Raw genomic sequence first — 57,671 nt, 5'->3', positions numbered from 1 at the left:
GTATTCACATAGAAATTGGGAAGATTTTATTTCTCTTTCGGCTAATTATACGTTGCCTCTTTGGTATCCTGATCTCACTTTAGGGCCGATATTGTATGTGAAAAGAATAAGAACTAACTTGTTTTATGATTATGGCGCTGGTAGCATTGATCTGGTAAATGATCAACAAGAAATATACGTAAAAAGGGATGCGCAATACCAATCTTTTGGTGCAGATTTCTTATTTGATATAAATATTTTTCGATTCCCACCAGAACTTTCATTAGGATTTAGAATTTCCTACTCAAAAGCCAATGATTATAGCTCAGGAGGTAGTAAGTTTGAGCTACTGATATCAAATATTAGTTTTTGATAAAGATCATATTTATTTGAAATCATTTATTTGAATAAAGGGATTTTAACCCTTATTTTTGGCACAAAATTTAATAGAGACCTATGGCAGAAGTAATACGTATGCCCAAAATGAGCGACACCATGGAAGAAGGTGTAATCGCGTCTTGGTTAGTGAAGGAGGGAGACAAGGTAAAGTCGGGCGATATTTTAGCAGAAGTAGAAACAGATAAAGCAACAATGGAGCTGGAATCCTATGAAGATGGGACATTGCTTCACATTGGTGTAAAAGAGAAAGATGCAGTTCCGATTGATGCTGTAATAGCTATTATCGGAGAGGAAGGTGAAGACATCAGTGGCTTGCTTAAAGAGATTGAAAGCGGAGGTTCTGATAATGGAGCAGCCAAGGAAGAAGAGTCATCGGATAGTGGTGCCGAAGAAGAGGAGGTAGAAGAGATTGATGCTTCTGATGTGAACGCAACTGTGGTTACCATGCCGAAAATGAGTGATACCATGACGGAAGGTACCATTGCTAGCTGGCAAAAGAAGGTAGGCGATTCTGTGTCTTCAGGTGATGTTATGGCCGAAGTAGAAACAGATAAGGCTACTATGGAGCTGGAAGCTTACGAAGATGGTACTTTGCTTTATATAGGTGTAGAAGAAGGTGACTCTGTTGAAGTGGATGGTGTTTTAGCCATTGTAGGTGAAAAGGGAGCTGATTTCGAAAAACTTCTTAAAGCACATCAGGCTAAAGCTAAAAAATCTTCTGGCGGTGGCGAGGAGAAAAAGGAAGCGAAGAAAGAAGCTCCTAAAAAAGAAGAAAGCAAGCCAGCAGCTACTCAGGAGAAGGCTACTTCTTCGACTACTGATGGAGGTAGGTTAAAAGCGTCTCCTTTAGCTAAGAAAATGGCTGAAGATAAAGGCTATGATATTACTAAGATCAAAGGATCTGGTGATCATGGCAGAATCGTTAAAAAAGATATAGAAAACTATACTCCTGCAGCTGATGCTCCTGCAAAACAGGCTGCTGCTGGTGGCGAAGGTACTGCCGTGAATATACCTCAGGTGGTAGGAGAAGAAAGCTACGAAGAGGTGAACGTTTCTCAAATGAGAAAAACCATTGGCAAGCGTTTGGCTGAGAGTAAATTTACTGCTCCTCACTTCTATATAACCATGGAGATTAACATGGATAAGGCTATTGAAGCCAGAAAGGCCATGAATGAATTTTCTCCTGTGAAAATAAGCTTTAATGATATTGTAATTAAAGCGGTAAGTGCGGCTTTGAGACAACACCCTAAAGTTAATTCATCTTGGTTAGGAGATAAAATTAGATATAACAAGCACATTCACGTAGGTGTGGCTGTAGCTGTAGATGAAGGTCTTTTAGTGCCTGTGATCAGATTTGCAGATAATAAGTCATTATCTCACATCTCTGCAGAGGTAAAAGATCTAGTAGGTAAAGCTCACAGCAAGAAGTTACAACCAGCAGACTGGGAAGGAAATACTTTTACAGTTTCTAACCTTGGAATGTTTGGTGTAGAAGAGTTTACCGCCATTATTAACCCGCCAGATTCATGTATCTTGGCTATCGGAGGTATTAAACAAACTCCAATAGTAAAAGATGGGCAAGTGGTTCCTGGTAACGTAATGAAAGTAACCCTTTCGGCTGACCACAGAGTAGTGGATGGCGCTTTAGGAGCAGCTTTCTTACAAACACTAAAAGGACTACTTGAAAATCCGGTGAGAATTTTGGTGTAAAAAGAATATAAAACATTAAACAATATACCCTGGTAGTTTTTTAACTATCAGGGTTATTTATTTAAAAGAACTGATGGGAAAAATTAAAGTAAGATCTACTACGGTATTGGCCGTGGTGCATAATGGAGAAGTAGCGATAGGAGCCGATGGACAAGCTACCATGGGTAACTATGTTGCTAAAAGTAATGTGAAGAAAATAAGGAAGCTGCAAGGAGGTAAAATTGTGACTGGCTTTGCGGGATCAACAGCTGATGCTTTTACCCTTCTGGAAAGATTTGATGAAAAGCTAAATAGCTACGGAGGTAGTATGAAACGTGCGGCAATAGAGCTAGCAAAGGACTGGAGGACGGATCGTTATCTGAGAAAGCTCGAGGCTATGCTTATTACAGCTGATAAAGATGAGGTTTTGATTGTTTCCGGAACGGGAGATGTGTTAGAGCCAGATCATGAAGTAGCTGCCATAGGTAGCGGGTCAATGTATGCTCAGAGTGCCGCTTTAGCGTTGAAGAAGCATGCTTCTCACCTGAGCGCAGACGAAATGGTAAGAGAGGCTCTAAATATAGCAGCTGATATTTGTATTTATACTAATCATAATTTGATAATCGAAAAAGTAACTGGCTGATGCTGACTATATATCATAACCCCAGGTGTAGTAAGAGCCGAGAGACGCTGAAGCTTATAGAAGAGCATGGAGATATGGTAGAGGTGGTAGAATACTTAAAAATGCCACCCAGCAAAGCTGATCTGAAAAAAATTGTAGAAAAGCTGGGGATAAAACCCCATGATCTGATCAGAACAGGCGAAGCAATCTATAAGGAGAAGTACAAAGGCTCAGAGCTTTCTGACGATGACTGGCTTCAGGCAATGGAGGAACATCCAAAATTGATTGAACGCCCTATAGTGATTAAGGGCGACAAGGCAATCATTGGAAGACCTCCTGAAAAAGTGAAAGAGCTTTTCTGAATTCCTTATTCTAGGGTAGAAAAAAGTCAAAAACAAGGTTATTCATACATTTGAAATGGCCCTTAGGGCATTTGTCATACCCTATTTTGGAGCACGGTCTACAATCTAGTTTGTTGTTTTCAAGAATAGTGAAATGAGTTCGGTAGGGGTACATGCCAAACATAGGAATGGTGTTGCCCCATATGCTGAATATTTCCTTTTTAAACGCTGCCGCTATATGCATAAGACCGGTATCATGGCTAAATACATAGCGAGCTTGTTTTACAAGTGATGCAGACTGGTTCAAATTAAACTTGCCACAAGCGTTATAGATAACCGTTTTTTTGTTAAGCTTCACTAGCCCTTCTTCCATAGGTTCAGATTTATCTGATTTTTCAAAGAACTGCTCTATAGCCATAGCAGTTTCATTGTCTCCAGGGCCACCTAGCAGCACAATAGGTTTGTTGATTTTATCGCAAAGCTCTATCATGCGATTTAAAGGTAGTTTTTTGGTGTTATGTTGAGCGCCAATAGCATAAGCAACATACTCTTTTCTATGGCTTTCAGGAAGCCAATCCATAGGCACATTGTCCTTGTCAGGAATGAAATAGTCAAGACCCAAGTTGTCCATTTTTACACCCAGAGGTTGAGCTGTTTCCATATACCTGTCTACAATATGCCTGTTAGGTAGCTTATTGATCTTGAGGTTTACCATGAGCCATTTTTCCTTATTTAGCTTTTTAAAAGAAGCGCTGCGGGCTGCAAGTCTGGTCTTGATAATCTTAGTACGTAGATTTTTGTGGAGATCTATGATGTAATCATAATTCTCTTTTTTAAGAGCTGACACTAAATCACCCATGCTATCTTTTAAATAGTGGATTTTGTCAATGTAAGGATTGTTTTCAATAATCTCCTTGAATTGATATTTGGTGCAGTAATGTACCTCGGCATTTTCTACCTGGGTTTTTACGTTCCTTATTACTGGTGTGGTTAGCACGATGTCTCCAATGGAGGAGAAACGTATAATAAGTATTTTAGTCATGAGGTTGAGGATTATCCTACTTGGGTTAAAGCTTTTTCTTTCTTTGTAGTAAAGTACGACTCTAAATCATTCAAAGACAAGCTGTTAAGGTTCATTTCTTTAGTGAGACCACCTTTTCTGCCTACACAGAGACCATAATACATGTCATGATAGCCTGCTTTAGCGTGGGCATCAGGATTTATGCTAAGCATCACACCCTGTTCTAGTGCATAGTGTACCCAGCGCCAATCAATATCTAGCCTTTTTGGGTTGGCATTAATTTCAATAACCACTTTGTTTTTAGCACAGGCATCGATAATGGTTTTGTGGTCTACAGGGTACCCCTCGCGTTGTAATAGCAGCCTGCCGGTCATATGCCCTAAGATAGTAGTGAAAGGATTTTCTACGGCTCTTAGTACACGTTCAGTAGCTTTTTGAGTGTCCATGTTAAGCACAGAATGGATAGAGGCCACGATGAAGTCAAAACTGGCCAATACTTCGGTGTCATAGTCTAAAGAACCGTCAGGAAGAATGTCACATTCTATACCTTTGAATATTTTAAAGTTTTTGTAGTTTTTATTCAGCTCATCTATCTCTGCTTGTTGCTCTTTTACGCGTTTTTCATAAAGGCCGTTGGCATAGTAAAAAGAGGACTTGCTATGGTCAGTAATGCCAAGGTATTCATAGCCCAATTCCTGACAATAGTCTGCCATTTCTTTTAGTGAATGCTTACCATCACTATAGGTAGAATGATTATGTAAAATGCCTTTAAGGTCAGACATTTCAATAAGTTTCGGAAGCTTGTTCTCGGCGGCTAGCGTTAATTCAAATTGCCCTTCTCTTAATTCAGGAGCTATGTAAGGAAGGTCTGCTAATTTGTATATATCCTCTTCAGAGGCTATTGCAGTGCTTTTAATAAGGTCAGATAGACTTTTATCTTCTTTTACAGGCGTATGAATGTGCGCTGGTGTACTGGTTGTTAAAAAAAGCTGTTTTTGAAAGTCTTCTTTCGTAGTGAACCTTACTCTTACTGCAGTGTTTTCTTGGCTAAGAATACCACGCCAGTTAAAGGGGCTGCTCTTATCTTCTTCAGTGGTCAGGGCCTCATCATTATCTAAAAATGCTCTTACCTTTCCTTCATCAGTTGGGGCACAAAGGAGTAATATTTCTTCTATGACTTCTACTTTTCTTCTAAGCTCTCCAGAGGTAGATATCAGTACATCTTTAAACTCATCTTGTATCTTTTTAATAAGCCCCTCAGCCACTTTCTCGGCCTGAGCATATAGAAGCTTGCCTTGATGTGAATTTCTAAATAAAATGGCTTCTTTAAGGTTTTTTAGAGTTTTATCCCCAAATCCTTTCAGTTTAGCCAGCTCACCACTATCAATAGCCTTTAATAATTCCGCACTATTCTGAATATTGAGGTCTTTCCATATCAGGTGTATTTTTTTTGCACCTATGCCTTTTAGGCTAAGTAAGTCTAATATTCCTTCTGGTGTTTCAGAAAGATATTTTTCCAATATTGCTAAGTGGCCTTCTAGGTTAATTTCATCAATAGCTGCTGCTATGCTTTTACCTACACCATCAATTTTTTCTAGTTCTTCCAAGCTGAGATTAGACAGCTGAATGGACTCTCTTTCTAGATTAAAAATGGCGTTATTGTAGCTTTTTATTTTAAATTCGTTCTCACCATGAAGCTCCATTAGCTGGGCCGTGGTTTTCAGTAATTTTATAATTGATTTGTTATCCAAAAGGTATTTTCATTTATTGGTCTACTACAAAATAAAGGAAACATTTCTTTGAACTCACTATTATTTGACGGCTAACTGTGATTTAGAATTTTTATAATTAGAGAGATGTTTACATGATACTGTCTAAATCAGTATATTTCAGTTGTATTCTAAACCATTTCCCTCATACATTACATTATGAAATTTAACACTCTACTGTTGTTCTTTCTCTTGTACTCATTTACTGCTCACTCTCAGTTGAAGCAGATTAGCAGATACGAACTGAACAGAAAAAGCGGAGATGATTTCTTCACTGTTATTTCTGCCGGCACTGAAGGAATGATCGTGATACAGGAAACTGATCATTATGAAAAAGGAAAAGGTAAGATCTGGAAGGCGATATTGCTAGATACCCTTATGGAGGAGCGTTATAATTATGAAGTGGGTATAGAAAGTGCTTTTATATTCAGAGGATATGACTTTAACAATGGCATTTTTTATATGCTATTTAGGCATGATGAAGGCTTGAAAAGTGATTTTCACTTAATTACCTTACACGTGGCCACTGGAGATTTAAAACGTTATGATATTAAAAATGAAATAGAGCTGGAGCTATCTCATATGATAGTGGTGGGGCAGCGGGTGGTATTGGCGGGTTATGTTCGCTATAGCCCCACATTAGTTTCTTTAACTATGGGTGAGGATAACCTTTCAGTAATACCAGGCTATTTCAAAGATAGGAGTGATGTTATAGACCTTCGTGCTAATCATAATAGAACGTTTAATGTGCTTACAAGGGAAAAGAACTATGATGGTTACTACCTCCGTATGCGTACTTATAGTCCTGAAGGCAGGATCTTGTTTGAAAAGGAAATTGAAGTGCCATTTGATTATAAGATAGTAGATGCTAAAACTACTGATTTTGTGAGTGGAAATATCGCCTTGGTAGGTACATATAGCCGTGGGAGTACTTCATCATCTCAAGGCATATTTTTCACTACAGTACAGCCAGAGGGGGTGAGAGAAAAAATGATATATTTTGGGTATGGAGATTTAGAACATTTTTTCGATTATATGGGGGAAAAAAGATCGGCCAGAATGAAAAGGAAAATAGAGAAGAAAAAGGCGAGGGGCAAAGATTTTAATTACAGTTCCAAGTTACTATTACATCAGGTGAGAGAGGAGCAGGATGCCTACATAATAGCCGCTGAAATCTATGATCCTGAATTTGAACGCTATCAGGATCCTTCAATGTTCTCACCGTATTATGATCCGCGAGGTTTTAACAGGTATCATGCTTTTAGCCAGCAACAGTATGTAAGAAGGCCTTATGGTTATCAGGTTAATCATGAGCCTAATCATTTCAAATATTTGGAAACAATTATAGTGAAGCTAGATGATGAAGGAAAGCTGGTGTGGGATAACAGCTATGCGATAAAAGAGGTAGAATCATACTCATTAGAAGCTGTAACTGACTACCGTGTGAAAGGAGATGATATAACCATTATTTATAAGTCTGAAGATAAACTGGCCTATAAATTAGCAGAAGGAAATACAGGCCTTGTAGAAGATTCTGATGAGCTGGCTATGCTCTATGAAAATGATGAGCTTGATCATGACTATGAGGGAGTAGGAGGTGTGAGTCACTGGTATGATAATACCTTTTTTGTGTGGGGATATCAGAAGGTATTAAACAAGCAGAATGAATCAGTAGACAACCGAAGGAATGTGATCTACATTAATAAGGTTGAGGTTGATAAAACCCTTCTAAATAAGCAGTAGAGTTAATTTAGTTTAATTATAAATTAAAATCACAATGAACATTTTCCTGCTTTTTCTCATTAAATGAGTATAAACTAAAACGGAATAACTATGGAAAATGTATGTAAAAATTGTAACCATTGGGCGCCTGAGGCACCGGTAGTTGCTCATAAAGAGAATTACGGAGAGTGTAACAAGTTAAGTCATGTGGAGTCAAAGATGGACCCTGACTTTATCATACCTGTACTTAATGGTGGTAAGCCAGTAGATGGTAATTCTAAGGAGATAGAATACATTACAGGCTCTACTTTTGGATGTAACCAATTTGCGCAAGCATAAGAAAATATAAATTTTTATTGAAGCTGTTTTAAAGGAAAGGATTGTGTAAAAATAATTCTGATTTTGAAACAGCTTTTCCTTTAATGGCTGGCCAGTTCATAAATAAAGTATCCTATTATCGTTAGGATCATAGCTGCATACATAAGCAGATCTACTCTTACATACTCTTTATATTTCCTGTACAAATTCAATAATTCTTTCATGTGCTCAAAGATAAGTGTTTAATTTATTTTAAATACTTTGAATTTGCCTTTATCTTGGCATCAAGTTATGAGTACTACATTAAGAGAAAAGAAGGTCGGGTTCGGAACGGGTCCTGTATTCTTTACGGCTATATCTACTATTTTGGGGGCTATTATGTTCTTGAGATTTGGTTATGCCGTTGGCAGCGTAGGATTTGCGGGTACTATCGGAATCATTTTATTTGCAAACTTAGTCACTATACCTACTGCTATGGCTATTGCCGAAATAGCCACTAATCAGAAAGTTGAAGGAGGAGGTGAATATTATATCATTTCGCGTTCTTTTGGTATTAACGTAGGGGCCGCTATAGGCATAGCCCTTTATTTATCCCAGGCTATCAGTGTTGCTTTTTATACCATTGCTTTTGCCGAAGCTTTTGGTCCTGTGTTTGACTATGTAAATGCGCAATTTGACCTGAATTTATCTGATAAAAGAATTATTAGTCTGCCTGCTGTGATTTTACTGAGCATACTCATGATTAAAAAAGGAGCAGATTTAGGTATGAAGGCCTTGTATGTGGTGGTGGCTATTCTTTTCCTTTCACTTATCATGTTTTTTGTAGGCTCTACAGATTATAATTCTGCCATGGTCAACCTTCAGTGGACTGATCATATTGACAATCCGGATACGTTTTTTGCTGTATTCGCTATTGTCTTTCCTGCTTTTACAGGTATGACGGCTGGTGTGGGCCTGTCAGGTGATTTAAGAGACCCTAAAAAGTCTATACCACTAGGTACGCTGGCAGCTACTATTGTGGGTATGGTTATTTATATTTTCATTGCTTACAAACTTGCCGTATCTGCAGCTCCTGAAGATTTAGCGGATGATCCTTTAATAATGATGCGAATAGCAGCGCTAGGACCGATTATTCCTATAGGCCTGGCAGCAGCTACTATTTCTTCGGCTTTAGGCAGTATCATGGTGGCACCTCGAACTTTGCAGGCGTTGGCCAGTGACAAGGTGTTTCCTCTACCTCATATTAACACATATTTGGCCAAAGGAAAGAAAGGCTCTAATGATCCTATTAATGCCACTATAGTCACCAGCCTTATAGCCATTATTTTTGTAAGTCTGGGAGATGTAAATGCTGTAGCTGAGATCATATCCATGTTTTTTATGATCACCTATGGATCATTATGCCTTATATCCTTTTTACAGCATTTTGCAGCAGATCCATCATACCGTCCCTCATTTCGCTCCAAATGGTATGTGTCATTGTTAGGCGCCGTATTGTGTGTTTATCTAATGTTTAAGATGAATGCTCAATATACTATCATATCTATCATTTTAATGACCGGTATTTATTTCTTCGTTACTCAAACCAGTAAATCACGAGAGGGGTTGGCTAAAATATTTCAAGGAGTAATTTTTCAGTTGAGCAGGCAGCTTCAGGTTTTTCTACAGAAGGCTGAGCGTGGAGAAGAGGGTTGGCGTCCTTCAGTTATTTGTATCTCATCTGATTTCTTCAAACGTCCCTCTGCTTTTCAGTTTATGAGGTGGATTTCGCACCGATATGGATTTGGCACCTATCTTCATTATATCAATGGCTATTTTTCAAAAGATTCTTACCAAAAATCGCAGGAGCAAATACGCAGGTTATTAAAGGTTACAGGAGCTACGCGTAACAAGGTGTTTGTAGATACACTCATTTCACCTTCATTTACCAGTGCGGTGGCTCAGGCCATACAGTTGCCAAGTGTATCTGGTAAGGAAGTGAATATGATACTCTTTGAATTTGCTAAAGATAATGCAGCCAACCTAACGGATATCATAGATAACTTCACTATGGTAAAAGCGGCTGAGTTTGATATTTGTGTGCTAGGATCATCAGACAGAGAGTTTGGCTTTAATAATAATATACATATTTGGCTTACCCCCAACGATTTGAAAAACAGTAGCCTGATGATTTTGATGGGATATATCATTATGGGTCACCGTGATTGGAAGAATGCAGAGATCAAAATTTTTGCAGTGGTGAATGAAAAGGAAATGTCTGAGCAAGAAGAGATGCTTATTTCTATGATTAAAGCAGGTAGACTGCCAATCTCACCCAAAAACATTGAGCTTATAAAGCATAAACTAGAAGTGAGTACCAAAGAGATTATTAACGATAAGTCTCAGGATGCAGACCTTACAATAGTGGGCTTCAGAGCTGAAGCTATTAAGCAGCGTGGGGCAGAAGTGTTTAAAGGTTATGAAGGGGTTGGCAATATACTATTTGTAAATGCTTCAAAAGAAAAGGAAATACAGTAGTTAAACTTCTCGTTTAAATTTAACGAAAAAGCTTGCTCCTTTTTTTACCTCGCTTTCGCACCAGATTTCTGCGTTAATGGCGTCTGTATATTTTTTCACTATAGATAGCCCCAGGCCTGTAGATATTTCATTACCTGTAGGCCTGGCAGAAAGCTTCTGGTATTTTCTGAAAAGCTTTTTCTTATCTTCTTCACTAAGCCCTGGACCTTGGTCTTTTACTTCAAAAAGTGAATGACCTTCTTCTTCTGTTAAGTTGATGGTAACAGTGGTTCTCCTGGGTGAAAATTTAAGAGCATTAGAGATAAGGTTTTCTAGTATTTGATAAGCCAAATCCTCATCAGCTTCAGCTATTATAGGCTTGTTGAGTTCGTAATTCAGTGTTATGGATTTCTCCTCAGCAATTAGTTTATAGTTAGAAATTATTCCAAGTAAAATTTCGCTCAAATCAACTTCAGTAAACTGAACATTAAGGACGTTAGACTCCATTGATTCAACATCTAATATACGAGTTACCATATCATTAAGGCGACCTGCACTGTATTCTATGGTGTTCAGGTACTTCATGGTTTCTTCATCTATTCTTTCCGGATGAATTTTTATAACACTAACCAATCCTTTGATCTGACTAAGCGGGCTTTTCAAGTCATGGGCCACTATGCCAATAAGGCTGTTCTTTTCATTATTTAAATTGATGAGCTCTATGTTTTTCTGCATGAGTTCATCTTTTTGTTTGCGAGTTATAGCATGCATATTGCCAATAGTTTCATTAGCATTATATAAATAATCTGCCTGATCTTTTAACTCCTCATTTTTTTCAGTAATAGTTTCATTGGCTTCTTTGAGCTGGTGTGCCTGCTCTTCTATTTTTTGTTTTTGCCTGCTAAGCTCTTCATTTTTATGCCATATATTTTCATAAGCATCTTCCAGATGATCCATGAGTTTAAGTAGCTCCTTTTTTTTATGTTCAAGCAGGTAATTATCAGAAGAAACTATTTCATTTTTTCTTTTGAGCTGATTAGCTTCAATTTTAAGATTGTCAATTTCTGTTGTTACATCTTTTACGTATTCATCGTTAGAGGGCAGGGCATATTTAATGAACTCCATATGCTCTTTGATGAAGTGCTTAAGATCTGGATCTGTAGATTTTTCTGAAAGGGTGAGCAAACCATTAGCAAAACCTTTAGGTAAAAAGCTATAGGTGGGTTTTTTCACGTCTTTTTTAATATTCGTCATTACACGCCATGTTGGTGGCTAATGAAATTAGTTGAATGATGCGTATTATGCTATTATTTACGACTTAAATATGAAATTTTTTTTGTCTCTTCTTTTTTTATAAAGAAACTGGAAGAAAGTAAGGATAATTGATGTCTCGAAAAATTTAAAAAGATCAGATATACTATTACGTTTTCTAGTGTCTGTTTTGGAGATTAATGTCAGCATACACCAAGCAGAATCAATGGCAGCTATCAATCAGATTAATGAGCTTATAGTTGTAGTTATTAAAATCGGGTTGTTGTCTATAGTTGCCCGCAATGAAGGAATATGGGAAAGGTGATAGTATTTTCTTTCCACACTTCTTTCAAATGCTTTATTACTGCAGGTACTGGATTTTCATTATGTTCTTTAATGTATTTTTGTACAGATGACCAGGTGTTCAGATACCCTTCCATATGCTCAATAGTCCAAGGTAGTGTGTATTTAAAATACTGCTTTTCATAATGGTTCAAACCGAATGATATATCATCATATTCATTCATGAGTATAGCTCTTTCCGGATCCCAGTACGGACCAATGACTACATCATGAATATGCCGGATGATTTTGTTGGCTTCTTCATTAATATCTATGAGACCATAACCAAAGTAGCAAAGCCAAGCCTGTGGTGCAGCCACTCTTCTTGCCTCTTTGAGAAAAGCATTATGATTGAACCAATGGATTGCCTGAGCTACGGTGATCAGATCTACTGATTGATCTGGGAGCAGGCTATTTTCAGCGGAAGCTATATGGTATTTAATGTTTTCATGTTTTACAGCATTATCTAGCTGGGTCTGGCTGATATCAGTAGCTATTACCTTGTCGAACTTTTCAGCTAATTGAAGAGCCACTTGGCCGTTGCCTGTGGCGCAATCCCAAGCGCAGGAATACGAGGAGAGACGAGCAAAAATACTGTTGTAAAGATCTTGCGGATAGTCAGGGCGATACTGAGCATAGCCTTTAGCTTGGGTAGAAAAGTTGTCCTTCATAAAAATTGCCTATTTTTAGGTTGTAATTAATAAACAGGTGAACGATTTTAGCCATTAAAAGTTAATTGTATTATCCCAAATTTAACCTCATGAAACGCTCAAATATATTCTTAGCTGTTATTTTAATTTATGTCGCTACTGCTTGTGGACATAAAGAAATGGATAACTCCGTTCTAATAAATCAAAAAGAAGGGTTGGTAGCGGAAGATATTGCTGTTTTTTATCCTGATCAGTTTGATTCAGTACAAACGCTGCCTTCAATGGCGGTTATTAAGGATCTTAACTTTACTAATGCTCTTCCTGGTGATTGGGCGGTCAAACCTGAATTTAGTACAACTGACACTTCCAGTATTGTGAGGATTCCTTTTCCTAAAGGAACAGATTTATATGGAAATGGTGAAGTAACGGGCCCTTTAAGGCGTAACGGCACTGAGATAAAACTATGGAACACTGATAATTTCGGCTATGGTAAGTTCGATGGGAAGCAACTTTACCAGGCGCATCCATGGGTGCTGGGGGTTAGGCCCGATGGGAGCAGTTTTGGGATAATAGCAGATAATACCTATCGCCAGACTTTTGAGCTTAAGAATCCTATTACTATTACCTCCCAAGGTCCGGGATTTAGGGTGATAGTGATCGAAAAAGATAATCCTGAGGATGTTTTAAAGGCTTTGGCTGACCTTACTGGGAAAATGAAACTGCCCCCTTTATGGGCTTTGGGGTATCAACAGAGCAGATATTCTTACTATCCTGATTCTCAAGTGAGAGAGATAGCCCAGAGTTTTAGAGAGAAGCAGATTCCTTGTGATGTTATTTGGATGGATATTAACTATATGGATGGTTTTCGAATTTTTACATTTGATGAAAATGGTTTTCCTGACCCTAAAAAGCTTAATGATGATCTTCATAGCATGAATATAAAAGCTGTATATATGATAGATCCGGGAGTTAAAAGGGATTCTTCATATACTGTTTATCAGCAGGGCAGCGCGGGTAACCATTGGGTACAGAATGCTGAAGGCGATGAATTCAATGGAGAGGTTTGGCCAGGGCAATGTGCTTTTCCTGACTTTACCCGCCCCGAAACACGAGAATGGTGGGCTGGTCTTTACCAGGATTTTATGAAGTTGGGCATAGATGGTATATGGAATGATATGAACGAACCCGCAGTATTTGATGGCCCGGAAGGAAGCATGCCATTTGATAATATTCACCGGGGTGGTGGAGACCTGCCAGCTGGTGAGCACATCCGTTATCATAATGTATACGGATTGCTCATGGTGAAGGCCAGCAGAGAGGGTATTATGAAGGCTAATCCTGATTTAAGACCTTTTATACTATCGAGAGCGAACTATTTAGGAGGACAGCGGTATGCTGCTACCTGGTCAGGAGATAATGTTTCATCTGAGGCACACATGAAAATGTCTATTCCTATGACTATTACGTTGGGCCTTTCTGGTCAGCCTTTTAACGGCCCTGATATTGGTGGTTTTACTGGAGATGCCAATGAAGAGCTTTTGGCTCAATGGATGTCTCTGGCTCCTTATTATCCTTTTTGTAGAAATCACTCGGCTATAGATGTAGTAAGACAGGAGCCTTGGTCTTTTGGTAAAAAAACAGAAGATGTTTCTCGTACTGCTGTGAATAGAAGGTATAGAATGATGCCTTATTTGTATACACTTTTTCATGAAGCTTCAATATCTGGTCTGCCGGTGATGCGCCCTGCATTTTTTGCTGATGTGAAAGACCAGAAACTAAGAAAGGAAGAAGAGGCATTTCTGTTAGGAGACAAGCTGTTGGTGATCCCTAGTTGGGCAAAAAATCCGGCGTTGCCCAAAGGCGATTGGAAAAGTATTCCTTTTGAGCATGAAGATGATGGCTATCAAGCTACTGTAAAGCTAAAAGATGCAAGCATTGTGCCGATGAGCAAGCTTATACAGAGTACCGAAGAATATTCAACGGATTCATTAACATTGTATGTTAACATCAATGAAGACGGTAAGGCAGAGGGCGAACTTTATAATGATGCCGGACAAGGTTACGACTATCAGTCAGGAGGATATGAATGGTTACAGTTTAAGGTGAGTAATAAAAATGGAAGCAGCTATTCTTTGGAGGTAAATAAAAAGGATGGCAGCTGGGATAAGCATCATACTTATAGACTGGCTATAGTAAATGAGGGTGGTGTTAGCTACTCAGACTGGAAAACTGAAGATCTTATATTTTCTGTGAATAATTAGTTGAATTGAAAACCTTTTTAAAATGAAGGTGTCTTTGTACCTGAGGAAGAGTTTCTCGAGATACAAATAAATCAGTAACACTGATGAAGAGAGGGTTAAAGCATATATGACATTAAGACATAAATATTTTAAGTTGCGTTCGTTAAGGAGGTCTCGTCGGGGACTTTTGGTCAGCCTTTTAATATTTCTTTTTGTCCTCGTGTTTGCCGTATTACTCACCTATGAGAAACTAATTAATTACTATGCTTATGATCTGCTGGGAAGGAGCATAAAGAAAACGGTAGAGATAAAAACTGATGGTCTTTATAGCATTTCTTATGATAGCATAGCAGTAGATTTTTTTAAATCAAAGGCTACCCTTTTTGAATTTGAGGTAAATATTGATAGTTCTAAAATAGAGGATAATGATAAAGGAACCCTATTTGCGGCTAAAGTGCCGCTCATGGAAGCCAATATAATAAACCTCATAGAGATCATTTTTAAAGATGAGCTCAAGATAAAGTCGATGTCATTGAAAGATCCCGAGGTGTGGATAACGCAGCCTAGGAGAAATGAAGAGAACTTAGGCTTATCTAAAGAAAGTGGAGATGTTTATAAAACCATAACAGAGCAGATTAAGGCTTTTAATCTGGGTGAATTTAAAGTGAATCATGGTAAGATTAGTTATAAAAGAGAAGTTCTATCTCCTTACTATGATTTTGTAGCGGGTAATATATCTTTCACTATAAAGAATTTTGGCTGGAACAGAAAAAAGGCCAATTCAAATCAAAAATTTTATACTGATCATATAAGTCTTATGCTTAAAGATCAGTCTTTTAAATTGAGAGATTCGATACATGAAGTAACTTTTGATTCAGTATTGCTGTCTACCAAAGAATCTAAAATGAGCCTTATTAATGTGCATTTGTACCCAAGGTTCGACAAGCTCAACCAGCCGGAATTAGTAGGTAAAAATGCCTATTACGTGGAGATGCCAGCACTGAAGCTCAGGGGGCTAAATTTTGGAAAGGCTTACGATGAAAATATTCTTGATATCGACAGCTTAGATCTTGTCTCTCCAAAGTTTGCTATGGATAATTTTCATGGTGCTGATCCTAATCAAGAGTTAAGTCCTTCTACAGAGCAGTTGATTAAGATTATAGCTCAGCTCTTTAATGTTATTCAGGTAAGCAATGTTAATATCAACGATGGAAATATTAATATCCTTCGGGATAGGGCTACCTCTATTTCTCGGTTCAAAGCAAGAAATATTTTTGCCCGTGTAAAGAATGTAAAAATCGATACTTTGGCCTATAGTGAGATTGGCTATGACAGTGCTACCGTGGGGCTAAAAGATTACCTCTACACTATGCCGGATAGTGTACACGTACTCAAGTTTGGCAGCCTGTTTTTTACTACCACAGATAAATCGAATATTAAAGTAGACTCAGTAGAGGTATTTGATAGACTTACAGATGCAGAAAAGAGGGAGAAAGGCGGAGTGATCAATATAGTAGCACCACATATGGAAGTTACTGGTTTTGAGTTTCAAAATTTCATAGATAATAATGAATTGGTAATGAATAAGGTCGAGGCTATTAGGCCCGATATAACTTATTATATGAAGAGCGGCGCTAATAATTCCAATAAGCAATTTGATCTACCTAGTCAGGTGCATAACATTTTCGATCTTCTAAAAGCCGATAGTATCAAAATAACCAAAGGCAGTGTACGTCTGGTGAAAAAAGGGGTAGATCAGGTGAGTGTGAAGGGACTTAAGACTTCAATAGGAGAGATCTATAATTATCCAAATAAATCTAACTTGTATCTGGATAGCATTCGCATGATCATAAAGGCTCGTCAAATAATATTACAACCTTCTGGAGGTTTTTATGGAGAACTTAGTAACGTCACACTCGCACAACAAGATATAGCAAGGGCCCATATTGATAGGTTACAGATTAATCATACCAAGGGCATTGCAGCAGACCTTTATGATATAGAAACTTCATCTCAACGGCTGGCTATATTGGTCAATAATCCGGAAAAAGCAATGAGAGGAGTGAGTGTTAGGCAGTTTAAGCTGAGATTAGATGCTGATAAACTTAATAGCGGAGCTGGTAAAACAAGTCAAAATCATTCTTCTACCGTTTTTAGTAACATTAAACTTGGAAAAGGAGAGGTGACCATTATAAAAAATGGCGAAGAATGGATGCATACTAATGTTAAGACTACAGGCTTTGCTCACTTGGAGATAGGTAATGAAACCAAGGTAGATGGGGTATATGGTGATTTTGGCTCTACATGGTTGAATAAAGGAGAAAAGAGAATTTCAGTAAGCAATCTAAGGATCTCTGGTGCAAGAAATGAGCTGGCGGTAAAAGGTCTGATTGTAGGGGGTAACAGCCACTTATCAGTAGATAGTTTGGCTGTAATGGGGGCGGATATCAATGGCCTCATTAATGATGGAAATTTATATGCCCGGCATGTGGTAATGCGCAAGCCGAAATTGCATTTGAAGACAGTTGAAAAATCTGATGGAAGTCAGCCGGTGAGTATTGAAGATCTTAGGAGGCGCATTAATGAAACATTTAATGACATAAATGTTAAAAAGGTATCTTGGGATAAAGCTCATATTTATAATGACAGCGGCTTTGAGATTAGCAACTTTAGTGCAGATCTAAAAAATGTAAAGATATCTCAGGAGGGGGGAAGAAAGGGTAAGCTTCCATTTATGCAGAGCATATCGGGTAACATACAAGAGATTAAAGTGCCTCTAAAAGAGGCCTCAGTTACGCTCAAAGGGGTGGTTGTAGATTCCAGAGATGATCTTATTAAAATTAATGATTTCACTTATTCTGATTTTTCTGGAATAACATCTATCCAACTACCGCAGTTACAGAGCTCAATACCTGATTTATATAAGTTATTAGAAGACCAAAGGCTGATTTTAAATAAAGTCACCTTACCACACCCAATACTTAAGCTCGAAAAGAACAAAGACAAAGAGGATAAGAGTAAATTTTTGTCAGGAGGAGTGTTAAAAAGCATAAGCATAAAGCATCTTGACCTTCAGCATGGGGATTTACTACTGAAAAGGGAAAATAAGGATTTTGAATTAGATGACTTCTCGATAGATGTCTACGGTATTGAGCTGGACGAAAACACTGATCTAAGCGACAATCTACTGGTGTTTAATAATATAAGATTGGCCACACCTAATCTCACATTTTACACTAAAAATAAATTGAATAAACTGATTTTAGGAAATGTGAAGTTTAGTTCGCGAGATTCAAGTCTTACAGTTACAGACATGTATTTCTCTCCGGTATACGGCAGAGACGAATTCTTTAAACATAAGCAATATGAAAGCGACTATATAAAAGCTGATGCCAAGACGGTGAAACTCTCTGGTATTAATTTAGACAAGTTTTTAAACCATCAAATTATAGATAGCCGACAACTATTAATAGAGAATGCCCAGGTAGATGTGTTTAGGGATAAAAATATGCCAGATGCACCCAATAAGGAAAAGGTGATGTATCAAATGGCGCTAATGCAGTACGACAGGCCTTTTAACATAGAAAATATACAGCTTAGAAATATAGACATCACCTATAATGAGCATGCAGAGAAAGCACAGAAACCGGGCTTCATTACTTTTAATGACCTAAATGCAGACTTTAAAAATGTGACTAACAGAAAAGATTTATTAAGGAAAAATAAGAACATGACGGTTGATGTAAGTGCCAATGTCATGGGAAAAGCCCCTTTGAGCCTTTCAGTTACTTTTGATATGCTTTCTCCCGAAGGAGAATTTACCCTTGGTGGAAACATGGGCGAAACTTCTTTAACCGTTTTTAATGATATCACGCGGAATAATGCGTTTATAGATGTGAAGGACGGCTATGCTAATAGCCTTATGTTTAGCGTTAAAGGTGATAAGGAAGTAGCTTACGGGAATATGGATTTTCATTATGAAGATCTGAAGGTAACCATACTTAATAAGCATTCGGGTGATTCTAAGTTAGTGAAATCTATAGCTTCCTTTTTTGCAAATACCTTTGTTATTAATAGAAATAACCCTCATTTATTTAAGTTTAGAGATGGGAAAATCTATTTTGAGCGTAATCCTAATAAATCATTATTCAACTACTGGACTAAGTCTTTTTTAAGTGGGTTGGTAGCGAGTATAGGTGTAAATAATAACCGTAAAGAATTTGAAAAAGTCACTAGCGGCGATCAGGCTGACAAGTGATTTTTGTCATATGGTTTTTACTGAAAATGAGGCAATATTGGTATACCCTCTTTGAAAATAGAAAAGGGTAGTTACTTAAACCTCATGAAAGATGACCTATAATAGACTGGAAGCTAATAAAGAGCTTGTAATTCGATTTAATAGAGAGTTTCTTGAGCAAGGAGACTTTTCTATGCTGGATCAGGTAATTGATCCTGACTTTATTAACAGAACGCCTTTTCATGGCAGTTGTAATGCAGAGAGCTTGGTGATGTTTAACAGGTGGCTGCATGAGTCCTTCAATAATATTCGGATAGAAATGAAAGAAATTGTATCTGAAGATGACCTTGTGGCCTCTAGAAAATTAGTAAAAGGAACCCATAGTGGAAATATTCCGGGCCATCAGGCTGGAGAGGAGGCTTGTTTTCAGGTAATGGATTTTATAAGAATACATAAAGGAAAATGTCTGGAATATTGGTCAGTAGATGACTTTAAATATGAGCTTCAATATTCATAAAATAACCTGAATTACTTCCAGCATTTTGATTCATACCTCATAATCTGGTGCTGGAAGTATTCTTCTGTTATTACTTTCTTTTCTTGTTGAGTAGAAATTCTATGCCAATGGTGGTGATTATTCCCAGAGTATAGGCTAGCATATCGATCCATTCAAAAGATACGCCCAGTACTATTCTGGCCAGGCGGTTATCTTGTAAGCCTAATAGATTGACCATTTTGAGGTATTGCATAGTTTCTATAAAATAGGAGAAAATGAGTACCCCTATAGCCGTTTTTACTACCGGAAAGTCAAAGAAACTTTTCACAAAACAATAGACAAACATTACTACCAGATAATCACCTATATAAGGTCTTACAATATTATCATGTACATAAAGGGCTATGTAAACTTCAGTAAGGAATAATAGAATGGTAAGAGTAAAATACCGAATATTAAATTTCAACATGTTCAGAACTACGGGTTAAAAATTGAGTTATATCTTGTTCCCAGTTATTTTTGCTATTTTTTAAAAGTATCTTATGGCCTGCCTCAGGGTATGTTGCTAGCTTTTTAGGTCCTTTCAAGTTGTTGTATATATTATCTATCTCTTCTCTAGTAACCCGGTCGTCTTGCTCTCCATATAAAATTAAAGATGGAACGTGAATGTCTTGTGCATATTCATAAGGGTTGTGATCAAAAGCATTGAAGCCGTTGATGAGTCCACCCCAGAAAACCAGTATTCTGGCACATGGAAATGAAGGTATATGATAAAGTCTAAAACGGGCTTCTACCGCTTCTAACATTGAACCGAAAGGAGACTCCAGAATAATTGAATGTGGAGTAAGGTCGTGGTCCTTTACTGCGTTCATAACTGCAGCGGCACCCATAGAGGTTCCAAAAAGTATAATATTGCTTTCCTTTTTTCTGTTTTTTATGATTTTATAGGCCTCTTTTACCTGGTCAGCTTCATAGTAACCTAACGTAGTCTGGCGACCTTCAGAACCTCCTGAACCCATGAAATCAATGAGAAAAGTGGTATAGCCCATTTCATGAAACTTGTTTGATTTCTCTATGAGCTTAGACTTATCACTAATATAGCCATGGAACATAATTACCGTTCCTTTTGATCTTCTGGCAGGAATATACCATCCCTCAATTTTTAAATCATTACTTTCAAATGAAATGGTTTCATAAGGATTATAAGGCACTGCATCATTCTTAGGGCGAGCGGTGCCTATTACGCAGTACACCAGATCTTGTACTCTTGCTTTTGCCTTATCGTATCTGCTTGTGTCAATAGCCTTGCCATTACTGCTAAAGTGGGTAAGTCTATAACCAATGAATATGGTGACAATATTTAAGAATAGGAAAGATAGAAAAAGACCTATAATCCAGCGTTTGACAGTTTTGTTTTTAAATTTCAAAGCCAACTATATTTTCTGGTGATGATTTTTTGCAGCAGTCATATCTAGCGGCGGATACTCCCGATTGATGTTCTCATCTTTTTTAAGATGTTTTATTTTTTTATAAACTGTATGAGTGCATTTAAATCAGATTGAGTCATTTTAATACTGCCCTCTAATTTAAGCTTTTCTTTTTCTTTTGATCCGTATAACTCTGCCTTCGATAGGTAATCTACCTTATCATTCAGGATAGGGAGCTGAGTTTGTAATTGATTAAAATCAACATATAGGCCCATTACTTTTTCCGAAGACTTATAATTAGCCGTGTAATCTGTCAGGTTATGAATAATTAGCAGTGAGTCTTTTTGGGTTGTATTCAAACTATAAAGAGGGAAAAAGCTTTCATTAACTTTGGCATTGTCTAAAATGCCCTTATTCTTAAGATATCGCTGCATAGCGTCAGAATCACATTTTATTGCTATGCAAATGCCTGGTACTTTAGATGTTTTGATTTCTTTCTGTTCGACTTTCTCAAAATCATCATTATAGTCATAAGTGATTATGGTGTCACTTTGTAGGGTTGTTTCTGCTATTTGAAAATCTATAGCATTATGGTAGTAAGTTCTTAGAGTATCTCCTGAAAGGGTAATATGGTTAATAGTAAATAAAGTGTCTAAGGCATCAGTAGGAGTGGCGGAAAGCCAGGCATGCAGCCCTAAGCTATCTAAAGGTTGTTTAACGGAAGCCTGGTTAGGCGTCTTTAGGTATTTATTGAAGCTCGTTAAGCCTGATATAATTACTTCACCGGTGTTAAAATCAACGTTTAACTCATTACTTTCTCCAAGTAGGCTTATGTCACTATCAGCATCTCTTAAGGCGGTAATGATAGGGGTGTTTCTATCCATAGGCTTTAGATTAAAAAGTAAATCTTTCAATTCGCTTTTTACATTTTGTCTGTCTATAGAGAGAGAAAGGAAGGCCCTATCTTCATTATAGATAACCTGCAGCTGATGGTTGTCAGTAAAACCATAGGTGAAGTTGTCTTCTTCTAGATATTGGTCTATAGATAATTTCTTTTTAAGAAAGGCCTGGATGCCAGTACTGTCTTTAATGTGTAGCGAGGTGTAAAATGTATTTGGTGTAGCGCCAAGGTTGTAAACGAATACGTTGGCAGGTATAACGAAAGAAGGATCCTCGGTCTCATCATCAGTATCAGTACTGTCAGAGGAGCTTTGGTAGTAATACTTGGGGTTAGTTAAGGAGTTAAAGAGCAGTTTTTTGAACAACTGATCTATGTTGGCTCGCATAACGAGATTCGCTCCTTCGGGAATGTTGTTATAAGACCGAGACTGTCTTAATTGTAAATAAAGGTATAAAGCAAGGAGCAGCAATAGCATAACTATTGCTGCCCTTTTTAAGAATTTTAACATATTATCTTGATAAGTGATCAATCAAATCTAAAAGATAAGTAGCGGCATCAACGTGCTTATCTGGGACTTCCATTATTAACTCGCTGTGCATAGTGTTGTTTTTAAATTTTGATGACTTAATATAGAAATCAGTGGCATTCTCAGTCATGTAAGTAAACTGTTGCTCCTTTTTCTCGCTTAGATGCATTTTTTCAGAAGGTATTTGCTCTAGCAGCGCTTTACTATTAAAGTACAGGCTATAATTACCTTGTCTCATTAGTTTTTTGTGCTTTTTAGATAGCGATCCTTTATAGGTTCCTTTTTTTATGGCTGACATATCTTCTGCAGAAGTACCCAGGAAGAAAATGTCATTCTTAATCATGAAGAAAAGATCCATAGGAATATCCCTTTTAGGCGCTTTCAGGTGATAAAAGCCCTCGTCAGTAGTAGATACCAGATCCTTAACTAATAAATAGTTGATTAGCTTATCAGTGAACTCAGGAGATTCTGTAGAGAGCATGAACAAAAAGTTAGGTAAAGTTTCTTTTTTAGTTTTTGTTACCTCTTTGTAATTATAATCTTCGTCATACTCATAGCCAGTATAGGTGTATTCCTTTTCTTCAAAGCTGCTTACTAAGAAGAGTGCATCACCTTTTATTAAATCTCCCAAAGCTTCTTCATCTACTACAAGAGTAAATACATCTGCCAGCATTTGAGCTTCAGCCATGTAATTAGAACCTAATATATCTCCATACTGAGTCGCTAGCAGGTCAGGGTACTCTTTCAGGGTGTTTTCCATGTTGAAGTTGTATGACATGTAGCCCAAAAGCTCATCTTCATTCATGTATTTGAAGAATTTTTTGTTGATTTTTCTGTCTGACATCTTTTTAAAAGACTCACCAAATTCATCTTTGAAGCTCACATTAAAATCAATCTTGGCAGATTTTTCGTTGAGATATAAATTACTGCTTATCTGTCCGTAGTTCTCAAATATCTTGGTTGGGTTTTTAGAGAGAGGACTCATAGTAGGTAAAGATTTGCTGCTTATTTGCTTTAGCAAATCACCCATGTCTCCATTCCATATATTAATAACTGCTTCTGAGTCAAACTGGTCCATGTACTTTTTGTTTTTTGTGATAGGGGTACTGGCCGGGTACATGGCGTAATTAATTTGTAATCTAGTCCATTTATTAATGAGGTAGTCTTTTTCTTCAGAGTTAACTTGATAATACCCTGAATATGGAGACCTAGAGGTAGAGATATTGAAACTGTCGCTATAGTAGGTCATATTGTCGATCACCTCACTGAGTTCCTTTTGTATATCCTTATTTTCTAGTTGACTGATTTCCTTTTCCAGATCCTTGCTTCTTCTTTTTAAAAACTTATCCAGTGAGCTGGGGTCTGGTGAATAGATAGAGTCAACATTTTCGAAAGAATAGTATATGTTTTTCAGGTCTTGCTCTTTTAGACTCTCAATGTAATCACTATCGATAGTTCCTTCTTGGAGTTTTTCAATAATATCAAGCGTAGTGCTGTTATATTTGTTTAAGTACATCTGCAGCGAATAGTTATACAAATAAGGTGTTCTCCCTTCTTCATAAACCAATGATTCGCTTTCAGTCATTTCATAGTCGCTCTCTTGTGGTTTGTCATTGGCCTGCTGTTGCATTTCTTTTTTAACCTTTTCAAAGTCATATGCATAGAAGTAGCTCGCCACTTCGGCTCCCATACTCATAATTAGCTTTTCATCATCCCAGGCGGCATAGGTTCCATTAGATAGCTGCACATTAGTATATTTACCCGTAGCTACATTTTCTTTGTTTTTATAGATGTCATCTAGCACTTTTTTAGATTCTAAAGGAAAAATAAAGTTGGTGAAGATGACACTATCTGTATGTAGCGAATAAAAGTAGGCTGTGCCTGATGTATTGATGCCTACAGAATCCAAAGATGTCACCTTGTAGCCTAGCTTGTCAGATAGTGCAGCTAAAAGTTCTCGTCCTGGGTTGGTTTTGTTTAACCTTTCTAATATTTCTGGTTTAAAAATATGGCTGCCATTTAGGCTTCCTACTACGGTGGCTCTCGCCGGCACGTAAGAACTAAGTTCCTGCCCTTCGGTAATACCAAAGGAGAAAAGTGCGAGTATGAATAATAGTTTTTTCATCGTAAAAATTGTAATCTATGTATGGTAATATAAGTTTAAAATATAATTCGCTAGTTGTTGAGAATGATTTGATTTGATAGAGATGCTCTTCCATTAATTACATCTATAGCAGCAGCGCGCAACATCACTGCCTTTTTTGATTTCGAAAGTTTAGCGTTCGTATTGCTATAACTATTCACCTCGTTTTCAAACCTATAAATACAGGTATAAAAAGAATCATCAAATATCTCCTGATCATCACTTTGTAAGTCAGCATATTCTTTTTTTGCGGTAGGGCTAAAAGTATTTTCTCGTTGAAATGTTTTGCTGCTCTTGTCATAAGTGAAGGAGGTAGTGAAAGGCTTTACCTTGAGTTCTTTTGTCACCTCCTTGATGATGGTATCTATATCTCTCACGTGTTTAAAATCACAGCTAAGAGAGAAAATGAAATTATCGAAATCGGTCTTTTTTTGAATATTGCTGATGCCCGAAGATTCTTGCAAGTATTCTACAGCTTTATTAAGCGCCGTTTCTATGTCTTGCTTTTGAGGGATTTTATGGCCATTAACGCTATCTAGCAGCATAAGGGAAGCCAGCTTGGTTTTACTTTTGCTCAGGTTTACCGTTAGGCTCATGCTGCCAGAGCCATCTTGTTTCACCTCAATTTCCTCTATAATGTCAAAGCAAGAAGAAAGGGAAAGTAGGCAGATGAAAACCACTAGCCATAGAGAAATTCGATTGATTTTTAATAGCCTCATACCTCCAAGTAATTATTGATGTTACAAAGCTATAATAGATCCATGTTTTTAAACTATGATTGAGGTAATTACTTCGGGTAAAACACTATAAATCACGGTTTTCAGGGGGTGCCTATACCACTTAAAATGGCCATAAATAGGGAGGTTAGTGAGGGTTTTAAAATAATTTAGTTCTAAAACCCTAAGCTTTAAGGTCCGGGTTTGAAGTTAGGATTATAGATAAGACCGATAACATTATCCCATGGGTCTTTAATGGTAGCTGTAATAATGTCATTACCCACCTGCTCAGGAGCTTCATAGGCAGTGGCCCCCAAGTTGAGCAGCCTTTCATATTGCTCTTTGATGTTAATGACACCCCAGTAGCTCACTACTGTATTGCCAGCTGTAGCATCACCTTCATAGGGAATGAGGCCAAGTTCATAACCGCCTATATTAAACCCTACATAGAAGGGCTGGTCAAAATAAGGAACGGCTTTGAAGGCTTTACAATACCACTCTTTAGCAGCGTTAATATCAGGCACCTTATAGATTGTTGTTCTTAAACCTAGCATATCTTTAATTATATTTTTTTATTTGAAAAGTAATAAATTATTCTCTATTCAAGTGCTTTAGGTAGCATTAAAAGAACACGCCATACTCTCAAGCTTTTTTCAAAGCCTTTAACCATTCACATAATTACGCCTCTTCTCTTTTCTCCTGATGGGTATCTTTATGATCAATGACTCATATATATAATGTTCTTTTGATAATAATGGTTATGATATTTTTTAGTTCTGCCCATGCGCAGCACCAAAACCTTCCGCATGTTTATAATGCTCAATACACTTCTGAAAGTTTGGCTATTGATGGTAAATCAGAGCCTGCTTGGGATAAAGCTCCCTGGACCAGCAGTTTCATTGATATTGAAGGAGTAGAAAAACCTACATATAACACTAAAGTAAAGATGCTTTGGGATGATGAATACCTTTACTTCTACGCCGAGCTGGAAGAACCTCATGTATGGGCTGATATTACTCAGCGGGATGAGGTGATTTTTTATAATAATGATTTTGAAATATTCATAAATCCAGATGGAGACACACATAACTATCTGGAATTTGAAATGAATGCTTTAAACACAGTGTGGGACCTGTGGCTGGCCAAGCCCTACCGAAATGATAGTAAGGTTATAGATAACTGGGATATCAAAGGTTTGAAAACTGCCGTTGACATAAAAGGAACACTCAATGATCCTGCGGATATTGATCTGGGGTGGTCTATAGAAATTGCCATGCCATGGTCAGCCTTAGGAGAGGCTTCCAAAAATTTAAAAGCACCCGAGGATAAAGTATGGAGGATTAACTTCTCTCGTGTTAACTGGGATTACTCTTTAGATGATGGTAAGTATGGCAGAAAGAAGGATGAAAATGGCAATTACTTTCCTGAGTATAATTGGGTATGGTCTCCTCAGTATGCCATAGATATGCATCGGCCTGAGCTATGGGGGTATGTATATTTCACTAAGAAAAAAAATACAAACTATACGCTGACGGCTTCAGATGAAGTGGTTTGGAAGCTATATCAAGTGTACAGATCTATCATCGAACGTAATGATGTAATGGTATTTCAGAAACAAATTAAGGTGGAGGGAAGAAGTTTACCTATTACACTTGAGGAGCACAGTGCGGGATGGAATCTTAAAGTAGATGATCCTTTCAGCGGAAAAGCTATTATTATTCGTGAAGATGGCTTGTTGATTTATAAATAACCTAAAAATTTAAGAATATGCGTATTTCGATCCTTTCAAAGGTATTGATATTAATGGTTATACTTTTTAGTGGTTTTGAAAGTGTAGCTCAGCAATTAGATTCGGAGTTTAAATACTGGACCTGGATGCATTATGATCAGGATAAAAAGGATAACAAGTATGTCAAATTATTTAAAAAGCTGAAAGAAGGTGGCATAGATGCAGTGCTTGTTAATACGGATGGCAATGTTGAGGCTATGCAACATATTACTGGTTTGGCCCTCAAAGAAAATCTGGAAGTGCATGCTTGGATTATGGCCATGAATAGACCTGGCGATGAGCTGGCGCTTCAGCATCCTGAGTGGTATGCCGTTAATCGTGAAGGAAAATCGTGTTTTGATACGCGACCTTATGTAGACTATTACCAATGGCTATGTCCTACCCGAGAGGCCTCCAGAAATCATGTGTTGAGTTTGGTGGAAGGTTTGTCAACAGTAGAAGGGCTGAGCAGTGTTCATCTTGATTATATCCGTTATTGTGATATTTTTCTTCCTATTGGTCTGCTGCCTCACTACAACCTGGAGCAAAATACAGAGTTACCAGAGTTTGATTTTTGTTATTGCGATGTATGTATAGCCACGTTTGAAAAAATGCATCATAAGAATCCTTTGGAGATGGAGCACCCGGAATTAGATGTTGAATGGCGTCAGTTTAGGCTTAATCAAATAAAAGCAGTGGTGGATGATGCTTACGAAGTAGTGCATAAGCACAATAAAGACCTGACTGCAGCAGTATTTCCTTATCCGGAAATGGCTGGCAGAATGGTAAGACAGCGATGGGATAAATGGCATATAGATGAAGTGCTTCCTATGATCTATCATAACTTCTATAATGAAGAGCTTGACTGGGTGGGCTGGGCTACGCAGCAAGGAGTGAATGACCTGGAAAATACCAGTACAAAGCTGAACACAGGCGTATATGTTCCCTCCATAGAGCCCGCTAAGATGGCAGAGGCAATAAAGTTGGCAAAAGAAAATGGAGCTAAAGGGATAGCTTTTTTTGATGCTAATGCCCTCACAGATGAACATTTAGAGGTTATAAAATCTTCAAAAACAGATCGATAATCATTCACTTGGCCTGAAGCTAATAAATCATTAATTTGAGTGTTTATTGCTTGGGTTATTTATAATCATTAGCTGATGACCTGAGTTTCTCATTACGAATCTTAAGAGTTTTAGCATTAATGGAAGAAGCCCAAAAGTACTTCGACTCATACCTGAAACAGTTCGGCCATTTAAGTGATGAAATAATAAGTTTTCTTAGGCCGCACCTAAGTATGGAGACCAGGCCTAAAGGTGCATTTTACCTGCAGAAGGGAGAGGTGCAAGCACATATGGGCTATGTAAATAGCGGCTTGCTCAGAAGGTATTATATCAATGAAAAAGGGAATGAAATTACCACTGGCTTTATCAAAGAGAGGGAGTATGTCACCGATTACCCTGCTTTTATAAGACAGCAACCTACCAAGTACTTTATGCAGTGCCTGGAACCCTGTATTATTATTAATCTGCCCTATGAAATAATTCAGGAGAGCTACAGTAGGTTCAAAAGTAGCGAAATGCAGGGGCGATTAATAGCAGAGATGGTTTTAACCATATTAAGCGATAGGGTGGAGAGTTTCCTTTTTAATACAGCAGAAGAGCGATACCTGGCTTTTCTTTCCGATAATGAGGATCTCATGAATAGAGTGAGTTTAACGCACTTGGCTTCATTTCTTGGTATTGAAAGACAATCACTCAGCAGAATAAGAAAAAGGATAACCCAAAAATAGCTTTGTCACATATGTGACAGGTATAAGCCATCAGATAGACCCACCTTTGTAATATGAAAAATTTAAAAACATCCCATTACTCGTCTATGATTAAGAGCATTTGTTTTGCCTCATGTCTCTTAATTTGTAATACCGCCGTGCAAGCGCAAAACAGCGAGCTGCAAAACGTACATACCGCTATTCAGCTTGCCACTGACTCGCTTTACGAAAGTTTAGTAGAAATAAGAAGAGACATACACCAGCACCCGGAATTGAGTGGTGAAGAAAAAAGAACCTCAGAGTTTATTTATCAGTATCTTTCAAATTTGGGCCTAGAAGTGAAAGCCGGTATTGGTGGTTATAGCGTTATTGGTGTTTTGAAAGGGAAACAGCCCGGTAAAAAGATCGCTTGGCGTGCTGATATTGATGCTATTCCTATTCATAATCATGGGGCAGGAGAGGCTGCAGCTAAAAAGGATGAAATAGGCCATAATTGCGGTCATGATGTGCATACTGCCATAGGGCTGGGTATTGCTAATGTTTTGGCTAAGCAAAAGGAGCATATCAAAGGAACTATATATTTTATATTTCAACCCTCTGAAGAGAATTACAAAGGAGCGAAGTTGATGATAGATGACGGCCTTTTTAATGTGATCTCCCCTGAAGAAATATATGCTGCCCATATTTCGCCTATGCCGGCCGGGTTGATAGCTTCTAAGCCTGGCTACCTCTTTGCCGATTACAAGCAGATCAACTTAACCTTCAAGGCCACGGAGGATAATAATGAAATTGCAGATTTTGTGAAAAAGAGAGTTTCTGAGCTGCAAAACGTGGCGGCAGACAGTAAGTTTTGGGACAACAGTAGTCTAATGGATCCTAATATTGGGATCGGCAATCCTAATACTATTTTTAAAGACTTTGTTACTGTTCAAAAACACTTTAAGGTAGAAGAAAATGATGGAGAGCTTAAAATTATAGGCTTTATTAGTGCTAGTAATGAGGAGAGTATAAGTGCTATTCCCGATCAATTGAAAGCCGCATTCAAGGAGTCCAAATATGGTCATTTACTGAAGGATGTTTATTATCATTCTAACATGATTGGTTATTCCACAGAGAGGGGAAACATAGATAATGATGAGCAGCTCACGTTGCAGACAATCAATACCGTGGCAAATATTTATGGGCCAGCCAGTGCCATTCAACTGTATGGTATAATACCTGATGGCCGTGGAGATGATTTTTCTTACTTTCAACAGCAAGTACCTGGGACCTATTTCTTAATGGGAGGGTCTAATTTTGAAAAAGGCATTATCGCTATGCCCCATAGCCCTGATTTTTCAGTAGATGAGTCGTGCATAAAAAGCGGAGTGAAGTATTTCGCCTCTATGCTGGTGGAGCAAGTGAATAAAACTGATGAATCGGTAAGCCTTAAAGATTGAAAGTAGCGAGTTGCTGCACTTTATCAGTTTTCTGATACCAGTCGTTAAAAACCAATTCTATCTCATTCACGGTAAAAGAACCAAAATCATGAGTGGTGAATTCATCCAACATATTCAAATATGTTTGTTGGTCAACCAAAGGTTTTTGAAAGCGCACCACCGTGGCATGAGCTGTTTTTAAGGTATACCTTTTGTCTATGGATTGTTCAAGTTCTGAATTTCTAAAATGAGCTCGAAGGTTGCCTCTCATCTGGTGCAAAGCATCATTTTCAGGGTAACCACATATAATAATGGAAGAGGGAGATGCAGAGATGCCTTTGAAATAAATCTTAAAAGAAGGTAGGCTTCTGATGGCTGTTTTGATAAGGTCAATATAATCATGAGTGTTAATTTGCTCCATACTAAAGCCGCTGTAGCAAGAGATAATAGACATGATGGTCATATGCAAGTCTGAGTTGGGATAGTAGTACTGTTCAGGCTCAATGGCCTTGAGAGATTCAAGAAACTGCTGAACATTAGTTTTTACGGTTTCAGAAGGTCTTGCTAGCAAGGTTATGCCATTTCTATCATCGTTAGGATCATTAATCACATGATCTACGGAGCAGCCTTCGCTCTTAATCTGATTGATGGAAGAGTGGTAAAGGTCTTGGTAATGCTGCTTCAGGCTGGGGTTATACATCAATACTGATTTTATATGAGCTAAGACAATCAAAATTAGAGAAAGTGAAATAGTAAGGTGATTTTTCTTGTGATTTTATTTATAACTTAAACTATTTTTACAGCTACGAGAAATAAAAGAAATGTGATGTTGAAGCTGTTTAGAACGGATAGTGAGCATAGAGATTATGAGAAGTTAACTGATTTGCTTAATGAAGATTTGGCAGGCAGGTATAAGGTGGAACCATCATTGTTTGCCAAAATCAATGAAAAAAGACTTAGCTGGGCGGTGGTGCTTTATCACGGCGAAGTGGCTATAGGATGTGGCGCTATTAGACCATTTGAAGAAAATTCTGTGGAGATCAAGCGGGTATATATACATCCTGATCATAGAGGTAGTGGTGCTGCTTACCAGTTATTAGCTGAGTTAGAAAACTGGGCTAAAGAAATGAGTTACTCCAGAATAGTATTGGAAACAGGCACCGGTCAGCCGGAAGCCATTAAGTTTTATAAAAAGCATGGCTATACTTCCATCCCTAATTATTGTGAAGGTACTAGTGCGAGCCGATGTTTTGAGAAAATGCTCAAACATGACCAGAAGCAATGCGTTGCTGGTTAATCATAACTATGAGCGGCTTCTTCATGAATTTTCTTAATTCGCTTTCTTAACTTTTCAGGGCTAAGTACTTCAATAGAGTTTCCAAAGCCTAAGATAACGCGTTCCAGCTCATAATTAAGCTGTACGTCTATAGTAATTTCTATGCCCTCAGCCGATTGCGAAACAACTTGCTGAGACTGGTGGAATGGTTTGGTGATAACGTATGGAGCATTATTCTGATCAATTTTTAAATGTACTTTTTGAGGACGCTGGTTTCGCTCTACAGTTACACCTATAACATGCTTAAAATGTTCTTCGGCATTAAAGTCAGGATCTTCAATAAATTCAAGGTCTTTGTTGATATTTATTTCCTGAATACGATCAAGAGCCAGAGTGAGTAAAGGCTCTTTTACACTCTTTCTTCCCAATACAAACCAGCGATTACGGTATTCTTTTAAAAGATAAGGGTGCAGCGTGATGTTGTGAGGCTTTTTAGCTTTAAAAGATTGATATTTAACTATAAGCACATGCTTTTTCTGAATAGCCTGATACAAACCGTCTAAATGCTCTATACCTACTAAGTGATGATTAGTTTCCAGATGAATGATCGAGTGCTCATGCGTGCGTGCCGTATACACTTTGTCCTCCAGCCGTTGAATCATACCACTCATTTCCTGAAAATGAGAGAACCCTTTAAACTGCCGTAAAATATCTATTACTTCATTGAGCTTGTTAAGGTCATTTTCAGTAAGTGGATTGTTTTTAATAGAGTAGTTAGGATCTTCATACTGATAGTATTTTCGCTCTTTTACAATTATAGGTGCATTGTACCCCAGCTTATCACTGCGCATCATTTGAATATCCATTTGCACGGTTCGTTTGCTCACCCCTTTGTCAATACCTTCATATTCATACAAGGCTTCAGAGCAGGCCTCAATGAGGTCTTCTAAAGTCCACTGTCTGTATTTATTTCTAAGGCATTTATCTATAGTGTTATAGCGAATGAGCGCATTTCTATTTACAGGCATACACTTATGATTAGTTAGTCATATTAGTTGAGAACGCAAAAGTAAAATATTTAAAAGTTAAAGCGTGCATCTGAGCACTATGATGCTATTGTTATGAATTGGTTAACAAAATTTAACGTTACTCTTTTTATTGTAATTGTCTGTATATCAATTATTTATTCGTGATTATGTTTTATGTGTTAAAAAGACACATATGTAGCGAAACAGTGTAAGGCTAAAATCGTTAGCAATAGTAAAATAACACAGTTTAAAACTATTATAGATATGGCAAATTTTGAAAATAAAGTGGCTTTGATCACTGGAGGTTCAGGCAGTATAGGATTTGAGACAGCAAAGAATCTTGCTGGAAAAGGAGCCAAAGTGCTTATTGTAGATATCGATGAAAAAGCACTTCAGGAAAAAGAGAAAGAAGCTAAAGATACAGGGCTGGAAATTTCATATTGCGTAGCAGATGTTACCAAGAGTGATCAGGTAGAAAACTATGTAAATACCTGTATTGAAAGATATGGTAAGATAGATTTTTTCTTTAACAATGCTGGTATTGAAGGAGTAGTTAAGCCTATGCAGGATTACCCGGAAGATATATTCGATAAAGTATTGTCGGTAAATGTTAAAGGTGTATTTTTAGGAATGAAGCATGTAATTCCTAAAATTGAAGATGGAGGTAGTATCGTAATTACCTCATCAGTGGCAGGTTTGCAGGGTAGTCCCGGATTGGTAGCTTACCATACTAGTAAGCATGCCGTAATTGGAATTATGCGTACTGCTGCTTTAGAGCTTGGAGCTAGAAATATAAGGGTAAATACAATACACCCTGGTGTGGTTGATAACAGAATGATGCGTTCTTTGGAAGAGGGCATGAACCCAGGCCATGGCGCTGAAGTAAAAAGCCAAATGGAAAATGCGGTGCCATTAAAAAGATATGCCAAAGCAGAAGATATTAGTAATATGACTGCCTTCCTATTTTCAGATGAGAGCAGTTATGTAAATGGTACTACAATTTCAATAGATGGAGGAATGCAAGCGTAAGGTTTAAAATAGTACAGATTGATTTTGAGAGGCCCGGTTATCCGGGCTTTTTTTATGCTATTAACTATAATTTACTATGTTTATATTGTGATGTTTTAATAATATCACGTGAGTTGTTTTAAATGCTCCTTTTGATTTGGGATCAATGATTTTTTGGCGAAAATGAGGTGAAGTTTAACTGACCTACTTTTTCATCTACAGCCTAAACCGGAACCTGTATTATTGATTACCTAAACAAAGTCAAAAACATGAAAAAGCTAAACCAACTCCTTTTAGTAATTGCTTCATTATCGTTTATTGCTCTGGTTTTTTACCAATGTACTACCCATGCTAATTCAGATGGCAAGGGCTCTTCTCCTAAAAAGAGTTATCTCGACTTTCCGGAGCCACTCACCGTTAAAACTCCCTATGATGTAGATTCAGGTTTACAAGCTAAGCTCACTGCAGATGGTAAGTTTGCCGAAGTACAAAGGCTTTTTGAAATACTTAGCTGGCAATTTTTTATCAGCCTTAACTGGCCTACAGATGCTTCTGGGCAGCCAAAATCAAAAATTACAGATCCCGGAGATCCGATATGGTATAGCTGGAAGGAGAGTTTTGAAGTCTTTCGTTCTGACGGTTCAAAGCCTTGGGATTGGGGCAAGTTGGAGTTACCAGAAGGGCTCACAGTTAACTTAGATAAGACCAAAAAAGTGCTGTTTAGAACCAGCAAGGTGGCAGAGTTTCACTATGCAGATTCTGTGGATGAAATAGACCAGGCCTTTACAGCTCCTATCTGGGACCAAAGTGGAAACATAGTGAGGTACGAAGTGCGAATGAATAAAAAGGAATTCAATTACATAGTGGCCAATGAACTCTATAATCTGGATGGACAGATAGCCTTTTCAAAATCGCACCCGGAAGGCGTTGATTTCCCGAAAGGAAGCATTGATAAAGAAGGCGTATTTGAGGTGAAGATAGCCTGGAAAATTATGCAGAAGGGCGTTGATGATCCGGCAAGGTATTTCACTACACAAGCCTATGTGATCGAGCCAGGGTCGGAAAATTTTAAGCTTGCAGAGGTGGGGATGATAGGTATGCATATTTCTACTAAAACAGAAACTTCTCCACAGTGGATTTGGACCACTTTTGAACATGTAGATAACCTGGAAACTAATGCCTTGGAAGAAGCTAATGGTAAGCCTCTTAAGCCATCTTTTTATGATCCTGATTGTGCCACTTGTCCGGTAAATACTTTTCCTGATCAGGACCAAAAAGTCATTAAAAATCAAATACAGAGAGTTTTGCCTATCTCGGAAGCCACGCAGCAGCTTAACGGGCAGGTGCATGCCATACTGGCTAAAGCAGGATCTAAACTGCAATATTATGATCTCATAGGTGCGCAATGGCCTACAGATCCTGAATCAAAACCATATCCTGTTGATACCTCTGTTTTCACCTTGCCTGAATCGGTATCTAATAAATCAGGAGGCATGCCTACGCCGGTCTATCTCACTAATATGATCATGGAAACATATTTCCAGGGAGGCACTATTACCAGTGATACTTTTAAAATCAGACAAAGTTACATTCAGGGTGGAAAAATTACATATGAAGATACCCTGTCAGGATTCAATGTTTATAATGCCAATGAGCCAGCCTTTTTTCAAATGCAGGGCTTTCCTTCCAATACAGATATTGTCAATACTCATGCTATGATTTTTGGTACCGAAAGCTGTATAGGATGTCATTACTCCGCTTCCATAGCCACAGGATTTACCATTGACCCTAAAACAAAAAATAAGGTGGCTGTATTCGGAAACCCTCAAGAAGGAGACTTTAGTTGGCTATTACAACTGAAAGCACATTTTAAAGAAGAGCCTACACCCTAATTATTAATATTCATCCTCAAAGTTCAACTAACCAAAAAGATCATGGCTGTAAAAACTAAAGAAAAAAAAGTGCAGGGAAATGGACATGTAGACCCTAAGCTTACCAAAACACTTACTGAAAATGTAGTGCAAATGCAGGAGAACTTCTCCTTTGTACAGGTCAATGAATTTCAACCTAATGTAGATGGTTGGAATATTATTGGTAAAGTTACCTATAAGCAAGATGGTAATGATATATTGCTTACCAACGCTCAGGGCTATCAGGTAAAGGTATCATTTTTATCCCCTCAGGCAATTAGAGTAAGATTTAAGCCGGTTGTTAACCCTAAGTATAGTAGTGATAACTCCTATGCTGTGGTGAATAGGGATCTTGGTAAGGTGAATATAACGGTGGAAGAGCTACCTGATGATGGTGGAACGCTCAAAATTGATACAGGAGTGCTACAAGTGTTAATTGGTTTAGATCCATACGGTATTTCAGTACAAAAAGATGGGAAGGTAATTACTGAAGACACGTATTCTAAGAATCTGGTTTTTAGTAATCAAGCTGTTGCTAACCTGAAGAAGTCACCAGAAACAGAGTCTTATTTTGGTTTTGGAGAAAAAGCGGGGAGTCAGCTAGATAAGAAAGAGTTTACACTTACTTTTTTTAATTATGATAACTTCACTTATAATAATACGGCGGCCAATGGTAGCAGGCTGGTGCCAGCGGGCAATGAAGGAGGCCCATTAAACCCTAGTTCTCCGCTGTATAATTCCATGCCTTTTTGCCTGGCGGTAGGTAAAGGGCAGCAATCAGTAGAGTACGCCTATGGCATTTATCTAGATAATGTTTCACAGACCTATTTTAATCTGGGATCTAATGACTACTCAGATATGGATGGCAAATATTATTTCGGAGCATTATACGGGGAGTTAGATTACTACATCATGGTAGGTCAGCAGAGTGAGGATGCAAATGTAATAGCTGACGTAATTAATCAGTATTCTATGCTTACCGGTAGTGCTGCTATGCCTCCAATGTATGCTTTGGGGTATCAGCAGGGCTGCTATGGTTATTATGATCGGTGGATTCTTACCAGTGTAGCTCAGGCTTACCGGGCTGCCAAAATTCCCATAGATGGTTTGCATATTGACGTGGATTTTCAGAATAATTATAGAACCTTTACTAATAGTGAAAATAAATTTCCTAATGTGCAGGAGATGTTTGATCAGCTCCACGAAATGGGCTTTAAGTGCAGTACGAATATCACCGGTATCATTACTGCTAATCCGTTAGATGAAAATGGAAACAGTAAAACACCATATCCTACTCGTGATGGTATTTTGAACCTTAACCCTAATAATGCACCTTATTCTACTTATAAAGATGGCGTAAAAGTAAAGCCATTTATTTATAACACTAGGGCGAATCAGGCGCCGAGTCCTGAGATATTCCTAGCCAACGAAAGCTATGGAATAGATACCGGACTTAATCCATTTAAATATCCCACACCAGCACAGCCACAAGGCACCAATGAACTTGGTACTTATGGTTTTTATTGTGATTTGGGGCAGCCAGATATTCAGGAATGGTGGGGTGAGCAGTATGACTATTTACTCACTATGGGCTTAGATATGATTTGGCAGGATATGACATGCCCTGCCTTAGTCCCTAATGAAGATAATCATAATGAAGATAAAACCCTTCCCCTCGATTTGATGATGTATGATAAGGTTACGGAGATGTATCAGCCCAATGCTAAAATACATAATGCCTTTTCTCTTAATCTGGTGCAGGCCACCTATGAGGGAATTAAAAAGCTGAAACTGAGTAAGGAATATAAAAAAGGTCCTGATGGTAAGCCTTTGTATAATTATAATAAACGCAATTTCATTATTTCTCGAGGTGGCTTTGCTGGTGTACATCGCTATGCGGGTATCTGGACTGGTGATTCAGCCTCTAGCTGGGATTTTCTAGCCATTAATATTCCTGAGGTACTTAATGTTGGCCTTTCCGGTTTGCCTATTTCAGGGTGCGATATTGGCGGTTTTGCTAACGGATCTGGTAGTGAAGAAGGAGGAGTGACTAACTATGAACTTTTCACCAGGTGGATGACTGCTGGAGCATTTTTGCCTTGGTACCGAAATCATTATGATGGATATACCAAGACTTTTCAGGAGCCTTACCGCTATGGCTCACCCGTACCGGAGAATTGCGTAAAGTATATTAATATGCGCTATCAGCTGCTACAGCTGTTTTATGATGCCATGTATCAAAGTACGCAAACAGGCATGCCTATCTGCAGGGCATTATTCTTGAATGAAGTCAATGACCCCAATGTGTTTTCTTATGCTGATGAGCAGTTTTTTGTAGGACAAAATCTCCTGGTGGCTCCGGTCATAACACAAGATTGGAATAAAGAAGTATACTTGCCTGCCGGCTGTAATTGGTATGTTTTTGATATTAATGGTGGTAAGTTACCACAACCGACTCTTGGCGGAAGTACTTACAATTGGTATGTAACTTTAGATTTGGTACCGGTTTATATAAGGGAAGGAGCTATTTTGCCAGTACGAGAGTTGGAGCAATATGTGGGTGAGAAGGAGGTTAACCCGCTTACATTCTTCATCTATCCCGGAAATGAAAGCAACTACCAACTCTATCAAGATGATAAAATAACTATGAATGCTGAGGAAAAAGGCGAGTATAGAGTTACGCAAATCTCTAACATTAATGGAGATGGTTATAAAGAGATTCAATATCAGAGATCTTATGATAAATACACGCCGGCAGAGCCTTATTTTATCATTAATTTGCTAGGCAATTTGGTTTCACCCTCAGAGGTGATGGTAAATAATAAGAGTCTGGAGCAGGTTCAATCTCAGCCTGCCCTTAGTGAAGCAACAGCAGGAGCGTGGTTCTATGATCAAACCAATGAGAGAACCCTTGTTAATGTTCCTGATAATGATGCCAATTTGCTGGTGAGGATTAACTACTGATCGTTATTAAATGAAGCTGTATAAGCAGATTTTTGAAAAGGGAGATTGTCTAGTCTCCCTTTTTTAATGCAAGTCAGCTTCCATAAACCCGGCCTAAGCTTGGAGAACCTCAGCTTGACCTCTGTTATTGCATTATTCCCTACCCAAGGTCATGCTGAGACCCTCGAAGGATTGAAATTTACTGTCCAAAGTCACCCTGAGGTTCTCGAAGGGTAGACTTTCTACTGGACGTAGATAAGTTAATGCTTATTACAATGCGTAAACCTTTGATAATGCAATCCAGCTTCCTTAATACCGGCACCGGCCTAAGCTTCGAGAGCCTCAGCTTGACCTCTGGTATTGCATTATTCCCAACCAAAGTCATCCCAAGGCCCTCAAAGGATTGATATTCACTACCAAAAGTCACCCTGAGGCCCTCGAAGGATTGAAATTCACTGTCCAAAGTCATCCTGAGGTTCTCGAAGGGTAGACTTTCTTTTAATTTGGAGAATACCTTTTTGATAATTCGGGGAGTTTGTTCCATTCTCGATTAATTAAAGCTTCTTTCTTTTTTCTGCTCCATCCCTTTATCTGTTTTTCAAAAGCAATTGCATCTTTTACATTTTGAAAATGCTCACAAAACACCATTTTTACAGGCCGTCTCCGATAAGTGTAGGAGTTTTTATTTACACCTTGTAGATGCTCAAGTAGCCTTCTTTTAATGTCATTGGTAATTCCGGTGTAGTAGCTGTTATCCTTACAGAGAAGAATATATACTGTATAATTCTTAAATGCAGTCATTTTAGAATATAGCTATTTTTTTAAATAGATCTTATTGCTTTTATTTTCTGTGAATAACAATGGTAAGGTATTCAATGAGAATGCTTATTTAAAAAATGTGAAACTATAATCAGCTTCCATGAATCCGGCCTAAGCATCGAGAGCCTCAGCTTGACCTCTTTTATTATATTATCACCTACGCAAAGTCATCCTGAGGTTCTCGAAGGATAGACTTTCTGCTGACCGTCTATGATTTAATGCTTATTACAAAGTGTAAACGTTTGAAAATATAAATCAGTTTCCATAAACCCGGCCTAAGCTTCGAGAGCCTCAACTTGACCTCTGTTATTGCATTATTCCCTACCCAAGGTCATGCTGAGACCCTCGAAGGATTGAAATTTACTGTCCAAAGTCACCCTGAGGTTCTCGAAGGGTAGACTTTCTACTGGACGTAGATAAGTTAATGCTTATTACAATGCGTAAACCTTTGATAATGCAATCCAGCTTCCTTAATACCGGCACCGGCCTAAGCTTCGAGAGCCTCAGCTTGACCTCTGGTATTGCATTATTCCCAACCAAAGTCATCCCAAGGCCCTCAAAGGATTGATATTCACTACCAAAAGTCACCCTGAGGCCCTCGAAGGATTGAAATTCACTGTCCAAAGTCATCCTGAGGTTCTCGAAGGGTAGACTTTCTTTTAATTTGGAGAATACCTTTTTGATAATTCGGGGAGTTTGTTCCATTCTCGATTAATTAAAGCTTCTTTCTTTTTTCTGCTCCATCCCTTTATCTGTTTTTCAAAAGCAATTGCATCTTTTACATTTTGAAAATGCTCACAAAACACCATTTTTACAGGCCGTCTCCGATAAGTGTAGGAGTTTTTATTTACACCTTGTAGATGCTCAAGTAGCCTTCTTTTAATGTCATTGGTAATTCCGGTGTAGTAGCTGTTATCCTTACAGAGAAGAATATATACTGTATAATTCTTAAATGCAGTCATTTTAGAATATAGCTATTTTTTTAAATAGATCTTATTGCTTTTATTTTCTGTGAATAACAATGGTAAGGTATTCAATGAGAATGCTTATTTAAAAAATGTGAAACTATAATCAGCTTCCATGAATCCGGCCTAAGCATCGAGAGCCTCAGCTTGACCTCTTTTATTATATTATCACCTACGCAAAGTCATCCTGAGGTTCTCGAAGGATAGACTTTCTGCTGACCGTCTATGATTTAATGCTTATTACAAAGTGTAAACGTTTGAAAATATAAATCAGTTTCCATAAACCCGGCCTAAGCTTCGAGAGCCTCAACTTGACCTCTGTTATTGCATTATTCCCAACCCAATGTCATCCCGAGGCCCTCAAAGGATTGATGTTCCCCATCCAAAGTCACTCTAAGACACTCGAAGGATTAAGATTCACTTTCCAAAGTCACCCTGAGGTTCTCGAAGGGTAGACTTTCTACTGACCGTGTATGAGTTAATGCTTATTACCAAGTGTAAACGTTTGATAATGTCAGTCAGCTTCTATGAATCCGGCCTAAGCTTCGAGAGCCTCAGCTTGACCTCTGGTATTGCATTATTCCCAACCAAAGTCATTCCGAGGCCCTCAAAGGATTGATATTTGCCATCCAAAGTCACTCTGAGGTTCTCGAAGGGTAGACTTTCTGCCCATCAACGAAGAATACCAATAAAGATCAATTTGAATAAAACTATAAATGCAACTTAGTTGCATTTATAGTTTTAGTGGCTATATTTGCAATATTGTTGCATATATATAAGAAGAGATGAGAAATAGTTTTGTTGGAGTTCATTGGGATTTTTTAGGGTTTGCGGCTTCTTTTTTATGCGCCATACATTGCATGGCTTTACCTGTAATTCTAAGTTTATCTTCTTGGGTAGGCTGGCAGGTGATGCATGACCCTGTTATTGAATTTTCCATTTTTGTTATCAGCGTTTTAATTGCTGCTCACGCTTTGCGTCATGGTTATAAAAGACACCATAAGAGTTTTAAGCCTATGATTATGGCGCTTGGAGGCTTTGCGCTGATTCTCTTTGGGCATATCTTGTTTCACCATTATGAAGGTATTACCATTTTAGGAGCTATAACAGTGTCTATTGCTCATGCGCTTAACTGGTATCTTGAGCGCAGTGCGAGTAACAATTATTCGGCGAATTCGAAGCATAATCAACCCATAATAAATGATAAAAGCTAAGAAAATTCCAGTAACCGTGCTGAGCGGCTTTCTGGGGGCAGGAAAAACCACTTTGCTCAACCACATTTTGCATAATAGAGAAGGGTTAAGAGTGGCTGTGATTGTAAATGACATGAGCGAGCTCAACGTAGATAGTCAGCTGGTGCAAAATGAAGTGAAGCTTTCGCGAACGGATGAAAAACTGGTAGAAATGAGTAATGGCTGTATCTGTTGTACATTACGCGAGGATCTGATGGTAGAGGTGGAGAAGCTGGCTAAAATGAAGAAATTCGATTATTTGTTGATAGAGAGTACCGGTATATCCGAGCCAATACCTGTGGCTCAAACCTTTTCTTTTGCTACAGGTGATGAGCTGTATGATCTTACTAAATTTAGTCGTTTAGATACCATGGTTACGGTAGTAGATGTGTTTAATTTTTTAAAAGATTTTGGCAGTGCAGATACGATTGTAGACAGAGAAATGACTGATGATGCACAGGATCAGCGCTCTGTGGTGAACCTGCTTACTGATCAGATAGAATTTGCTAATGTTATTTTGCTTAATAAAACAGACTTAGTAGAGCCAGATGAACTAAAATTATTGGAGGGGATGATTAGGAAGCTTAACCCTGAAGCTCGTCTCTTACCCACCAATTATGGTAAAGTACCATTGTCAGAAATCATTAACACTAAGCTTTTTAATTATGAAAAGGCAGAGCAGTCTGCGGGTTGGATAAAAGAATTAAATAATGAACATACCCCTGAAACAGAAGAATACGGCATATCTTCCTTTGTGTTTAGGGCGGCATGGCCTTTTCATCCGGAGCGGTTTCTGGCATTTGTGAATAAGAGCTGGCCTGGAAATGTTATTCGTAGTAAAGGCCTTTTTTGGTTGGCCTCCCGACCTGACCACGCCCTTCTGTGGAGCCAGGCGGGAGGTTCTTTAAAAGCTGAGATCTATGGCCGATGGTGGGCTTCAGTACCTTTAAAGGAAAGAGCTATGAACCCAGCGTACATGGAAAACCAAGAGGCGATAATGGCCAAATGGAATAAAAAATGGGGAGACAGAATGAATGAACTGGTAATTATCGGTCAGGATTTAGATGAAAAGGCCATTTCAGCGCAGCTGTTTGACTGCCTGATTACGGAACAAGATGAGCAGGTGATAAAGGAAGGAAGTCAGTGGGTAGATCAATGGCCACTGTAGTTAAAGAAAATATTTTCAAAAAAAAATCAAAATTAATTTTACTACGCAGAAAGGCTGCGCAGTAGTGCTGTTGCTTTGTATCATCATTAAGAAACAAAGGAACAATTATGAAAACTATTGCACTTAACCGATTAAACCTGATGACCATGCCTAGAGGTAATGGTTGGTCGCCTAAGCAAAAGTTGGTATTTACTGCCGAGTTAGCAAAAATGGGATACAGGCTATCTAGTCCGGCTATGTTGGATGAAGCGGGAGCAGGTTTTCTATTAGATTATAAGCATCTGATTACCGTACTGAAGCAAAAGAAAGGTGGAAACGTGGCTTACGTTCCTTTATTTAAAGGATTTCCTAATAATGTGCCTGATGATGCTATTTATTTCTTTAAAAGAGTTTTTGGCTATTTAGGTAATGCGCTAGACTTGTTTCAGTCTGGAGAAAAGTTAGAAAATGGTATGGTTATACCTCAGTCGCTTTTTAATCTGGATGACTTTGGGGCAGATCCGGTTACGCAGATGCAGACTAAGGCACTTTATGAAAAGGCGCTCGCAGCCAACGCCTGGAAAAAAGGCGATTCTCATACTGAGTGGATAGAGCTTAAAATCATTTTTGACGATGAACTTGAAGCCAGATTAGAGGCTTATTTGCAATCATTATTGTATTCAAAGTCTTCCATAAAGCAGGATTTACATACTGATCTGATAACACTAATAGAGTATTTTGGAATTGATTCTATAGATCCTCGTCAGGTGGTCTTTAAGGAGACTAAGGCCTTTTTGTTAAAATATTTATGGGAGCAAGAGCAGTACGCAGCTATTGGTAAAATGGTAAATAATGCCGTCGATGTATTGAGAATGTTCGCGGCACTTACTGATACTGATGTGAGCTTGGCTGATAAGGTGAAGTTTCCTAAGCTTTCCAGAAAGCAACGGAAGCAAGTGCTGGCTATGCTGGAAAAAAGTGCAGGATTGGTCGAAGCCTTCAAAAAATACAAAGGCTTATGGTTAGAGATAGGCAGGTATTTACACCCTGGTGAGTATGCCAGACAATTTCCGCTTACCGCTAAGGCTTTTGATGCTTTGCGTAACGGTAAGTTAGAAACTTTTGCATCTAAAACCGAGGCCCTTTTACTGTCAGACCAAGTGGGGGAGCTATTGCAACATTTGGGTGAGAAACCGGGAGTTTTTGGTAGAAAAGTGCATGAAGTTTTAAGAAGATTTCCAAAGCATACGCTTGAAGTTGTGCAGGCTTTTGAGCAGGTCATTACTCAAATGGAGCTAAAGAATTTACTGGTGTTGAGGGATTATTTTAACACTATTAATGATGCAGAAAAAAGAGTAGTGGTGAATAAGAAGGGCAAAATAAAAGTGTTGGATAACAATGCCTTTATGGAATTAGATGCCAAGCAAACAGGAGCTGTGATTGAAGCCATAGATAATGGTATAGCAGAGAAGGTAATTACTAAGGAGTCTTGGGAAAATAAAAAAGTATGGATAGATCCTGAATTAATGAACTATACCGTGCCTTTGCAGCAGAGAAAAGCTTCTGATGGAATCATTACCGTAGGTAGAGGGAGTAGGATAGGAGCAGATTTCACGAAAGTGATGAGACTATTTGTGTATTGGAAAGAGGCCGGTATGCGTACTGACCTGGACCTTTCTGTAGCTCAGTATGATGCTGCTTGGAACTATCTGGGGCACGTGAGCTATACTAACCTAAAAGAGGCCGGTATAGTGCACTCTGGTGATATACAATCAGCTCCAAATGGTGCTGCTGAGTTTATAGATATTACCTTGAAGCACTTGTCTGCCAAGGTGAAATATCTTGCCCCTCAGGTATACCGCTATGCGGGCAATACCTTTGCAGATATGGAATGCCATGCAGGATGGATGTGTAGAGAGGATGCCAATGGAGATGTGAAAACTTTTGATATAAAAACAGTGGTCAATAAGTTTGATCTTGATGGAACCGGAGCTTATGCAGTGCCTTTTGTGGTAGACATTGATAGGGAGGCGATAGTGATGACGGATCTTTTCGTAGGAGGTAAAGATTTGCACAACAATGTAGAAGGCGCTAAAACCAACGTGGCCATGTTATGTAGTGAGGTAAGCAAATTTACGCATACAAAACCTGATATGTATACCTTGGCCTGCTTGAACGCCGAATATCGCGGAGCCGAAATGGTTGGTGATCCTGAAATGGCTGATGTGACTTTCGGAGTGAAAAACTGTACCTATAATGCAGATGATGTAGAAAAGGTATTGTCAGAATTGATATAGACTTATTCATGGACTAGTTATTACTTCCTTCTAAACTCCAACTTAAAAATAGTAATAACGTTTACCATGAAGTTATAAGCGGATTAGAGTGCTCTTCCTTCTAATTTATTGGTAAACATAGAGCACTCGCTTACCGCAAAATATAAACAGGCCTAAAGGTCATTTCCTTCTTACGTGGAACTGAGAGTCGGTGGTTCGAGTCCATCCTTCGCATGGCGGAGTAGCTCAGCTGGTAGAGCATCAGATTATAATGACCTTGCTTACCTGTTTTTATAAAGGTCTAAGGCTGCTGTTTCCTTCTATTTGCAGGTTCGATTCCTGCCTCGAAATTGGTTATCATAACAGCAGCCATTTCCTTTTTTTATGTTTAATAGCGGTTAAGAATAAATCAAAGAGCTATGAAATCATGTCTTGCATATGAAATCTAGGGATTGTTACGCTTCATATCCTAATTACCTGTGGAATATAAATTATCCTTAAATCTAGTGTCATCTAATTGCTAGAGATTATACCAGGATATCAAGACTCTGGCAGCTGAGTTTTGTGATAGATAATAGCACGCGATTTATAGTAATGAAAAACCCGGAAATCACCTTCAGAAAGCCTTCATAACAAAAAAATAATATGGTAATATCTATGAATGTTTAAACAGTGAAGGTATATTGGGATGATTAAAAAAGCGTTGCGGCTACTTGAAGTAACCTGCTTCATTGCAGCACTTTTGAAATTATGAACCTAAACCCTATAAACATGAAAAATTATGTCATCTCCACACGGCAAGGTGTGGTAACTTTATTTTTTTGCGTACTGCTGTTGTTAGCTTTTATAGCTCAAGCACAAAAGTTGAATCAATCCTCTCAGATTATCCGGGTCAAGCTCACGGAGGAGGCGGCGTCAGCCTTGGAGAAAAGATCCTTCCAAACATCTAGATCCGGCACGCTACTCACAGGACTAAGCCGTGTAGATCAAGTCAATGAAGAATATCAAGTGAAGTCAATGCGTCGTATGTTCAGAGATGCTGGTAAATTTGAAGCTAAACACAGAGCGCATGGCCTGCATCTTTGGTATGAGATCATTTATGATAAATCTACTTCTCGAACGGCAAGTTCTGCTAGTTTAAGTGCTGTCAGATCAGCTTATGAAGCGCTTCCTGATATACAGGTGGCAGAGCTCATCCTTGATAAATCAATTGACTACATTGATGATTTCTCGGCTAATGATTATCAGGCCATGACTAAAAGATTTAGCCTTGAAAATGGATCTAATGATCCACTTTTTAGCGAGCAGTGGCACTATAATAATACCGGACAAACCGGTGGTAAACCAGGGGCAGATATAAGCCTACTGGAGGCCTGGACTGAGGAAACGGGCAGCTCGGAGGTGATCGTAGCTGTTACAGACTGGAGTCTTGATGTTAACCATGAAGATCTAAAAGCTAATATGTGGGTAAATCAGGGCGAAATACCTGGAAACGGCATTGATGATGACAATAATGGTTTCGTTGATGATGTAAATGGCTATGATTTTGGAAATAATAGGGGAGAACTGGTTCCTTATAATAGTCATGGTATACATGTGGCGGGTACCGTGGCCGGTGTATCTAATAATGCTACCGGAGTAGCTGGTATTGCCGGAGGTAGCGGTAGCGGTGATGGTGTAAGACTGATGTCTTGCGGCGTATTTAGTGATGAAAATAGAGGAGGCTTTGCCGAAACCTATATTTATGCAGCTGACAATGGCGCAGTAATTTCTCAAAATAGTTGGAATTATACCAGTGCAGGCGCGATAGAGCAGTCTGTTTTAGATGCGATAGACTACTTTATAGCTGAAGCCGGCTATGATGAAAATGGCAACCCTTCAGGTCCCATGCAAGGAGGAGTCGTGATTTTTTCTGCTGGAAATAAAGGTACAGATGAAGAATGGTGGCCTGGCTATTATGAGCCGGTAGTAGCAGTAGCTGCTACTGATCATAATGATGTAAGAGCAGACTTTTCTAACTACGGTAGTTGGATCGATGTTTCTGCACCTGGGGTAAATGTAATGAGCGGCTTTTTGGATAATGAGTACAATACAGCTAGTGGCACTTCTATGTCATGTCCTCATGTGAGTGGGGTGGCGGCATTAATTGTGTCTAAATTTGCAGGTAATATCACTCCTGAAGAGGTTAAGGATAGAATTGTGCGCTCCTCTGATGCAGTAAGATCACTAGCCCCTGGTTCTGGTAGAGGAAGGTTAAATGCTTATTTTGCTTTACAGGAAAATGATAGCACAGGGCCGGAAGCGATTACTGATGTGGAGGTAATTAGCACTTCTCAAACTGCGGTCACAATGCAATGGATAGCTCCTGCAGATAATGGTAATGTGGTAGAATATGATCTTAGATACTCCACTTCACCTATCAATGAAAGTAATTTTGATCAGGCTATCCAGTTTGAAAACATACCATATCCGTCACCTGCCGGAGAGGTAGACACCATAGAAGTAGCTGGTTTGGCATCAGGTGTTACTTATTATTTCGCTGTGAAATCAGTAGATTTTTTCGGTAATGTTTCTGCCATGTCTAATGTGGTTACAAGTACTGTGTTAGATGCTCCTATTGCCATAGTTACTCCTGATTCAGTATGGGTCAATGCAGAAGAAGGACAGTTAGTTACCGTGCCTATTAAAATAATTAATGATGGACAAGAGCCACTCAATTATTCTTTTGCCGAAATTTCTTTGGCGAGAAAACAGGGACTGGGCGGAGATCTTGAATATGGCTACACTTGGTCCGATAGCGAGGAGCCAAATGGTCCTGAGTTTGTATGGAATGATATTTCAACATCAGGAACGGAGATTAGACCCGGTAATGGAATCGATTTGCCTTTTGCATTTGATTTTTACGGACAAGAGAAAACTTCGGTGAATGTAAGTGTGTACGGTTACCTTACATTTGGTAATAACCTCTGGGATCCTGAGAGTGATCCTATACCTCATCAGAATGATCCTAATGATGTTTATAAAGATCCGAACGATTACATAGCTCCAATTTGGGATCGTTTTTCAAAAGGCAACATCTATTATGAGGTAAATGAGGATCGTTTGATTGTTCAGTACAATAGAACAACAACTTTCACTTATTGGGGAGATGCTTTTTTTACTTTTCAAGTAGTACTAACCCCTTCAGGTAACATTTATTTTTACTATAAAGATCTTGAACGACCAGAGGGTATGCTTGATAATTGGGTTATTTATTATGGAACAGTAGGTATAGAAAATGCTGATGCTACTGATGGTGTTGAAGTGGCTTTTCAGGATCAAATTCTTAAGGAGGGGCTGGCTATTGGCATATACAAGCCTATTGATATGCTTTCTGTTTCTAATTTAAGTGGTACCGTAGCGGTAGGAGATACTGCCATTGTAAATGTAACAGTAGATGCCAGAGATGTTACTAATGGCAGTTACAGTAGCAGTATTGTTATGAATACCAATGATCCAAATAAGCAGGAAATTATCATTCCTTTCGAAGTGGAGATCAATGGATCATCTGCAACAGCCATGAGTTTTGGCTCCTCAGCCAAAAGTTCTGCCGAACCGGTCGATATTATATCCGAAGTGACGCATTATCCTAACCCTACTGATAATACATCAACTTTGAAATATGCTTTGCGTGAAAGGCAGTATGTAGAGATACAGATTGTAAATACCAAAGGGCAGCTAGTCCATCCGGTATCCAGTGGATGGGAAGAGGCTGGAAATCATCAGGTAACGCAAGATTTGAAAGCTGTATCTAGCGGGTTATACATGTATAAAATAATTATAGGAGATAAGACCTATTTAAGCCGATTGATGGTAAAATAATGCAATAAAATAGAAGGTGTGGGCCGTAGGCTCGCACCTTCTAAAACCTATAATCCCTTCAATAGTCAACTGAAGTTAGAAGGAATGGAAGGTATTCCTGCATAAACTCTTAGTATCTCTACCGTATAGGGATAGGAGGTTAGTTTGTATATTATTTCAAAAATATAACCTTTAAAGAGTTACTCATAATTTATTATACGTATACAGCTGTATAAAACCAAATTTTTTAAATATTTAATTATGAAAATACTGAAATTACTTTTTGCGTCTTCTTTAATCGCATCTTCGGTTTTTTTTGCTAGTTGTAGTGATGATGATGAATCTCCGAGTTATGAGAAAAGTGAATTCATTGGAGAGTGGGAATTGACAGCCTCTACTAACAGTGATTATGAAGAGTGTGACAACATAACAAGAACACTCACAATTAGTGAATCCACGCTATCTGTACCTGGTTATAATTGTACTACGGCAAAAGCAATTCTCGAATACACATTTAGCGGGAAGTCTTTCGATTTTAATGCATTCGGCGTTGATGCATCATATGTAGTTAAGTCAAAATCTGATACTCAATTTACCTGGGAGTTCGATGGAGATGTTGATACTTATACTAAAATTGATTAATAAATAAGTTAAATCGTATAGATTTATAAAGGTTGATGGCAATGCTGTCAACCTTATATTTTATAGTAGGTGAACGAGATCGAAATGATATCACATTCTGTTTCACCTCAAATTATTCCCACCACCCATCACCAATACACACAAAAGATTAAAAACACCTTTATTTCACATGAATATCCTTACCTTTGAAATGGCTTTAGGGGTATTCTATAAAGAATTGAGAGAGTCCCTTTGAACCTGATTCGGCTAGTACCGGCGTAGGGAAAAGTTTATGTACAGTTTCTTCTTATTCTAGAGGAATTCATCCTTCAGCCATTTATAATAAGTATCAAAATATATAAATGATGAAAGATCTCCTTTGGAAAAATATAGCGCATCTTAAACGGCAATCTCCACTCGTTCATAACATTACTAATTATGTGGTGATGAACAATACTGCGAATGCTTTATTAGCTGCAGGCGCCTCTCCAATAATGGCTCATGCTCATGCCGAAATGGAAGATATGATGAAAATCTGCCAGGCTTTGGTGGTTAATATTGGCACTTTAGATGAATATTGGGTCACTTCCATGAAAAAGGCCGCTACGCAAGCCAACCAATTGCAAAAACCTTGGGTGCTGGATCCTGTAGGAGCAGGCGCCACCCCTTATAGAAATGAAACCTTAGCTGATTTATTAAAACTGAGGCCGACTATTATTCGAGGAAATGCTTCGGAGATCATGGCATTGGCCAATCATAATACTACTCCCACAAAAGGAGTTGATAGCTCTGCAGAAAGTAATGAGGCTGTGGCTGCAGCTAAATTTTTAGTAGATAATTATCAAACCACCGTTTGTATTTCTGGCGAAACCGACATTATTCTTAATCAAGAAAAGGAAATTCATCTGTCTAATGGAAATGCTCTTATGGCCAAAATTACGGGTATGGGATGCTCTGCAACAGCTTTAGTCGCAGCGTTTGCGGCCATTATTTCAGACAAAGTGGAAGCTGTATCCTCCGCCATGGCTTTACTGGGTGTGGCCGGAGAATTAGCTGCCAGAGAAAGTAAGGGCCCAGGCAGTTTACAGTTGAATATTTTAGATAAGCTGCACAATATCACTAAGGCCGAATTTATTGCTACCTTAAAAATTGAAATAAAGCGTGGCTAGTTCATTTCCTTATAAATTATATCTGGTCATTTCTGAGGAAGCCTGTTTGCATGATCACTTTTTGAAGGTTGCCGAGCAAGCAGTAAAAGGTGGGGTAGATGTGGTTCAGCTTCGAGAGAAAAACGCTTCAACAGAAGAATTTCTGCGCAAAGCATTTTGGCTAAAAGAAGTCTTAGACCGGTATGAAGTGCCTCTCATTATTAATGATAACTTGGACGTAGCCAGGCAGGTAGAGGCTTCCGGCGTTCATGTGGGCACATCGGATATACCGCCTAGTCAAATCCGAGAAAACTGGAGAGACGTAGCGTGTTTGGGGTATTCGATAGAAGATTTGAATCAAATGGAATCTTCAGAAACCAAAACAGCCGATTATTTAGGCATAAGCCCAGTATTTAAAACTGATACTAAAACCGATACCATAATTGAATGGGGGCTGTCGGGTGTTCGAAAAATTCGTTCTATGACCGATAAGCCGCTTGTGGCTATTGGAAATATGAATGCAGAAAACGCAGCGGAAGTCATTAAGGCTGGAGCCGATTGCATAGCGGTAGTTTCAGCTATTTGCGCATCTCAAGATCCTGCAAAAGCGGCTGAACAATTAAGAAACGAAATTGAGAAATCATGAATTTTAAAAAATATACATACCCTTCAGTACTCACCATTGCGGGTTTTGATGGAAGTGGTGGTGCTGGTATTCAGGCTGATATGAAAACTATTTCAGCATTAGGTTGCTACGCTACTTCAGTGCTCACTGCATTGCCAGTGCAAAATACTACAGGAGTAAAATCCATTTTTGGTATTCCTGAAGAGGTGGTGGGGGAACAGATAGAAACCATTCTAGAAGATATTTTTCCAAATGCAGTGAAAATTGGAATGGTACATACATCAGCCTTAGTAAAAACAATAGTGGAGTACTTAAGTCGCTATCCGGAATTACCTGTAGTTTTTGATCCGGTAATGGTAGCCACCAGTGGCGATAAACTCATTCAGGATGAGACTATACAGGCTATTGTAAGTCAGTTATTCCCAATAGCCAATGTAGTGACACCCAATCTTGATGAGGCTGAAATTCTTGCCAACATGAAGATTGAAACAGTGGATGAAATGAAAATTGCGGGTAAGGAAATCATGAAACTTGGCTGTCAATCGGTGTTGTTGAAAGGAGGACATTTAAAATCAGAAAAGCTGACCTCGCTATACTTTTTGCCGGATGGAAGTGTTGAAAGTTTTGAATTTCCAAAATATGAAACCAATAACACTCACGGTTCAGGTTGTACACTTTCTTCTGCCATTGCCTCTTATCTGGCTCAGGGAAAAGCATTATTAGAAGCCGTCAGTTTAGGTCAGGAGTATATTCATCAAGCGATATACCATGGTAAGGATGTGGCTATCGGCAAAGGCAATGGACCGGTGAATCATTTTTTTAACCCTCAAAAACTCATTAAAAATGAAATGGACAGATAAAACCTGGAAAACTATAGCACCTATTTACCAGAAAATTATTGAGATGCCTTTTATCAAGGAGCTCCAAAATGGTACGCTGCCCTTAGAAAAGTTTCAGTTTTATATGGGCCAAGACTCTTTCTATTTAGAAAATTTTGCCCGAAGCCTGGCTGTAATAGGAGCAAGAACTGAAAGCGTAGATCATGCCTTAGATTTCATTCGTTTTGCTGAAGGTGCTATTGTGGTGGAAAAAGCACTGCATGATTCTTATTTTCAAGAATTTGGTTTGACTAGTCGCGGTAAAATTGAACCCACGACTCATCATTATATTCATTTTTTGAAAAGTTCATCCGCTTTAGATCAGGTAGAGGTGGCTATGGCAGCGGTTTTGCCTTGCTTTTGGATTTATCAGGAAGTGGGTAACTATATTTATAAAAATCAGCAGGCAGAGAACAATCCGTACCAAAAGTGGATAGATACCTATGCGGGAGATGAGTTTGAAGGTTTAGTAATAAAAGCCAAAGCCATTTGTGATTCAGTAGCCGATAACTGTACAGAGGCGCAACAACAGAAGATGACAGAGGCCTTCATAGCTGCCAGTAGGTTAGAGTTTATGTTTTGGAACAGCGCTTATAGGTTGGAAAGTTGGGAGGTTTGAATAAGGAGGTAGAGAGTATGTGAAATTTCTAGTTTTGCATAAATATCCAAATCTATTTTCCTGAATTTGAAATATAGTATAGTTTAGTGTTCACCATGTTTAGGCTTTAGCGGATATAGGGCCTTTATTATTGAGTATTCTACATCAAATCAACCATTTAATGGCTAATATCTATTGCACCAAAAAACTTGAAAAGCTGCTGGGTAAGCAGCTTATAATGTCAGAACAATTACCGAATGATGATTTTGGGAATTGGAATGCCCACCTTTTTACTCTGAATAGAAGGAAGTGTGTCATTATGGTTAATGATGTTACGTACTATAGTTTAATATTCCTTGATGTGCTGAAAAAGGATTTGATGAATTTTCAAAACCTGTTTTACCAACGCCTTACCGAGCAACTTGCTTACGATGAGATAGTCTTTCCCGAACCCCTTGTCTCTAGAATATCAGAATACTGCAGACCCAATTTTTTGGCTACAAATAATAATAGAAAGGTGCTTGGTACCATCAAAGAATTCATTTATATGGTTAAATATACTTTTGAGATTAACTGTGATGCGAATTTTAATAATGTAGATATTTTACATTTAAATCACATCTTGACGACTTATCTGGTAGGTGCCATTGATACCAAAAAGGGTGAATACGGTAGGCCTATAGAAGAAATGAAAAATCTGTTGGACAGGGTTTGTCTTTAATTAGCAACGTTTTATTTGATTCATTTGGATCAACCTATTAAAGCATTATCGTAGTTTTCAGCTATTAACAGAGAAATTATAAATGACGTTTGGTGATGAAAGGGGTGAGCTGATCAAAACAGCAGGTCAAGGCTATTGTCGAAACGGAGAGCAGCATCCTCATTCTTGGTCTATTATAGATGCAATGGGTTTGTTGAAATGATAGATTAAAGGCTATTGTTTCGCCCTCCTAATCCAGTGGTATTAATTAGAATGTCGATATTTATTATATTTCGCAGGTAAAAATAAAATATTTAAATTATAACCATAGTTATGTATAGTTATTTAAATATGGTACTACTTAAAAATATTATAGCTGTCATTGGTGTTCTTTCCATCTTATACTTCATAATTAAGCTGATTAGTAATATAGATGTTGTTAAGTTATTTATGACCACAAGGTTCGTTAATGTACCTATCTCATTTTATGAGCTACTTTTTATGAAAATGAGAGGTGTAGATTTAGGGATCATAGTAAATACATTTATAGTGTTAAGAAAGGCTTACATCAATGTGAAATTGAAGGAGCTTGAGGTGGCATGGTTGGATGGAATAAATCTTGAGAAAGTGTCTGGTACTTTAATGGAGGCGAAAAAAAAATAAGGTTCCGCTTACTTTTCGTCAGGCGGTAGAGGCATATAAAAATAAGGTTAATATTATGAAATAACTCAGAGAGAATTTATGAGTAGATCCAGTCTCTAACTTAGGGTGGTCTATTTAAAAAATCCTACTAGTTTATATTGCCAACAATATTATTTTGACCCGAGTTAAATGGCAAGTTTAAGCCGCCATTGCAGCTCAAACTTGTTAAATCAGTATTTTAAGCTTCTGCTAATTTCAGATTTCATTGTTTTCAGTGAGAATGACTGGGGCATTATCTGTAATAAGGATGGTATGCTCATGCTGAGTAACATATCCTCCTCTATTGCCTACCAGCGTCCAGCCATCTTCAAGTTCTACAGCAAGAGTAGAATGAGTAGCTATAAAAGTTTCGATGGCTACCGTAGTGTTCTTTTTAAATCTTTCTCTATTGCTTTTTACTCTATAATTTAAAATACTTTCTGGTTTTTCGTGTAAGCTTCTGCCTACGCCATGCCCTGCCAGGTTTTTTATTACTCTATAGCCAGATTTTTTAGCTTCAGTTTCTATAAGGTAACCGATATCAGCTATTTTGACTCCTCCCTTAATATTACCTATAGCTTTCTGTAATATTTGCTTTGATGCTTCTACTAAGGGTTGATGGTTATGGATGTCATTACCTAATACAAAAGATCCGCCGTTGTCTGACCAAAACCCATTTAACTCGGCCGAGACATCAATATTGATTAAATCGCCATCTTTTAAAATACGTTTGCCAGACGGTATACCATGAGCAGCCTCTTCGTTCACACTTATACATGTATAGCCAGGAAAACCATAGGTTTCATAAGGGGCCGACTTAGCACCATAACTCTTCAAGATTTCTCCACCATACTCGTCTATTTCTTTGGTGGTCATGCCTACCTGAGTGTATTCTCTCATCTTTTTAAGAGTGAGTGCTACTATTTCACTCACTCTCTGCATTCCGACTAGTTCTGATTCTTTACTTATTGACATGGATCTATGATTTATATCGGTTTATTAAATATTCAACCAAAGCTTAAGTTGTTTTGATATAAAAAAACAAGGCCTTGTGTTTTAAAACTATACTTTATTTGCTAAAATACCATTTGATTATGTATTTCTTTCAGCTTCCATTTTTAGCTAGCTGACGATGCGTGTCTTTGGCGTTTTTAAAAACTTTAAAGAAGGAGGCGGCTATCAAAATGGATATTACCCCTTGAATCATTACAGTAAATGAACTACCTATAAGATGAGATAACCAACCTATAAGAAGACTGCCTATCGGTAGTGTGCCAAATAGCGCCATGGCAAACAAGCTGATCATGCGCCCCCTCATATCTGGGTCTGATCTCGTTTGTATAATAGAAAGGCAAATAGTGGATTGTGTTAAAGCACTAAAGCCAGAAATAGTGGCTATGAATAATGCCAGGTTCAATTGTTTTGCAAAGCCAAATACAATGAGACTCACACCTAATAAAAAGGCATTGGTGATTAAAACCATAGATTGCTTTCTCTCATCTTTCAGAGAAGCTAGAAAAATGGTTCCTACTAAAGCTCCGCAACCTATGCAGCTGGAAATGGAGCCAAATGTGGCTGCACCTCCATGAAATACCTCTTTGGCAAACTCAGGAAGTAACGTATTATAGGGTAATACCAATAGGCTTATCACACTCAGGTATAAAGTCAGTGGAGCAAGTAATGGGTGGTTTTTTAAATAAGAGAAGCCTTCTTTAATTTCATTAAAGTTACTTTGTTTTTTAGGTTTTATAATCTGTGGCTGTAGTTTTAAAAATACTAATGAAAGTATTACAGCTAAATAGCTGAGAGCATTAATAGAGAAACATATGCCTGCACCCAAGGTGCTGAGTACTAGTCCGGATAGGGCAGGGCCAGCCAAACGGGCGATGTTGACTACTGAAGAGTTTAGGGCTACAGCATTAGATATGTCTTCGGGCTTATCTACTAATTGGTGTACCAAGGTTTGTCGGGCCGGAACATCAAAAGCATTAATGATTCCCAATAGGGTGGTTATGGCTATGATAGACCATACTTCGGCATACCCAGTTAGTACCAATACAGCTAATAAGCCGGCTTGTAGCATAGAGGCTATCTGTGTTATCATTACCACCCTATGTCTGTTAAAACGATCAGCCACAATACCTCCATAAATAGAAAATATAAAAGAAGGAATTTGAGACATAAACAAGGTAAGGCCGAGCATAAAGGTAGAATGTGTCATTTCATAAACCACCCAGCTCACTGCAGTGCGCTCCATCCAGGTGCCTATCCTGGATATGGCTTGGCCAGTGATGAATATCCTGAAATTGGGAGATTGTAATGCCCTAAAAGTGTTTGAGATATTGCTCATATTGGTTTCTAAGCATTTAATTTTTGAAGAATGGGCAGGGCTTGTTCTAATATTTTAATTTCATCCACATTTAGTCGTGCATCTATTAAGGTTTTCAAAGCTTCATTTCTGCTAAAGCGAGCCTGCTCTACAATATCTTTTCCTGCTTTAGAAAGTGAAATGAATACCTTTCTTTTATCTGAGTCGCATGATTGTCGATTGATAATGCCTCTCATTTCCATTTTTTTTAGTATCTGAGACATGCTAGGGGTAGTAATTTTGGTTTTAGTGGCAAGCTCAGAGGGTAGTATTTTTCCGTTGCGGTTAATAAGTGCTATGGTCTGTAGCTCAGTTAAAGAAAAAGACGAACTATCTGAAAAGGACCTTCTTATGGTTTTGTGCAATCCTGAAATTACTGTGGTAAGTGCATCGACTAATATGTCCATATTATTTAGTTAAACTAGTTAGTTTACCTAACGAAAATAGAAGGAGGTTAGTTTCATGATTTGATTCGTTATTGAATAGGATGTGGTTATTTATTAATAGTTTTGGTTAGAGATTATAAGATCAATTATGCCTTTTACCTTTTCTCATCCTGCAATAGTGTTGCCTCTGAGGCGATTATCAAAGCGTTGGTTTTCTCTTACAGCGCTGGTTATAGGTAGCATAGTTCCAGATTTTGAATATTTTATTAGAATGAGGGTGAATAGTATTTACAGTCATACTTTTGGTGGTATTTTCTGGTTTGATTTACCTCTGGCACTTATGCTAGCCTTTATTTTTCATGGAATCATACGAAATGTGTTTTTTGATAATCTGCCGTTTTGTTTTCAGAGAAGAATCTCAATTTGGAAAGATTTTAATTGGAGTAGGTACTTTAGAAATCATGTTTTTGTAGTGATTTTTTCAGTACTGATCGGAGTTTTGTCTCATCTATTCTGGGATGGGTTTACACATGAAGATGGTTATTTTGTTAAAGCAATTCCAAGTTTGACTCATCATGCTTACTTATGGGGATACGCTATTCCTTACTTTAAGTGCTTACAACATATTAGTACACTGGCAGGCTTAATTTTGATTGTATTTACAGTTATTCGACTTCCGAAGAACGAAGTGATATTAGTAAAAACCCAACTGAAATTTTGGTTCCTTTTTTTAGGAATAGCTGCTTTAGTGCTCATTATTAGGTTTTGGTGTGGTTTAGAAATATCGCAATATGGTCATGTAATTGTGTCTATGATTTCAGCCTCTTTTATTAGTTTAACCATTACCTGTCTCTTGTTTAGTAGGCTTGATAAAAATTAGTAATGTTAAATTGAATTTTAACAAAAAAATATAACTACACATAAACACTGCGCACTTATGCGCTTAATTTGCATTATCAAAACAGAGCATAATAATGAAA

Annotated in this window: 48 protein-coding genes and 1 riboswitch (1 of these 49 running past the window's edge); of the genes, 30 read left to right on the top strand and 18 right to left on the bottom strand. The window is 38.2% G+C overall.

Annotated elements, in window-relative coordinates; translation table 11 throughout:
• The 4 genes from JL102_RS22135 to arsC form a co-directional block, all read left to right on the top strand.
• On the top strand, positions 1 to 352 hold the final stretch of the coding sequence (locus tag JL102_RS22135; RefSeq protein ID WP_202246657.1) for a TolB family protein. 2,561 nt of this gene lie to the left of the window's left edge; only the last 352 of its 2,913 coding nucleotides appear in the window; its start codon lies beyond the left edge, outside the window; its stop codon occupies positions 350 to 352.
• Between the two features lie 83 nt (positions 353 to 435).
• The gene (locus tag JL102_RS22130) at positions 436 to 2,088 is read left to right on the top strand and encodes a pyruvate dehydrogenase complex dihydrolipoamide acetyltransferase (RefSeq protein WP_202246656.1); all 1,653 of its coding nucleotides are present in this window, start codon (positions 436 to 438) and stop codon (positions 2,086 to 2,088) included.
• A gap of 73 nt (positions 2,089 to 2,161) precedes the next feature.
• Positions 2,162 to 2,710, top strand: coding sequence for an ATP-dependent protease subunit HslV (gene hslV, locus JL102_RS22125; protein WP_202246655.1), 549 nt, complete (start codon positions 2,162 to 2,164; stop codon positions 2,708 to 2,710).
• On the top strand, positions 2,710 to 3,051 hold the full coding sequence (gene arsC, locus JL102_RS22120; RefSeq protein WP_202246654.1) for an arsenate reductase (glutaredoxin): 342 nt from the start codon (positions 2,710 to 2,712) through the stop codon (positions 3,049 to 3,051). Before hslV ends, arsC begins: the two co-directional genes overlap by 1 nt.
• Positions 3,052 to 3,061: 10 nt before the next feature.
• Here the strand turns inward: arsC and JL102_RS22115 are convergent, their stop codons facing one another.
• Together JL102_RS22115 and JL102_RS22110 are read right to left on the bottom strand one after the other, a co-directional pair.
• Entirely contained in the window at positions 3,062 to 4,072 is a 1,011-nt protein-coding gene (locus tag JL102_RS22115; RefSeq protein WP_202246653.1) for a glycosyltransferase family 9 protein, read from the bottom strand.
• Positions 4,073 to 4,083: 11 nt separating this feature from the next.
• A complete protein-coding gene (locus JL102_RS22110; RefSeq protein ID WP_202246652.1) occupies positions 4,084 to 5,802 on the bottom strand; it encodes a PHP domain-containing protein in 1,719 nt (572 codons plus the stop codon).
• A 177-nt stretch (positions 5,803 to 5,979) separates the two neighbouring features.
• On the opposite strand from JL102_RS22110, the gene JL102_RS22105 reads away from it, so the two are divergent.
• Both JL102_RS22105 and JL102_RS22100 read left to right on the top strand, forming a co-directional pair.
• Complete coding sequence (locus JL102_RS22105) at positions 5,980 to 7,563, top strand: hypothetical protein (RefSeq protein ID WP_202246651.1); 1,584 nt, start codon at positions 5,980 to 5,982, stop codon at positions 7,561 to 7,563.
• A gap of 90 nt (positions 7,564 to 7,653) precedes the next feature.
• On the top strand, positions 7,654 to 7,881 hold the full coding sequence (locus JL102_RS22100) for a hypothetical protein (RefSeq protein WP_202246650.1): 228 nt from the start codon (positions 7,654 to 7,656) through the stop codon (positions 7,879 to 7,881).
• A gap of 80 nt (positions 7,882 to 7,961) precedes the next feature.
• Here the strand turns inward: JL102_RS22100 and JL102_RS23905 are convergent, their stop codons facing one another.
• Complete coding sequence (locus JL102_RS23905; RefSeq protein ID WP_262896898.1) at positions 7,962 to 8,084, bottom strand: hypothetical protein; 123 nt, start codon at positions 8,082 to 8,084, stop codon at positions 7,962 to 7,964.
• A 67-nt stretch (positions 8,085 to 8,151) separates the two neighbouring features.
• Between JL102_RS23905 and JL102_RS22095 the strand changes: the two genes are divergently transcribed.
• Positions 8,152 to 10,377, top strand: a complete 2,226-nt coding sequence (locus JL102_RS22095) for an amino acid permease (RefSeq protein ID WP_202246649.1) — start codon at positions 8,152 to 8,154, stop codon at positions 10,375 to 10,377.
• On the opposite strand, the gene JL102_RS22090 is transcribed toward JL102_RS22095, so the two are convergent.
• The gene (locus tag JL102_RS22090) at positions 10,378 to 11,610 is read right to left on the bottom strand and encodes a sensor histidine kinase (RefSeq protein ID WP_202246648.1); all 1,233 of its coding nucleotides are present in this window, start codon (positions 11,608 to 11,610) and stop codon (positions 10,378 to 10,380) included.
• Between the two features lie 284 nt (positions 11,611 to 11,894).
• Entirely contained in the window at positions 11,895 to 12,620 is a 726-nt protein-coding gene (locus JL102_RS22085) for a class I SAM-dependent methyltransferase (RefSeq protein WP_202246647.1), read from the bottom strand.
• Positions 12,621 to 12,709: 89 nt separating this feature from the next.
• On the opposite strand from JL102_RS22085, the gene JL102_RS22080 reads away from it, so the two are divergent.
• The 3 genes from JL102_RS22080 (at position 12,710) to JL102_RS22070 (ending at position 19,593) form a co-directional block, all read left to right on the top strand.
• A complete protein-coding gene (locus JL102_RS22080) occupies positions 12,710 to 14,860 on the top strand; it encodes a TIM-barrel domain-containing protein (protein WP_202246646.1) in 2,151 nt (716 codons plus the stop codon).
• 106 nt (positions 14,861 to 14,966) lie between these two features.
• Positions 14,967 to 19,097, top strand: coding sequence for a DUF748 domain-containing protein (locus JL102_RS22075; protein ID WP_202246645.1), 4,131 nt, complete (start codon positions 14,967 to 14,969; stop codon positions 19,095 to 19,097).
• A 91-nt stretch (positions 19,098 to 19,188) separates the two neighbouring features.
• The gene (locus JL102_RS22070) at positions 19,189 to 19,593 is read left to right on the top strand and encodes an ester cyclase (RefSeq protein ID WP_202246644.1); all 405 of its coding nucleotides are present in this window, start codon (positions 19,189 to 19,191) and stop codon (positions 19,591 to 19,593) included.
• Between the two features lie 70 nt (positions 19,594 to 19,663).
• Here the strand turns inward: JL102_RS22070 and JL102_RS22065 are convergent, their stop codons facing one another.
• From JL102_RS22065 to JL102_RS22040, 6 genes are all read right to left on the bottom strand, one after another.
• Positions 19,664 to 20,041, bottom strand: coding sequence for a ribosomal maturation YjgA family protein (locus tag JL102_RS22065; protein WP_202246643.1), 378 nt, complete (start codon positions 20,039 to 20,041; stop codon positions 19,664 to 19,666).
• Positions 20,028 to 20,999 carry an alpha/beta hydrolase gene (locus tag JL102_RS22060; protein WP_202246642.1) on the bottom strand — a complete coding sequence of 324 codons (972 nt, stop codon included), beginning with the start codon at positions 20,997 to 20,999 and terminating at the stop codon, positions 20,028 to 20,030. Before JL102_RS22060 ends, JL102_RS22065 begins: the two co-directional genes overlap by 14 nt.
• Positions 21,000 to 21,091: 92 nt before the next feature.
• Positions 21,092 to 22,408 carry a hypothetical protein gene (locus JL102_RS22055; RefSeq protein ID WP_202246641.1) on the bottom strand — a complete coding sequence of 439 codons (1,317 nt, stop codon included), beginning with the start codon at positions 22,406 to 22,408 and terminating at the stop codon, positions 21,092 to 21,094.
• 1 nt (position 22,409) lies between these two features.
• Complete coding sequence (locus JL102_RS22050; protein ID WP_202246640.1) at positions 22,410 to 24,551, bottom strand: hypothetical protein; 2,142 nt, start codon at positions 24,549 to 24,551, stop codon at positions 22,410 to 22,412.
• A 50-nt stretch (positions 24,552 to 24,601) separates the two neighbouring features.
• Positions 24,602 to 25,288 carry a hypothetical protein gene (locus JL102_RS22045; RefSeq protein ID WP_202246639.1) on the bottom strand — a complete coding sequence of 229 codons (687 nt, stop codon included), beginning with the start codon at positions 25,286 to 25,288 and terminating at the stop codon, positions 24,602 to 24,604.
• Between the two features lie 188 nt (positions 25,289 to 25,476).
• The gene (locus tag JL102_RS22040) at positions 25,477 to 25,839 is read right to left on the bottom strand and encodes a VOC family protein (RefSeq protein WP_202246638.1); all 363 of its coding nucleotides are present in this window, start codon (positions 25,837 to 25,839) and stop codon (positions 25,477 to 25,479) included.
• 206 nt (positions 25,840 to 26,045) lie between these two features.
• Here JL102_RS22040 and JL102_RS22035 point away from each other — a divergent pair, with 206 nt between their 5' ends.
• The 4 genes from JL102_RS22035 (at position 26,046) to JL102_RS22020 (ending at position 30,263) form a co-directional block, all read left to right on the top strand.
• Entirely contained in the window at positions 26,046 to 27,035 is a 990-nt protein-coding gene (locus JL102_RS22035) for a carbohydrate-binding family 9-like protein (RefSeq protein ID WP_237390702.1), read from the top strand.
• A 17-nt stretch (positions 27,036 to 27,052) separates the two neighbouring features.
• Entirely contained in the window at positions 27,053 to 28,138 is a 1,086-nt protein-coding gene (locus tag JL102_RS22030) for a glycoside hydrolase family 10 protein (RefSeq protein ID WP_202246637.1), read from the top strand.
• 119 nt (positions 28,139 to 28,257) lie between these two features.
• Positions 28,258 to 28,845, top strand: coding sequence for a Crp/Fnr family transcriptional regulator (locus JL102_RS22025; protein WP_202246636.1), 588 nt, complete (start codon positions 28,258 to 28,260; stop codon positions 28,843 to 28,845).
• Positions 28,846 to 28,898: 53 nt separating this feature from the next.
• Positions 28,899 to 30,263 (top strand): M20 metallopeptidase family protein, encoded by a 1,365-nt coding sequence (locus tag JL102_RS22020; protein WP_202246635.1) that lies wholly within the window; start codon positions 28,899 to 28,901, stop codon positions 30,261 to 30,263.
• Here JL102_RS22020 and JL102_RS22015 read toward each other — a convergent pair.
• On the bottom strand, positions 30,253 to 30,942 hold the full coding sequence (locus tag JL102_RS22015; protein ID WP_202246634.1) for a 2'-5' RNA ligase family protein: 690 nt from the start codon (positions 30,940 to 30,942) through the stop codon (positions 30,253 to 30,255). The genes JL102_RS22020 and JL102_RS22015 overlap by 11 nt on opposite strands.
• Before the next feature lie 126 nt (positions 30,943 to 31,068).
• Here JL102_RS22015 and JL102_RS22010 point away from each other — a divergent pair, with 126 nt between their 5' ends.
• Entirely contained in the window at positions 31,069 to 31,539 is a 471-nt protein-coding gene (locus JL102_RS22010) for a GNAT family N-acetyltransferase (RefSeq protein WP_202246633.1), read from the top strand.
• Here JL102_RS22010 and JL102_RS22005 read toward each other — a convergent pair.
• A complete protein-coding gene (locus JL102_RS22005; protein ID WP_202246632.1) occupies positions 31,536 to 32,546 on the bottom strand; it encodes a helix-turn-helix transcriptional regulator in 1,011 nt (336 codons plus the stop codon). The genes JL102_RS22010 and JL102_RS22005 overlap by 4 nt on opposite strands.
• Positions 32,547 to 32,810: 264 nt before the next feature.
• Between JL102_RS22005 and JL102_RS22000 the strand changes: the two genes are divergently transcribed.
• From JL102_RS22000 to JL102_RS21990, 3 genes are all read left to right on the top strand, one after another.
• Entirely contained in the window at positions 32,811 to 33,575 is a 765-nt protein-coding gene (locus JL102_RS22000; protein ID WP_202246631.1) for an SDR family NAD(P)-dependent oxidoreductase, read from the top strand.
• 248 nt (positions 33,576 to 33,823) lie between these two features.
• Positions 33,824 to 35,446, top strand: a complete 1,623-nt coding sequence (locus JL102_RS21995) for a hypothetical protein (RefSeq protein WP_202246630.1) — start codon at positions 33,824 to 33,826, stop codon at positions 35,444 to 35,446.
• A gap of 42 nt (positions 35,447 to 35,488) precedes the next feature.
• Positions 35,489 to 38,428 carry a glycoside hydrolase family 31 protein gene (locus tag JL102_RS21990; protein ID WP_202246629.1) on the top strand — a complete coding sequence of 980 codons (2,940 nt, stop codon included), beginning with the start codon at positions 35,489 to 35,491 and terminating at the stop codon, positions 38,426 to 38,428.
• 477 nt (positions 38,429 to 38,905) lie between these two features.
• On the opposite strand, the gene JL102_RS21985 is transcribed toward JL102_RS21990, so the two are convergent.
• On the bottom strand, positions 38,906 to 39,208 hold the full coding sequence (locus JL102_RS21985; RefSeq protein WP_202246628.1) for a GIY-YIG nuclease family protein: 303 nt from the start codon (positions 39,206 to 39,208) through the stop codon (positions 38,906 to 38,908).
• Between the two features lie 677 nt (positions 39,209 to 39,885).
• Complete coding sequence (locus JL102_RS21980) at positions 39,886 to 40,188, bottom strand: GIY-YIG nuclease family protein (protein WP_202246628.1); 303 nt, start codon at positions 40,186 to 40,188, stop codon at positions 39,886 to 39,888.
• A 788-nt stretch (positions 40,189 to 40,976) separates the two neighbouring features.
• Here JL102_RS21980 and JL102_RS21975 point away from each other — a divergent pair.
• The 11 genes from JL102_RS21975 (at position 40,977) to JL102_RS21925 (ending at position 53,919) form a co-directional block, all read left to right on the top strand.
• The gene (locus tag JL102_RS21975) at positions 40,977 to 41,405 is read left to right on the top strand and encodes a MerC domain-containing protein (RefSeq protein WP_202246627.1); all 429 of its coding nucleotides are present in this window, start codon (positions 40,977 to 40,979) and stop codon (positions 41,403 to 41,405) included.
• Entirely contained in the window at positions 41,392 to 42,591 is a 1,200-nt protein-coding gene (locus JL102_RS21970) for a GTP-binding protein (protein ID WP_202246626.1), read from the top strand. The genes JL102_RS21975 and JL102_RS21970 overlap by 14 nt, the downstream gene beginning before the upstream one ends.
• A 107-nt stretch (positions 42,592 to 42,698) precedes the next feature.
• Positions 42,699 to 44,867 carry a TerD family protein gene (locus tag JL102_RS21965; RefSeq protein WP_202246625.1) on the top strand — a complete coding sequence of 723 codons (2,169 nt, stop codon included), beginning with the start codon at positions 42,699 to 42,701 and terminating at the stop codon, positions 44,865 to 44,867.
• 750 nt (positions 44,868 to 45,617) lie between these two features.
• Positions 45,618 to 48,707, top strand: a complete 3,090-nt coding sequence (locus JL102_RS21960; protein WP_202246624.1) for a S8 family serine peptidase — start codon at positions 45,618 to 45,620, stop codon at positions 48,705 to 48,707.
• Between the two features lie 240 nt (positions 48,708 to 48,947).
• Positions 48,948 to 49,328 carry a hypothetical protein gene (locus JL102_RS21955; protein ID WP_202246623.1) on the top strand — a complete coding sequence of 127 codons (381 nt, stop codon included), beginning with the start codon at positions 48,948 to 48,950 and terminating at the stop codon, positions 49,326 to 49,328.
• 188 nt (positions 49,329 to 49,516) lie between these two features.
• Positions 49,517 to 49,609: riboswitch (TPP riboswitch) on the top strand.
• Between the two features lie 60 nt (positions 49,610 to 49,669).
• A complete protein-coding gene (thiM, locus tag JL102_RS21950) occupies positions 49,670 to 50,476 on the top strand; it encodes a hydroxyethylthiazole kinase (protein WP_317191659.1) in 807 nt (268 codons plus the stop codon).
• The gene (thiE, locus tag JL102_RS21945; RefSeq protein ID WP_202246622.1) at positions 50,469 to 51,101 is read left to right on the top strand and encodes a thiamine phosphate synthase; all 633 of its coding nucleotides are present in this window, start codon (positions 50,469 to 50,471) and stop codon (positions 51,099 to 51,101) included. The genes thiM and thiE overlap by 8 nt, the downstream gene beginning before the upstream one ends.
• A complete protein-coding gene (thiD, locus tag JL102_RS21940) occupies positions 51,098 to 51,940 on the top strand; it encodes a bifunctional hydroxymethylpyrimidine kinase/phosphomethylpyrimidine kinase (protein WP_202246621.1) in 843 nt (280 codons plus the stop codon). The genes thiE and thiD overlap by 4 nt, the downstream gene beginning before the upstream one ends.
• Positions 51,924 to 52,577 carry a thiaminase II gene (tenA, locus tag JL102_RS21935; protein ID WP_202246620.1) on the top strand — a complete coding sequence of 218 codons (654 nt, stop codon included), beginning with the start codon at positions 51,924 to 51,926 and terminating at the stop codon, positions 52,575 to 52,577. Before thiD ends, tenA begins: the two co-directional genes overlap by 17 nt.
• Positions 52,578 to 52,737: 160 nt before the next feature.
• Positions 52,738 to 53,277 (top strand): DUF6933 domain-containing protein, encoded by a 540-nt coding sequence (locus JL102_RS21930; RefSeq protein WP_202246619.1) that lies wholly within the window; start codon positions 52,738 to 52,740, stop codon positions 53,275 to 53,277.
• 330 nt (positions 53,278 to 53,607) lie between these two features.
• A complete protein-coding gene (locus JL102_RS21925; protein ID WP_202246618.1) occupies positions 53,608 to 53,919 on the top strand; it encodes a flotillin-like FloA family protein in 312 nt (103 codons plus the stop codon).
• 234 nt (positions 53,920 to 54,153) lie between these two features.
• Here JL102_RS21925 and map read toward each other — a convergent pair whose 3' ends face one another.
• The 3 genes from map to JL102_RS21910 form a co-directional block, all read right to left on the bottom strand.
• A complete protein-coding gene (map, locus tag JL102_RS21920; protein ID WP_202246617.1) occupies positions 54,154 to 54,912 on the bottom strand; it encodes a type I methionyl aminopeptidase in 759 nt (252 codons plus the stop codon).
• Between the two features lie 130 nt (positions 54,913 to 55,042).
• Positions 55,043 to 56,287: an MFS transporter gene (locus tag JL102_RS21915; RefSeq protein WP_202246616.1), complete on the bottom strand. Its 1,245-nt coding sequence runs from the start codon at positions 56,285 to 56,287 to the stop codon at positions 55,043 to 55,045.
• An 8-nt stretch (positions 56,288 to 56,295) separates the two neighbouring features.
• Complete coding sequence (locus tag JL102_RS21910; protein ID WP_202246615.1) at positions 56,296 to 56,712, bottom strand: MarR family winged helix-turn-helix transcriptional regulator; 417 nt, start codon at positions 56,710 to 56,712, stop codon at positions 56,296 to 56,298.
• A gap of 127 nt (positions 56,713 to 56,839) precedes the next feature.
• Between JL102_RS21910 and JL102_RS21905 the strand changes: the two genes are divergently transcribed.
• Complete coding sequence (locus JL102_RS21905; protein WP_202246614.1) at positions 56,840 to 57,571, top strand: DUF4184 family protein; 732 nt, start codon at positions 56,840 to 56,842, stop codon at positions 57,569 to 57,571.
• The last annotated feature ends 100 nt before the right edge of the window (positions 57,572 to 57,671 follow it).

Origin of the sequence: Fulvivirga sediminis (genome assembly GCF_016757215.1) — a bacterium.
In the GTDB taxonomy this organism is placed as follows: Bacteria; Bacteroidota; Bacteroidia; order Cytophagales; family Cyclobacteriaceae; genus Fulvivirga; species Fulvivirga sediminis.
The sequence above is the reverse complement of the archived record's forward strand: the minus strand, read 5'-3'. Positions and strand labels throughout refer to the sequence as shown.

Coding starts and splice junctions, on each gene's coding strand:
- JL102_RS22130 (WP_202246656.1), top strand. CDS start 436: ATGGCAGAAGTAATACGTATGCCCAAAATGAGCGACACCATGGAAGAA.
- hslV (WP_202246655.1), top strand. CDS start 2,162: ATGGGAAAAATTAAAGTAAGATCTACTACGGTATTGGCCGTGGTGCAT.
- arsC (WP_202246654.1), top strand. CDS start 2,710: ATGCTGACTATATATCATAACCCCAGGTGTAGTAAGAGCCGAGAGACG.
- JL102_RS22115 (WP_202246653.1), bottom strand. CDS start 4,072: ATGACTAAAATACTTATTATACGTTTCTCCTCCATTGGAGACATCGTG.
- JL102_RS22105 (WP_202246651.1), top strand. CDS start 5,980: ATGAAATTTAACACTCTACTGTTGTTCTTTCTCTTGTACTCATTTACT.
- JL102_RS22100 (WP_202246650.1), top strand. CDS start 7,654: ATGGAAAATGTATGTAAAAATTGTAACCATTGGGCGCCTGAGGCACCG.
- JL102_RS23905 (WP_262896898.1), bottom strand. CDS start 8,084: ATGAAAGAATTATTGAATTTGTACAGGAAATATAAAGAGTATGTAAGA.
- JL102_RS22095 (WP_202246649.1), top strand. CDS start 8,152: ATGAGTACTACATTAAGAGAAAAGAAGGTCGGGTTCGGAACGGGTCCT.
- JL102_RS22090 (WP_202246648.1), bottom strand. CDS start 11,610: ATGACGAATATTAAAAAAGACGTGAAAAAACCCACCTATAGCTTTTTA.
- JL102_RS22085 (WP_202246647.1), bottom strand. CDS start 12,620: ATGAAGGACAACTTTTCTACCCAAGCTAAAGGCTATGCTCAGTATCGC.
- JL102_RS22080 (WP_202246646.1), top strand. CDS start 12,710: ATGAAACGCTCAAATATATTCTTAGCTGTTATTTTAATTTATGTCGCT.
- JL102_RS22075 (WP_202246645.1), top strand. CDS start 14,967: ATGACATTAAGACATAAATATTTTAAGTTGCGTTCGTTAAGGAGGTCT.
- JL102_RS22070 (WP_202246644.1), top strand. CDS start 19,189: ATGACCTATAATAGACTGGAAGCTAATAAAGAGCTTGTAATTCGATTT.
- JL102_RS22065 (WP_202246643.1), bottom strand. CDS start 20,041: ATGTTGAAATTTAATATTCGGTATTTTACTCTTACCATTCTATTATTC.
- JL102_RS22055 (WP_202246641.1), bottom strand. CDS start 22,408: ATGTTAAAATTCTTAAAAAGGGCAGCAATAGTTATGCTATTGCTGCTC.
- JL102_RS22050 (WP_202246640.1), bottom strand. CDS start 24,551: ATGAAAAAACTATTATTCATACTCGCACTTTTCTCCTTTGGTATTACC.
- JL102_RS22045 (WP_202246639.1), bottom strand. CDS start 25,288: ATGAGGCTATTAAAAATCAATCGAATTTCTCTATGGCTAGTGGTTTTC.
- JL102_RS22040 (WP_202246638.1), bottom strand. CDS start 25,839: ATGCTAGGTTTAAGAACAACAATCTATAAGGTGCCTGATATTAACGCT.
- JL102_RS22035 (WP_237390702.1), top strand. CDS start 26,046: ATGATATTTTTTAGTTCTGCCCATGCGCAGCACCAAAACCTTCCGCAT.
- JL102_RS22030 (WP_202246637.1), top strand. CDS start 27,053: ATGCGTATTTCGATCCTTTCAAAGGTATTGATATTAATGGTTATACTT.
- JL102_RS22025 (WP_202246636.1), top strand. CDS start 28,258: ATGGAAGAAGCCCAAAAGTACTTCGACTCATACCTGAAACAGTTCGGC.
- JL102_RS22020 (WP_202246635.1), top strand. CDS start 28,899: ATGAAAAATTTAAAAACATCCCATTACTCGTCTATGATTAAGAGCATT.
- JL102_RS22015 (WP_202246634.1), bottom strand. CDS start 30,942: ATGTATAACCCCAGCCTGAAGCAGCATTACCAAGACCTTTACCACTCT.
- JL102_RS22010 (WP_202246633.1), top strand. CDS start 31,069: ATGTTGAAGCTGTTTAGAACGGATAGTGAGCATAGAGATTATGAGAAG.
- JL102_RS22005 (WP_202246632.1), bottom strand. CDS start 32,546: ATGCCTGTAAATAGAAATGCGCTCATTCGCTATAACACTATAGATAAA.
- JL102_RS22000 (WP_202246631.1), top strand. CDS start 32,811: ATGGCAAATTTTGAAAATAAAGTGGCTTTGATCACTGGAGGTTCAGGC.
- JL102_RS21995 (WP_202246630.1), top strand. CDS start 33,824: ATGAAAAAGCTAAACCAACTCCTTTTAGTAATTGCTTCATTATCGTTT.
- JL102_RS21990 (WP_202246629.1), top strand. CDS start 35,489: ATGGCTGTAAAAACTAAAGAAAAAAAAGTGCAGGGAAATGGACATGTA.
- JL102_RS21985 (WP_202246628.1), bottom strand. CDS start 39,208: ATGACTGCATTTAAGAATTATACAGTATATATTCTTCTCTGTAAGGAT.
- JL102_RS21980 (WP_202246628.1), bottom strand. CDS start 40,188: ATGACTGCATTTAAGAATTATACAGTATATATTCTTCTCTGTAAGGAT.
- JL102_RS21975 (WP_202246627.1), top strand. CDS start 40,977: ATGAGAAATAGTTTTGTTGGAGTTCATTGGGATTTTTTAGGGTTTGCG.
- JL102_RS21970 (WP_202246626.1), top strand. CDS start 41,392: ATGATAAAAGCTAAGAAAATTCCAGTAACCGTGCTGAGCGGCTTTCTG.
- JL102_RS21965 (WP_202246625.1), top strand. CDS start 42,699: ATGAAAACTATTGCACTTAACCGATTAAACCTGATGACCATGCCTAGA.
- JL102_RS21960 (WP_202246624.1), top strand. CDS start 45,618: ATGAAAAATTATGTCATCTCCACACGGCAAGGTGTGGTAACTTTATTT.
- JL102_RS21955 (WP_202246623.1), top strand. CDS start 48,948: ATGAAAATACTGAAATTACTTTTTGCGTCTTCTTTAATCGCATCTTCG.
- thiM (WP_317191659.1), top strand. CDS start 49,670: ATGATGAAAGATCTCCTTTGGAAAAATATAGCGCATCTTAAACGGCAA.
- thiD (WP_202246621.1), top strand. CDS start 51,098: ATGAATTTTAAAAAATATACATACCCTTCAGTACTCACCATTGCGGGT.
- tenA (WP_202246620.1), top strand. CDS start 51,924: ATGAAATGGACAGATAAAACCTGGAAAACTATAGCACCTATTTACCAG.
- JL102_RS21930 (WP_202246619.1), top strand. CDS start 52,738: ATGGCTAATATCTATTGCACCAAAAAACTTGAAAAGCTGCTGGGTAAG.
- JL102_RS21925 (WP_202246618.1), top strand. CDS start 53,608: ATGGTACTACTTAAAAATATTATAGCTGTCATTGGTGTTCTTTCCATC.
- map (WP_202246617.1), bottom strand. CDS start 54,912: ATGTCAATAAGTAAAGAATCAGAACTAGTCGGAATGCAGAGAGTGAGT.
- JL102_RS21915 (WP_202246616.1), bottom strand. CDS start 56,287: ATGAGCAATATCTCAAACACTTTTAGGGCATTACAATCTCCCAATTTC.
- JL102_RS21910 (WP_202246615.1), bottom strand. CDS start 56,712: ATGGACATATTAGTCGATGCACTTACCACAGTAATTTCAGGATTGCAC.
- JL102_RS21905 (WP_202246614.1), top strand. CDS start 56,840: ATGCCTTTTACCTTTTCTCATCCTGCAATAGTGTTGCCTCTGAGGCGA.